This is a genomic window from Bradyrhizobium viridifuturi, from assembly GCF_001238275.1.
GTDB classification, from domain to species: Bacteria; Pseudomonadota; Alphaproteobacteria; order Rhizobiales; family Xanthobacteraceae; genus Bradyrhizobium; species Bradyrhizobium viridifuturi.
This window is the reverse complement of sequence record NZ_LGTB01000038.1, coordinates 54,593-104,804: the sequence shown is the minus strand read 5'-3', so window position 1 is coordinate 104,804 and position 50,212 is coordinate 54,593. Positions and strand designations below refer to the sequence as shown.

Sequence of the window (50,212 nt, the reverse complement as noted above, 5' to 3'; positions counted from 1 at the left end):
AGCGTTCAGGCGTAGCGCGCCGCGCCCATGCACAGCGCGGTGATCGCGAGCAGCCCGGCCGCGATGCGCTGGGCGACCGCGAGCCGCGAACGTGCGGCCGAGGTATCGGCAGCGCCATTGCGCAGCCGCCTGACAGCGCCGCCGCCGACGATGATCTGCACGGCGATCGCGGCCAGTGCGGCGATCGCGCCACCCGCCAGGATCTGCTCCGACAGCGCGAACGAGCCCTCATGGACCAGGCGCCACAGCGTGGCGCCGGTCACGATCGCGACCGTCGCCGCACCGATTTGCGGGCCCAGCAGCCTTTCGCCGCCGAGCCCGCCGGTGCGCGCCAAAGTGAAGCTGGAGCCGGCCCAAAACACCGATGACAGGACGTGGAGGGACAAGGCTATGATGAGGACGGTCTGCATGACGTTGCTCCAAATGGGCATTAGAAATTAGATATACATAATGTATATCCAATCTGACGAAAGCAAGGCAAACCGATGCCGCCGCGCAGCTATGTGAGCCCGGCGCGCAGCGCCGCCGCCGCCGAGACCCGCGAGCGCGTGATCGAGGCCGCCTCGCGCACGCTGCGCGAAGGCGAGAGCATTGCGCGCTTCTCGCTCGATACGGTGGCGAAGGCAGCCGGCGTGACGCGGCTGACGGTCTACAACCAGTTCGGCTCGCGGCGCGGACTGCTCGAGGCCGTGTTCGACGAGATCGCGCGCCACGGCGGCCTGCATCAGCTCGCCGATGCCATGACGACGGCCGATCCGCGCGCCGGCCTCGACCGCATGGTCGAGATCTTCTGCGGCTTCTGGAGCCGCGATTCCGCCGTCGGCCGGCTGCACGACGCGATGGCGACCGACCCCGAATTCGCCGAGGCGGTGCGCGAGCGCAACGAGCGCCGCCGCCGCGGCGTTGCCGGATTGGTCGACCGCATCGCGGCCAGGCAGGCATCGCCGCAGGCCCGCAAGGATGCGGTCGACCTGATCTTCGCGCTGACGAGCTATCCGACCTTCGCCTCGCTGAGCGCCGCCGGGCGGTCAAGAGATGAGGTCTGCCGAGTAGTGCAGGCCGCCTGCCACGCGGCGCTTGCAAATCTATCAGACCCGTCATCCTGAGGTGCGAGCGCTTGCGAGCCTCGAAGGATGAATCGGCCTCAGTCGGGCCGTCGCCCCTTCGTGGGCCGCTGAAGAAGCGGCCGCCTCCAGCGACAAAGGCGAAGCCTTTGCGCAGGGGTGACGGTGATACACCTGAATATGTGCCACGAAGGCCACGCTCTAGACCGCCTTACCCCGCCTTGAACTTGCTGTAGGCTCGCGCGTCGCGATGATGACGTGCTCCTCGCAGCCGTTGCGACGATGCGGGTCGCAGCGGGTCTCGTAGTCGGCCGAGGTCATCATGTCGATGAAAGCAGCAACGCTCGGGTAGTAGACCAGCGCGACATAGTCCCAGCGCTGGCCGGCCGGCTCGCCCAGCGCGACCGCCTCGGCGCTGCCGGTCCACAGCAGGGTGCCGCCGCGCGCCTTGATCATGGGAACGGTGAGCGCGCTGTAGCGCAGATAGGCATCCCAGCCCGAGCCGTCGCCGTCCAGCGACCGCTGGCGAAACCGCATCAGATTGACCATCACGACCGGAGCCTCTTGATCCAGCTCGCTCAGGCCTTTGACGTTCAGGAGATCGACACCCATCCACCAGCTCCTGCCCAGCTCCGCAATATTACGGGTCGCATCGGTTCAGCCACTTCGGTCCGGCCGCAACGATTATGTCACATCGAGGGACTACCCTGAAATGCTGGCAAGCCGTAAGCTCACCACCCGATGTCGGAGGTCAATGCCGTGATGACCCTTCCCGAACTTGCGGCCGACGCGCTCGGCAAATTCCTCGGCGAGTACATGCAACGCCGATTCGGCTCCTCGCAGACCCAGCTGGTCGAGATGGTGCCCTCGATCGCCCGGATCGCGATCGAATGCATCGGCAACAGCGACGCGCTCTACCACAATGTCGAGCACACCATGCTGGTGACGCTCGCCGGTCACGACATCCTGCGCGGCCGCGCGCTGCACTCGCACATGAGCGCCGAGGATTATGCTCACGTCATCATCGCCTGCCTGACCCATGATATCGGCTATGTGCGCGGGCTGTTCGATGCCGACGACCAGAGCGGCTATCTGGTTGCTGCCGACGGCCGCAAGGTGATCCTGCCGCGCGGCTCGTCGGATGCGGCGTTGATGTCCTATCACGTCGACCGTTCGAAGATCTTCGTGATGGAGCGGCTCAAGGGCGTCGCGCTGCTCGACAAGGAGCGCATTGCGCGCGCCATCGAGGGCACGCGCTTTCCGCAGAGCGCGCCGGACGGGAATGAAGAGTTCGGAGAGGAGGCCACCCTGCTGCGGGCCGCCGATCTGATCGGCCAGCTCGGCGATCCGCATTACATCCGCAAGGCCAACGCGCTGTACATCGAATTCGAGGAGGCCGGATTGAACCGCCAGCTCGGCTACGATTCGCCGGCCGATCTCGTCGACCTCTATCCCCGCTTCTACTGGGACAGCGTCGCGCCGCACGTGCAGAAGGCGATCCGCCACCTCAACATCACCTCCAGCGGGCGGCAATGGATCGCCAATCTCTACAGCAACGTGTTTCGCGCCGAGCGCGACATCTCGCTGTCGGGGCCGCAGAAATAGGTTGAAGGTCGCGCCGCACCAGGTCGTCATACCCTGCGAGGGCGGGGTATCCAGTACGCCGCGGCCTATCGATTGATCACCGATGCGTCCGGAATACTGGGTCACCCGTCTTCGCGAGTGATGACGCGGTGCGCATGGCTCCAATCCACTCTTTCGTCTTGTGGCGGCGGCGGATTCGGGCACAACATCCACCAGATAATGACCGCTTTGCCCGCACCTACCACAACCCCGCGCCGCTCCCCGCTGCACTGGCTCAACAACCAGCCCTATCTGCTGCTCAGCCTGACGTCGCTGTTCTGGGCCGCCAACATCGTGCTGGCGCGGCATGTCGGCAGCCACGTGCCGCCGGTCACCCTGACCACGATCCGCTGGTTCGGCGTGTTCCTGATGCTGTTGCCGTTCGCTTGGCCGCATCTGAAGCAGGACTGGCCGAAGCTGCGCAAGGCGCTGCCGCTGATGCTGCTGTTGTCCGCGGTAGGCTTCGCGTTCAACAACGCGATCTCCTACTGGGCGATGCAATACACCGAGGCGCTGAATGCGCTGCTGATTCAGTCGGCGGGGCCGCTGTTCGTGGCGCTGTGGTCGCTGGTCCTGTTCGGCGTGCGGCTGACGCCGGCGCAGCTTGCCGGCATCGCGATCTCGCTGGCCGGCGTGCTGACCATCATCCTGCGCGGCGATTTCTCGGCGCTCGCCAGCATCAGCTTCAACCGGGGCGACATCATGTTCGGCGCCTCGCTGGTATCGTTCGGCCTCTATTCGGCACTGATCCCGCGGCGGCCGAAAATCCATCAGCTCTCGCTGATCTCGTTCACCACCTGCTGTGGTGCGCTGATGCTGCTTCCGGTGGCTGTCTGGGAATTCGCCAATGGCGTGACGCTGAAGCTCGACGTCCTGACCTTTGCCACGCTGGGCTACACGCTGATCTTCCCGTCCACGCTGGCCTATCTGTTCTTCAACCGCGGCGTCGCGCTGATCGGCCCGAACCGCGCGGCGCCGTTCTTCCATCTGGTGCCGGTGTTCGGCTCGGCGATGGCGATCCTGCTGCTCGGCGAGACGCTGGCGCCGTTCCATTTGATCGGCTACGCGCTGGTGCTCGCCGGCGTCATCATCGCCTCGCGGCAGGGATCGGCGAAGACCTAGCGGCGCGCGGCCGTGGCTGCGATTGCTCGATGCCCTTTCAGCCTCCTGGCGGGAGCGTCAACCGGCAACGCTGTGCCTGGCTTCCTGCTCAGGCTGCCCGTAATGAAATCGATAAAGCTCCTCACTTTCGCCGGCACGTGGCTGCGCGAGGGATAGTAGACATAGAGCGGGAAACGCTCGTCGGGCCAGTCCGGAAACAGCTCGATCAACGCGCCGCTCTTCAGGTGATCGTCGAGTCCGATATCGATCACCTGCGCAATCCCGAAGCCGGCAAGGCAAGCGCCGAGCTTGGTTCCGGAATCAGTGACGGTGAGCCGCCCGTTGACCGCGACCGGCACGACCTCGCCGCCGCGCCGGAACTCCCAGTCGAAGGGACGCCCCGTCGCCGCGTCGATTGCGTGGATGCACTGATGGTCGCGGCCCGCCAGCTCGCGTGGATCGAGCGGCCGGCCGTGTCGTTCGAGATAGATCGGCGAGGCCACGGTGAGCACGCGCGCATCGAGCACGCGGCGCGCAATCAGCGCCGACGGCGCCGGCTCGCCGAAACGCACCGCCAGGTCGAAACCGTCGCTGACCAGATCCGCAATCCGGTCGCGGGTCTCGATACGCAGCTCCATGCCTGGATTCTGCAGCAGGAACTCGCTCAGCTTCGGTGACAGCACCATGCGGGAGAACAGCGGATCGACATTGACCCGCAGCTTGCCGCGGACCGCATCGCGCGACTTCGAGGTCTCCGCCGCCGCCTCGCCGATCCCGGCCAGATGTGCGGCAACCCGCTCGACCAACGCGCGTCCTTCCTCGGTGAGCTCGACGGCGCGACTCGTGCGGTGAACCAGCCGCGTGTCGAGGCGCGCCTCGAGCTTGGCGATCGCCTTGCTGACCCCGGATTGCGTCATGCCGAGCCGTTCGGCGGCGCGGCCAAAACTGCGCGCATCCGCCAGCGCCGCGAGGACCACCAGGCCGCCAACCAGCCGACCGTCAACTTCGTCCATGCCGATGCCTCTCAGTCATCCAAGAGATGACCGTCCAGTCGTAGCACTCCGCCACCATATCGACCACTGTCGACGCCGATCACCGGTCTGATCCGGTGCGGCCACCGCCACATCCTCGCCTAGGGAGAATTTGCAATGAGCGACATCGAGGCCATCGCATCCGCGATCGATGGATATTTCAACCTGATGTATGACGTCGACGACAGCCGGTTTCGCGACGTCTTCGCCGATGCCTCCATCGTGCACGGCATCCGGGATGGCAAGCACACGGTGCGGTCGGCCGCGGAATTCCGCGACTTCATCCAGAGCCGCCCTTCGCCGGCGTCGATGAAATCGCCGCGCGAGGACGCCATCATCAGCATCGACCAGACCGCGCCCGATCTGGCCATCGCCAAGGTCCGCATCAGGAACGGCCAGACCGGCTTCATCGACCATCTCGTATTTCATCGGATCGACGGCAGGTGGCTCATCACCACCAAGGCGTTTCACGTCGCGCAGGTCTTCCCGGCGGGGTCGTAGCGTTCCGCCGGCGCGCTCCGGGGCGCAAAACGCGAATGCCCGGGTCAACGGCCCGGGCATCGTGATGATGTCGATTGATCGCGCCGGCCTTACGCCGCACGGACCTTCTGCAGGAACTCGTCGACCGCCTTGCGCAGCATGCCGGACTGGGTGTCGAGCTCGCGTGCATTCGACAGCACATCGCCCGCGGCGGTGCCGGTGGCGGCGGCCGCGGTGGTGACGCCGCCGATATGGGCGGAGATCTCGCTCGAGCCGGCCGCGACCTGCTGGATGTTGCGCGCGATTTCGCGCGTCGCATCGCCCTGCTGGTCGATCGCAGTCGAGATCGACGCCGTGATCTCGCTCATCTGCGCGATGGTCGCGGTGATGCCGCCGATCGAGGTCACCGCCTCGCCGGTGGAGGCCTGCATCGCGGCGACCTGCGCCGAGATCTCTTCGGTCGCCTTCGCGGTCTGGTTGGCGAGCGCCTTCACCTCGGAGGCGACCACCGCGAAACCGCGGCCGGATTCGCCGGCGCGCGCCGCCTCGATGGTGGCGTTGAGTGCGAGCAGATTGGTCTGGGCCGCGATCGAATGGATCAGCTTGACCACCTCGCCGATCTTCTCGCGCCGGTGGAGAGCGCCTGCACGGTCGCGTTGGTGCGCTCGGCATCGGCGACCGCCTGGCTAGCGACCTCGCTGGAGCGCGCCACCTGGCGGGAGATTTCCGCAACCGAGCTAGAGAGCTCCTCGGCCGCCGCAGCGACGGTGCCGACATTGTTGGAGGCGCTGTCGGAGGCCGCACCGACGGTCGCCGCCCGCGCGCTGGCGTCGCTGGCCGTCGCGGTCATCGACTGCGCCGTGGTCTGCATGCCGGCGGCAGCGGAGGCCACCGTGCGGACGATGCCGTTCACGCTGCGCTCGAAATCGCTCGCGATATTCTCCATCGCATTGCGGCGCTCGGAGGCGGCGCGCGCCTGGGTCTCGGCCTCGGCCTGCTCGAGGCCCCGGATGCGGGTCGCATTGTCCTTGAAGATCTGCACGGTCGCCGCCATGCCGCCAACCTCGTCGCCGCGGCCGACGCCGGGAATGTCGCCGTCGAGCTTGCCGTCGGCGATGTCGCGCATGCGGCTGCCAAGCAGATTGAGCGGGCGGGAGATGCTGCGGCCGATCAGCCAGGCGACCGAACTCGAGATGATGCCGATGCCGATGATCGCGAGCCCGAGCAACCAGGCAATGGGGCGCAGCTTGGCGTCGATATCATCGAGATAGGCGCCGGTTCCGAGATACATGTCGAAGCCGGGGACCGCGACGGCGTAGCCGAGCTTCCGGATCGGCGTTTCCTGACCCGGCTTCACATAGTCATAGAACAGCAGGATATCGCCATTGGCCTTCACGCCGTTCATCAGCTCCCATGACAGCTTGCGGCCATTGGTCACGACCTCCATGCGGTTGGTTCCAACCTGCTTCGGATCGGGCGCCAGCACCGTGATGCCGTTGTAGTCGGTGCCGAACAGATAGCCGGCGCCGTTATCGTAGGTCATCGCGTTGCCGCGCTTGCCCAGCTCGGCGATTGCCGCCTCCTTGGTCATCTTTCCGGCGTCGACGTCCTTCTTCAGGCTCACCGCCATGTTCTTCGCCATCTCGACCATCGCCTTGGCCTGGTCGATGCGAGCATTTGTCATCTCACGCTGCATCAAATGACCGGCGAGAACGCCGGCCGTGCACAGACCAAGGAGGGTCACCCCCACCAGAATGCCGAGCTTGGGGGTGATCTTCAGATTTGACAGCTTCACGGGGATCTCCAGACGAGGCGGGGAACGCGACGCGATTGGCGGATTGATTCCGCTCACCGTAATGTGAGACCCTTTACCTGATGGTTACGGTGGTTCCCCGTAGTAGCCCGGAGAATCGGGCCACGGACCAACCGGCAATTGTGGAGAGGACCACCCAGCTCGCGTACAAGTAGGGGAAAGCGGCGAAGCGAGCCGCGCTCGGAGAAGCAAGAAGACCAAGAAGCAAACCCAGCAAGAAGCAACAATCAAGAACAGAAGACCTCACATCGGGAGCAGACAATGTCGAAATTCAGGGTGGTGACGCCGAAGGGCGCAAGCTTCACGGTCGCCGGCGGCGGCTATGATTATGAGCGCGAGGCGCTCGACCCGGTCGGCGCCGAGATCGTCGAGGCGCCGGCCAACGAGGCCGAATTCATCGCCGCGGCAAGGACCGCGGACGCAATCTACGCCAAGGGCATGCCGATCACCAAGGCTGTGATCGACGCGCTCGAGAACTGCAAGGTGATCACGCTCGGCAGCGTCGGCGTCGACTCCGTCGACGTGAAGGCCGCGACCGCGCGCGGCATCCCGGTCACCAACATCCCCGACACCTTTATCGAGGAGGTTGCCGACCACGCCATGATGCTGCTGCTCGCGGGCTTCCGCCGCCTGATCGATCAGGACAAGATGGTGCGTACCGGCCGCTGGGCCGAGGGCCGCCCGGCCCTCTTGAAGATTCCGCGGCTGATGGGCCAGACCCTCGGCTTCATCTCGTTCGGCCGCGTCGCCCGCGCGGTGGCGAAGCGCGCGGCGCCGTTCGGCCTTCGGATGATGGCCTACGATCCGTTCATCCAGGAAACGCTGATGTACGACCACGGCGTGATCCCCTCGACGCTGTCGGAGGTGTTGTCGCAGTCGGACTTCGTCTCGATGCACGCCCCGGCGCGTCCCGAAGTGCACCACATGCTGACCGAGAAGCATTTTCGCCAGATGAAAAAATCGGCGATCTTCATCAACACCGGCCGCGGCGCCACCGTCGACGAGGAATCGCTGATCAAGGCGTTGCAGGAGGGCTGGATCGCCCACGCCGCGCTCGACGTGCTGGAGAAGGAGCCGCCGTCGCACAACAATCCGATGCTCGGGATGGACAATGTTACCTTGACCGCCCACGTCGCCTCGGCATCGGCACGTTTTGACGAGGCGCGCAAGCGTCGGGTGGGCTACGAATTGTCACTAGTGCTGCAAGGCATGTGGCCGGTAAGCTGCGTCAACCCGTCGGTGCTGCAAAACACCGCGCTGCGCCGCTGGCAGCCCGTCAGCATGGATCGCGGTCCGAACAGCTGAGACGGGACTACGCTTGCCGCGCGCGCGGTCGCCCGGTGCGGGCGCTTCGCGCGGCGGCGTGCCGAGACCACAAGACCCTTCACCGGCGGCCAACGCCGGGAAGAACAAGAACAACGAAACAACAACAACGAAACAATAACAACGGGAGTGCGAACGACATGAAGTACGAGATCACGCGTCGCGATGCGCTGGCGCTGGGGGCGTCCGCGGCGGCACTGGCCGTCACCGGCGCTGCGGCGCAGGATGCTTCGAAGGTCAAGGCTGCCGACGTGGCCGCGCCGTCGCTGCCGATCGAGAAGGGTGCGACCTTGCGCATGCTGCGGCCGGTGCGCTTCGTGCAGGCCGACGAGGACGTGTTCCGCGCCAATGCCAAGCGCTTCACCGACAAGACCGGCGTCGAGGTCAAGGTCGACTTCGTCGGCTGGGAAGACATCAATCAGCAGACCGCAGTGACCTCGAACTCCGGCGCGGGCCCGGACATCATCATCGGCTTTGGCGACGCGCCGCACATCTATATCGACAAGCTGATCGAACTGACCGACGTCGCCGATTATCTCGACAAGCGCTACGGCGGATGGCTCGCGCTGGCAAAACGCTACGGCATGCGCTCGAAGTCGAAGAGCTGGATCGGCCTGCCGTTCGGCGCCTCGGGCGGCCCGCTGGTCTACCGCAAGTCGCTGGTCAACGCGGCGGGCTTCGACAAGGTACCGGAAGACCACGCCGGTATCCTCGAACTCTGCAAGAAACTGAAGGCGGCTGGCAAGCCCGCAGGCTTTGCGCTCGGCAACGCGGTCGGCGACGGCAACGGCTTCGCCAACTGGCTGCTGTGGTCGCACAACGCCGCGCTGCTGGATGAGGAAGGCAACATCATCATCAACAGCAAGGAGACGATCGCCGCGCTGAAATACCTGAAGGAGCTCTATCCGACCTTCATCGCCGGCACGCCGTCCTGGAACGACGTCTCCAACAACCGCGCCTACTCGTCGCAGGAAATCGGCCTGACCGCCAACGGCGTCTCGCTGTACTTCTCGCTGAAGAACGATCCCGCCACCAAGGCGGTGGCCGACGACACCGAACATCAGTTCCTGCCCAAGGGACTGGCGTCGACCTCGCCGATGTCGGGCCTTACGCTGAACGCGATGGCCTTCAAGCACAGCCCCTATCCCAACGCGGCGAAGGCATTCCTGCAGTTCATGCTCGAGAAGGAGCAGTACGAGCCGTGGCTCAATGCCAACTCCGGCTACTGGTCGCAGCCGCTCGCGGCCTATGCCGATGCCGCGGTGTGGTCGGGCGATCCCAAGGTCGCGATCTTCAAGGACACCATGAAGAGCCCGTATTACAATGGCTACAGGGGGCCGATCTCGACCGCGACCGGCGCCGTCAACGCCGACTATGTACTGGTGCAGATGTGCGCTTCCGTCGCAACCGATGCGGCAACGCCCGAGGCTGCCGCCGCGGAAGCCGAGCAGCGCGCCAAGCGGTACTTCCGGCGGCAGGGCCGGTAACGGCGCCATTGAACTGCGAAACCTGGTTCAACCGTCATTGCGAGCGAAGCGAAGCAATCCATAGCGCCACAAAGGAGAAATGGATTGCTTCGTCGCTTCGCTCCTCGCAATGACGACAAGACGAGCATTCAATGTCCGTAACCACCTTCCCTTCACGCGGCGCCGCACTTCGCCAGCCCGGCTGCTCGCGCGCCTGTTCGACTACAAGCCGTTCCTGATCGTGATGTGCCTGGCGCCAGCGATCGGCCTGCTGCTGGTGTTCCTCACCTATCCGCTGGGCCTCGGCATCTGGCTCGCCTTCACCGACACCACGATCGGCCAGCGCGGCATCTATATCGGGCTCGAGAACTTCCAGTACCTGCTCAAGGATCCCTTGTGGTGGAACGCGGTGTTCTACTCGATCTTCTACACCGCGGTCGCGACCTTCGGAAAGTTCGCGCTCGGCTTCTGGCTGGCGCTCCTGCTCAACAACCATTTCCCGTTCAAGAGCCTGATCCGCGCCATCGTGCTGCTGCCGTGGATCGTGCCGACAGTGCTGTCCGCGCTCGCATTCTGGTGGATCTACGATCCGCAGTTCTCGATCATCTCCTATCTCCTGGTCGACGTGCTGCACCTGCGCGACAGCAATGTCGACTTCCTCGGCTCGCCCTGGCCGGCGCGGTTCTCGCTGATCGCGGCCAATATCTGGCGCGGCATCCCGTTCGTCGCGATCTCGCTGCTGGCCGGGCTGCAAACCATCTCGCCCTCGCTCTATGAGGCGGCGATGCTCGACGGCGCCACCTCCTGGCAGCGCTTCCGCTACATCACCTTCCCGATGATGATGCCGATCCTAGCGATCGTGATGACGTTCTCGATCATCTTCACCTTCACCGACTTCCAGCTCGTCTACGCCATCACCCGCGGCGGCCCGGTCAACTCGACCCATCTGCTCGCGACCTTGGCGTTCCAGCGCGGCATCGCCGGCGGCGAGCTCGGTGAGGGCGCCGCGATCGCGGTGTCGATGATCCCGTTCCTGGTGTTCGCAACGTTGTTCAGCTACTTCGGCCTCGCCCGCCGCAAATGGCAGCAGGGAGAAGCCAATGACTGACGTTGCAGCGCAATCCAACGTCGCTAGCGCCACACCCGACACCATGGCGTGGGACAGCCGCGCCCGGCGCGTGGTGATGATCTATCTGCCGCTCGCCTGCTTCATCCTGATCCTGTTGTTCCCGTTCTACTGGATGGCGATCACCTCGTTCAAACCGAACGCGGAGCTGCTGAACTACAAGGAGCACAATCCGTTCTGGATCACTTCGCCGACGCTTGCGCATGTCAAGCATCTCTTGTTCGACACGTCGTATCCGCGCTGGCTGAAGACCACCATGCTGGTCGCGATCGGCTCGACCTTCCTGTCGCTGTTCGCCTCGACGCTCGCCGCCTACGCGATCGAGCGGCTGCGCTTCCGCGGCAGCCCCTATGTCGGCCTCGGCATCTACCTCGCCTATCTGGTGCCGCCGTCGATCCTGTTCATTCCGCTCGCCACCGTGATCGTGCAGTTCGGCCTGTTCGATTCCCCCCTGGCGCTGATCCTGGTCTATCCGACCTTCCTGGTGCCGTTCTGCACCTGGCTCTTGATCGGCTACTTCAAGTCGATCCCCTATGAGCTCGAGGAATGCGCGCTGGTCGACGGCGCGACGCGGCTGCAGATCCTGTGGCGGATCACGCTGCCGCTCGCGGTGCCCGGCCTGATCTCGGCCGGCATCTTCTCCTTCACGCTGTCCTGGAACGAGTTCATCTACGCGCTCGCCTTCATCCAGAGCGGCGCCAACAAGACGGTGCCGGTCGCGATCCTGACCGAGCTGGTCACCGGCGATGTCTACCAATGGGGCGCGCTGATGGCGGGCTCCCTGCTCGGCTCGCTGCCGGTCGCGCTGTTCTACTCGCTGTTCGTCGACTATTACGTGTCGTCGCTGACCGGCGCGGTGAAGGAGTAGCGCGGATATCTTGCTTGAAGCAGACTCAACCTATCCCCGTCACCCTGAGGAGCGCGAAGCGCGTCTCGAAGGGTCGACGGCCTCCAGCGGTGGCCGTGCATCCTTCGAGGCTCGCTCCGCTCGCACCTCAGGATGACGGGGATAGGCTGCTGAACCTGCTCTCCTTTACCGCGGCACGAATGCGACCGGCACGGAAAAGCCCATCGAGCCCTGCATGACCTCGGAAGGAAACGCCGGAAACGGCTGGGCCTGGCGCACCATCGCCAGCGCCCGCGCGTCGAAGGTCGGATTGCCGGAGGAGCCGCCGAGATGGCTCGACAGCACATGCCCGCCGCGGCCGAGCGTGAACACCAGGCGGACCACGCCGCGCTGGCCATTGCCGCCGGCCGGATAGGAATGGAAGCGCAACAGATGCGCGCGGACACGTGCGTTGTAGGCCGCGATCGCCGATGCCGCGGCACCCGCGCTGATCGCGGACGCCGCTGGCGCCTGACGTTCGGCGCGGCTCGGCGCACTGGTGCGTGGCGCCGGCGTCGCCTTGGGCGGCTTCTTCGCGTCCCGGCGCACCACCTTCGGCTTGACAGGCTCCGCCTTGTGCTCAGGCATGACCTTGGTGGGCTCGGGTTTCGGCGGCGTGACCTGCGGCCTCTGCTCCGGCGGCGCGGCGACCGCAGCCTCCTCCAGCAACGGCGTCGGCGCGATTTCCTCGTGCACGGCCTGCGCGGCGGCAGGTTCGGGCGGCGCGGCATCGGCCTCCTGCATCGCCGGGCCCGGCGGCAGCTCGGTCTGCGAAATCTCCGGCGCTGACGTGATCGGCGTCAGGTCGACCAGCACCGCCGGCACCGCGACACCCGGCGGGGGCGCCGAGACCCAGCTCATGCCGAGCGCGATCATCGCAGCGTGCGCCGCCAGGATCGCGGCCGCCGACAGGCCCCAGCGCTTTAGCCAGATGTCACCGCGGGACTCATGCAGCACATAGGCATTCATCGAACTAGCTGCGTCCGTCGAGGCCGACCAGCGCGACCTTGAGGTACCCGGCGTTGCGCAGCAGGTTCATCACCTCCATCAGATCGCCATAGCTGACCGCCTTGTCGGCGCGCAGGAAGATGCGTTCGTCCTTCCTGCCCTGCGTGGCGCCGTCGAGCGCCGACGTCAGGGTCTCGCGCGCGATGACGGCCTCGCCGACCGCAACCGACAGATCCGGCTTCACGGTGACGAACACCGGCTTGTCGGGCCGCGGTTGCGGCTCGGCAGTCGAGGCCGGCAGATCGACGCCGAGGTCGACGGTGGCGAGCGGCGCCGCCACCATGAAGATGATCAGCAGCACCAGCATCACGTCGATGAACGGCGTGACGTTGATCTCATGCGCCTCGACCAGGTCGTCGTCGCCGCGACGCCGGCTACCGAACGCACCGCCAGTGCCAAGCTTGACGCCCATCTCTCACTCCGCGGCGCGCGCCAGCCGGAACAGGCTGCGGTCGCCCTCGCGGCTCACCAGCAGCATCACCATGACGGAGGCGTCGCCGAGCAGCGCGCGGTAGCCCGCGATCGAGCGGGTCAGGTGATTGTAGATCACGACCGCGGGAATCGCCGCAACCAGGCCGAGCGCCGTCGCAAGCAGCGCCTCCGCAATGCCCGGTGCGACCACTGCGAGATTGGTGGTGTGGGCCTCGGAGATGCCGATGAAGGCATTCATGATGCCCCACACCGTGCCGAACAGGCCGACGAACGGCGCGGTCGCGCCGATGGTGGCGAGCACTCCGGTGCCGCGTGCGATCTGCCGCGACATCGCCGCTTCGACCCGCTCCAGCCGCAACGCGATGCGCTCCTTGAAGCCGTCATCGAACATGCCGCACGAGAGCGTGGCCTCGCGTGACGCCGATTGGATGATCTGCGCTACGGCATCGCAGCCGTCACGGCTCGCCTGCTCGACCTCGGCAAGCAGCGTGTCGCGCTCGAGCTGACCGATCCGCTGCCGCGCCAGCACGGTCTTGCGGCGGATCTCGACGGTCTTGGCGAGCCAGATCGTCCAGGTCGCCAGCGAGGCGAAGGCCAAACCGATCATGACAGCCTTCACGACGATATCGGCGCTCTCGAACATGCCCCAGGGCGAGAGGTTGCGCGGCAGCAGCGCCGCGTCGGTCGCGGCAAGGCACGTTCCCGGCGACAGGCCGAACGCGGCCACTGCCACCGTCCAGATGCTCCGCCCAAGCCACCGATACGCCATGGTCGCCTCCCGTCCTGCGTTCGCGTCAGCCCGCTTTCGGCGCGAGACGGTCCGCCAGCGCATGCAAGCGCGCCAGCTGGTCGTCGCGCAGCCCGCGCGTCTCGTCGCGGCCGACGAACACCTTGAACATGATGCCGCCATCGCGGTTGATGAAAGCGATGAAGGCCGACACCTTGCCCATGAACGGACGCTCGACGAACGCGATCGCCGCGCAGCGCTCATGCCTGAGGTGGCCGTGCAGGCCCTTCGGTTGCATCAGGTTGAAATAGCCGCGGCCGACCTCGCCCTTCGGAATGGCGCCGGTGAATTCGAAGATCGCATCATCGGTGTGCACGATCAGCGTCACCTCGCCCCACTCCGCGATGTCCTGCATCGCAGCGACGAATTCGCCGGCACCGATCCGCACCATGCTCTCGGGCAACGCCTCGAGCACCGCGCGCGGCGGCACCTTGCGCTCGCGCGCGACATCCTCGATGACCGCGCCGGGATTGTCGGCCATATAGGCCCGCAATCCGGCAAGCTCTGAATCCAGCACGACCGCCTCCGTTACGCCGGGCTCTTGGCGCGCTCGGTGATCAACACCTCAAAGCCTTCGAATTTGGGATGGCCGAGATAGAGGCTGCCACCGGTCTCGTTGCCGGCGCGGGAATGGGCGCGGCGGAACGCGTCGGATTTGGTCCAGTCCTCGAACGCTCCCTTGCTGGCCCACACGGTGTGGGTTGCATAGAGCGTGTGGTCCTCGGCCTCGGGGCCCTTCACCAGGTGAAACTCGATGAACCCCGGCAGGTCGCCGAGATAGGACTCGCGGGTCTTCCAGACCGTCTCGAACGCCTGCTCCTTGCCCTTGATCACCTGAAACCGGTTCATTGCGATGAACATGAAAGCCTTCTCCTGCGTGTCGGCGGATGCCCTGATCCTGCCGGTTGATCTCGTTGATATCATGAATGCGCCAAAGCCGCGCTGGGGGCACCAGCGCGGCCGGAGCAACCTGGATGGAATGATCGGCCTTTCGCGTTACGCTCCACCAAGGTGAATCTTCAGCCCGGCCTTGTAGACGGTGCCCGGACCAGGGCTCGAGAACAGCAGGTCGTTCTGCGTCGTGCCGTCGGTCGAGGAGCCCGGGATCGCGTAGGGCCGGTAATACTGGTTCAAGAGGTTGTCGACCGACGCCGTAAAGGTGATGTCCTTGGTGGCGTTCCAGGTCAGGTAGAGATTGACCAGCTCGTAGCCGGTCGAGGGCAGATAGCCCGCCGGCAGATCGTTGTTGGCGCCGAACGAGGACCATTGCGCGGCAATGATCAGCGAGCGGTCGAGCAGCCGCACGCCGCCCGTCGTCGTCACCTTGCGCGGCGTGATGGTGGCGAGCCCGACATTGGTCGCCGTGTTGCGGCCGCGCATCAGATGGCCGGCGACGCCCACGAACCAGTCGCCCGCATCATACATCGTCTCGAGCTCGAAGCCCTCGATGCGGGCATGGGCGATGTTCTGGTACTGGTAGAACTGGCTGAAGCGACCGAACGGCGTCGTGGTCGGCGTCGACGCGACGAGGTCGATATAACCGTCGACGTCGTTCTGGAACACGTTGATCTTGCCGCGGAACGAGTCGCTCGCGGTGAAGATGCCGTCATACCTGAGATTGACGCCGGCTTCCTTGTTCTTGCCGACCTCGGGCCGCAGCGCGGCGTTCGGCAGGAAGCAGAACAGGCCGCTGGTGCCGTCGGGACAGTTGAACAGCGCCGGGCCGCCGCCGGTGGCGTGTCCGCCCGCGATCAGGGTCTCGGTGATCGACGGCGCACGGTAGCCTTCGGCATAACTGACATAGGGCGTGAAGCCTGCGATCGGCGTAATGCCGACCGTGATCTTCGGCGACAGCCGGTCGCCGCTGGTTGTGGTATTGATCGAGGTCAGCTCGTAATGGTCGTGGCGGACGGCGCTGACCAGTTCGAGCCAGGTCGAATAGTTCTGCTTCAACTGCACAAAGCCGCCGGACACCGTGCGCTGGCCGCCCGGCGTCGTGATGTTGGAATTGCCGCGGGAATCGAAGGTCTCGACATCGTCGCGGAAGGCGTCGAAACCGTAGGTCACGGCGTTGCGCCAGTCGCCGAAATCGAAGCGCGAGGTGTTGTTGACGTCGAGGCCGACGGTGTCGAGCGAATAGCCGCGCTTGTCGCCGACGCAGCCGGAGATGTTGTTGCCGGGATTGGCCAGCGAACAGACGCCGCCGCCTGACGTGATGCGGTTGTTGTAGGTCTTGACCTGGTCGTTGTCGGTGCGATTGCCGTAGACCGAGATGTTCCAGTCGAACAGCATGTCGTCGGGCTTGGAGTACTTCCAGCTCAGCGTGCCCGTGTAGTTCCTGGCATCGGAGGCGTAGACCGAGGAGCCCGCGATCGCCGCCAGCGGCGCCGCCGTCGTGGTCGGGCCGCGGTTCTGCTGGCCGATATTGTACTGGTAGTCCTGGAAGACGCCGCCGATCTTGAATTCATGACCTTCGGCCGGGCGGATCGTCACCTTCATCAGGCCGGCCGCGATATCGTTGCCGGTGTTGCCGATCTCGGTGCCGGAGCCGTCCTTGTAATTGCTCTGGGTGCGATAGACCGCGCCGCCGAACACATCGACATTCGGATCGGCGCGCACGCCGCCGAACACCGAGCCCATGCCGCGGTCCTTGTTGGAGCCGTAGGAGCCCGACATGTCGACACCCCAGCGCTCGCCGGGCCGCACCACGTCGTCGATGTCCTTGCTACGGAACGAAACCACGCCACCGATCGCGCCGGAGCCGTAGATGTTCGCGGTCGGGCCGCGCACCACGTCGACCCCGCCGATCAGTTCGGGATCGAGGAAGAACGAGCCGTTGGCATTGTGGCCGGTGCGCTGATAGTTCTGCCGCGCGCCGTCGACCACGACGCGACGCGGCCGAAATCCTGCAGGCCGCGGATGTTGATGACGGTCGCCGGATCGTCGCCGCGTTCCTGGAACGAAACGCCCGGGACGTTATAGAAAATGTCCGACACCCGGTTCGGCTGCAGGCCCTGGATCTTCTCCAGCGTGACCGAGCTGACCGGCGCCAGCGCGTCGATGGCGCGCTCGTCGGTCTTCGATGCCACGGCTGTGATGGTGTCGAGCGACTGCACCGGCACCGCGCCGATCTGCGCGCGAGCATTCATCAGAGGCTGCGCGGCCGCCTGCTGTTCGGCCGAAGGCTTCGGCTTGAGTTTGGCCTGCTTCGGCCGCTCAGTCGCAGGACGCGGAGCCGAAGCGTCGGCAGTTTGCGCCACACCGCTCTCCGGCAAAGCTGCCGTCAATGAAAACACTGACGCACCCAATATCAAGGCGCGCGAAACCCTAACCCCGTCAGCCATTCTAGCCCCAGCCCAATCATTACTTTTTCTGGTTTGGCTGGCGTGCGCTCCACCGAGCGGCTTGCTGGCTATGTCGCGATCCAAGCCACCCGCTTGCATCGTGATGAATGGTTACGAGCCGGAAACAAATCGGTCAAGAATGCGGCGCCGCTGTTTATATCGATTGTAAAATGCAGCCGTTGGAATGCGCCCTCGCCCGCTTGTACAAGCAAGCACTGTTTGAAAATTCGAAGGCGCAGCACCACGAGAATGTCGGCAACTTCCGGAGACAAGTTCGGCGCGGCCGAAAAGCAGGTCGTATCAGTGTCCGACGCCGCGAAAACGCTCGTCATGCGCGGAAATCGCCTCGACAGCCGCGAGCTGTTCTCGGCTGAGCGCGAGATCATCATCGTGCATGGCGAAGAGCATTACCGCTTGCGGCTGACCTCGCAGAACAAGTTGATCCTTACCAAGTGACCGCCCCGATGACAATTTGCCGCACGCTCGCCTTGCTCGCATTCTCCTGTCTGCTGCCGATCAGCGCAGCAACCGCCGAGGGCATTACCGTGCTTGACGCGCGCGGCCGCGACGTTGCGATCGACGATCCCACACGGATCGTCTCGATCGGCGGCGCGATCACCGAGATCCTCTATGCGCTCGGCTTCGAGGAGCGCATCGCCGGCGTCGATGCGACCAGCCTCTATCCGCCAGCGGCGCTGCGCCAAAAGCCCGACGTCGGCTATATGCGCCAACTGTCGCCCGAGGGCGTGCTCGGCCTGCATCCGTCGCTGGTGCTCGCGGTGCAGGGCTCGGGGCCGAAGGAAACCATGGACGTGCTGGAGGCGGCGAAAGTGCCGCTGGTGCTGGTGCCGGAGACATTCTCGGAGGCCGGGCTGGTCGAGAAGATCAGGCTTGTCGGCCATGCCATGGGCGCCGATCCGCGCGCCGCGTGCCTGTCCGCTGCGGTGGAAAGCGATCTCGCACAACTGCGCGCGCTGCGCGCCAAAGTGGCAAAGCCGGTGCGCGTGATGTTCGTGATGTCGCTCCTGAACGGCCGGGCACTGGCCGCCGGCCACAAGACCGCTGCGGACGAGATCATCCAGCTCGCCGGCGGCGTCAACGCCATCGACGGTTACGACGGCTACAAGCCGGTCAATGACGAGGCCATCGTGGCGGCGAAGCCCGATGTCGTGCTGTCGATCGATCGCGGCAAGGACTCGCTGACGTCGGACGCGGTGTTCGCGCATCCGGGCTTTGCGCTGACGCCGGTCGCGGCCAACAAGGCCTTCATTTCGATGGAAGGGCTTTATCTGCTCGGCTTCGGACCGCGTACTGCGGCTGCGGCGCGCGACCTCTCGGTCAAGCTCTACCCGGCGCTGGCACCGCAAGCCGAAACCTTCAAGCCGGCGGCACTGAGCGCGAACTGCCGGCAATGAGCGCGCTGGCCGAGCGCAGCGCGCGTGCCAAGCAACGCCGCGCCGGCATGTCGCCGCGGCCGGCGGCTACGCTCACTTTGCTTTGCTTGTTTGCGGCACTTGCAGGGACCGCACTGATCGCCCTGACGGTCGGGGCCGCCGGCATCCCGCTGGCGCGGCTTCCGGCCGCGCTCGGGCTATGGGGCGATGCCGTGACCAGCCCGCTGCTGGCGCGCGACCAGCTCGTGGTGTGGTCGATCCGCATCCCGCGGATCGCGGCGGCCGCGATGGTCGGCGCACTCCTTGCGGTATCAGGCACGATCATGCAGGGCCTGTTCCGCAACCCCCTCGCCGACCCCGCGCTGGTCGGCGTCTCCTCCGGGGGTGCGTTTGCCGCAGCGGCGGCGATCGTGTTCACCGACAGCCATCTCGGCGAGAGCCTGCGCTTCCTGCAACACCAGTTGCTGCCGGTCGCGGCCTTTGCCGGTTCGCTGGTCACGACCATCGTGCTTTATGGCATCGCCAGCCGCGGCGGCCGGACGTCGATCGCGATCTTCCTGCTGGCCGGGCTTGCGATTGCCGCGATCGCCAATGCCGGCATCGGGCTGCTGGTGTTCGTCGCGGACGACCGCCAGCTCCGCGACATCACCTTCTGGATGCTGGGTTCGCTCAGCGGCGCGACCTGGAGCAAGCTCACGGCGCTGGCCCCCGTGCTGGCCGCGGCCCTGATCGCCTGCGTCCCGATCGCCCGTGGGCTCGACGTGCTGGTGCTCGGCGAGGCCGAGGCGTTCCATAGCGGCGTCGACGTCGAACGGCTGAAGCAGATGTCGATCGTGCTGGTATCGGCGATGACCGGCGTCGCGGTCTCGGTGTGCGGCGTGGTCGGTTTCGTCGGGATCGTGGTGCCGCATCTGTTGCGGCTGGTGATCGGTCCCGCGCATCGCCTGCTGCTGCCGGCCTCGGCGTTGCTCGGCGCCATCCTGCTGGTTGGTGCCGACACCGTGGCGCGCACCATCGTGGCGCCGGCGGAAATGCCGATCGGCATCCTGACCGCGGCAATCGGCGCGCCGTTCTTCCTCGCGATGCTGCTGCGCCAGCGCAACCTGGTATCGCTATGAGCGCGCTGCTCGAAGCGCAGGCGATATCGATGACGGTCAGCGGCGCCACGCTGGTCGATGCGGTCTCGTTGCAGATTGGCGCCGGCGAGATGGTCGCGATCGTCGGCCCCAACGGCGCCGGTAAATCGACCCTGCTGCGCATGCTGTCGGGCGACCTGCGTCCGTCCCGCGGCACCCTCAGGCTCAGGCAGCGCGACCTCAATACCTACCGTCCGCGCGAGTTGGCGCAGCACCGCGCGATGCTGTCGCAGCACGTCAATGTCAGCTTCCCGTTCACGGTCGAGGAGATCGTCAGCATGGGCGCCGGCGAGAGCCCGCGCACCGCGGCGCGTGGCCTGGTCAGGGCGGCGCTGGACGAGGTCGGGCTGGCGCCCTTCCGTTCCAGGCAGCTGCCGACGCTGTCCGGCGGCGAGCAGCAGCGCGCGCATTTCGCTCGCGTGCTGGTCCAGCTCGCCTGCGGCGAGGCGCTGCACGGGCCGGGACTCCTGCTGCTGGACGAGCCGACGTCGAGCCTCGATCTGCGGCACCAGATCGACCTCGTCGAGACCGCGCGCCGGCGCGCCAAGCGCGGCACCGCCGTGATCGCGATCCTGCACGACCTGAACCTCGCGATGCGGTTCGCCGACCGCATCCTGCTGCTGCATCGCGGCCGGCTTGCCGTCGACGGCGACCGCGCTGCCGCGATGCGGGCCGAGACGCTGCGCAAAACCTTCGAAATCGACGCTGCGATTGAATACACCGGAGACGGCGTACCATTCCTGCTGCCGCAGACGATGCGCCCCGCGGGCCAAGCGACGTAACGCCGCAAGCCTTATCCTGTCGTAACATCGGCGATTCACAAAACTGTCAGCCGGCTGTAACAGGCGCCTCGGACAACACCGCATCGTTTATCCCTTGGGAGATCAACCATGCGCCTGTCCCTGCTCTGCTCCGTCGCCTCGATCCTGCTCGCCACACCGGCGTTCGCGCAGAGCGAGGGCGAATTCCCGGCGACGCTGGCGGGACACGCCGTGATGCCGGCGGAGAGCTTCATCGATGCTCCCGCGGACGCCCCCAACGATCTGAAGACCTCGGGCAAGTACACCACCGGCAAGCGCGTCGATGCCATCGGCACCGTGATGGGAAAATCCTACGAGCGGCCGACCGGCGTGTCGCTGCCGTTCAAGGGCCAGCCGCTGCAAGGCCATTCCGGCATCAAGGCGATGCCCGACGGCTCGTTCTGGGTGATCACGGACAACGGCATGGGCTCGCGTTACAACTCGACGGACTCGATGCTGTATCTGAACCGCTACAAGATGGATTGGGCGGGCGGCAAGATCGAGCGCCAGGAGACCGTATTCCTGCACGATCCCGACAAGAAGGTGCCGTTCCGCATCGTGCATGAGGACACCGCCAAGCGTTACCTCACCGGCGCCGACTTCGACACCGAGGGCTTCCAGATCATCAACGATACGTTCTGGATCGGCGACGAGTTCGGGCCCTACATCCTCAAGGCCGACAAGACCGGCAAGATCCTTGCCGTGTTCGAGACGATCGCCGACGGCAAGCCGGTGCGCTCGCCGGATCACTGGGCGGTGCAGTCGCCCGGCGCGCCCGGCGTCACCTACACCAACGTCAATCTGCGCCGCTCCAAGGGCTATGAAGGTTTCGCCTCCTCCAAGGACGGCAAATTCCTCTACGGCCTGCTCGAAGGACCGCCGTGGGACGCCGACAAGAAGGACTGGGAGAAGGTCGACGGCAAGGAAGCCTCGCGCATCCTCGAGTTCGACGTCGCGGCGGAGAAGTTCACCGGACGCTACTGGCAGTATGTGTTCGAACAGAACGGCAATGCGATCGGCGACTTCAACATGATCGACCCGACCCAGGGCCTCGTGATCGAGCGCGACAATGGCGAAGGCACCGCCGACAAGGCCTGCCCGCAAGGCCAGCGCGGCGAGAACTGCTTCCCCGATCTCGCCAAGTTCAAGCGCGTCTACAAGATCGAACTCTCCGACGCCAATGTCGGCAAGCCGGTCCGCAAGATCGCCTATATCGACCTGATGAAGATCCGCGATCCGAACAAGAAGGCCCGCAAGCCGCTCAACGACGGCGTCTACACCTTCCCGTTCTTCACCATCGAAAATGTCGACCGGGTCGACGACACCCACATCATCGTCGGCAACGACAACAACCTGCCATTCTCGTCGAGCCGCGACCCCAACAAGGCGGATGACGACGAGTTCGTGCTGCTCGAAGTCGGCGACTTCCTGAAGGCGAAGTGAGGCGCCTCTCACCACACTCAACACTGTCATGCGCCGCCCAAGGCGGGGCATGACAGTGAATATGCGGCGACCTTGGTGTTCGTTGAGCCAACCCCAATCCAAAGGTTGTCCGGCAATTGCGCTTCTAGCAACGCGCTAGATGATGGTAGCCTCGGCTGATACTTGAGTCGCTTTGGGACAAATCATGCAAGAGAAATCCAGCCTGACCACCATCGAGGCGCTGATAGCCGCGGGCTTCGTTGTGTACCTGACCTGGGATCAAAGCTGGGGCCTTCCGCCGGCATGCATCGCCCTGATACTCGGCGTGATCGTGTACGTTGCCTATCTGTACCTGATGCGTCGACTGGTGAGGCTTCATCAGAACAGCTACGGGGCGGTGGCCACAATATTGGCCATTGCGTGGGCCGTATTGGCTTACTTCGCAACGGGCGCGCTGCAGGCGGGCTTCGCCAGCCAGATACCCGACACACTGCTCATGCATCTATGGCCGTGGATCGCGGCGATCGCCGCTTTCATTGGCGCGCTCGCCAGCAAGGTCCGCTTCATGGACGATGTTCGCGAATATGTCCTCGGCCGTCGTGCGCACTGGGACAACCAGCAATGGCTGGAGGAGAACGCCGGCTTCTAACGCGTTTTCAGCGAAGTGAACACCCAGTTCGCGTGAAGAAAACACGTCAATAAAGCGAGCGTTCACGCGGCAAGCGTCACTCCTTCCTGGTCCGGTAATCCCCGAACGTGGTGTCGCGCTGGTCGAGCTGGGCCTTCACGCTGCCGCCGTCGCGGCGGAAGCCCGCCATGTATGCCCTGCTCGCCTCGATGGTGAAGGCCAGCGCCTGAATCTCGGTGCCGGCACGCATGGCGGCGCGGGCGCCCATGATCTCCATCGCACGATGCACGCTGCGCTTATTGAGCTGCTGCAGCTCGATCGGCACCTTCGCCGCGCGCTCGGCGAAATCGAGCGTCTTGCTCTCCAATTCGGCGAACGGAAACGACCGGGTCGCATAGCCCCATTCGGCGGCCTCACGGCCGGACATCGCATCACCAGTGAGCATCAATTCCATGGCGCGGCGCATGCCGACCAGCCAGGGGTGGTACTGCATGTCCGGCGGGCTCATCAGCCGCACCGGCGGGTAACCGATCTGGGCATCGTCCGCGACATAGACCACGTCGCAGGCGGTCGCGAGTTCGGTGCCGCCGGCGAGGCAATAGCCATGCACCTGCGCGATGACAGGCTTGGCGAGATCCCAGATCGAGAACCAGCCCTCGACGACATGGCGCGACCATTGGCCGGGGCCGGACGCCGAATGATAGGGCTGGTCGACGCGGTTATCGGCGGACAGATCGTAGCCCGCCGAGAAGCAGGGCCCGGCACCACGCAGGATCGAGATCGAAATATCGGGATCGCGATCGGCCTGCTCCAGTACCTCGAAAATCTCGCCGCGCAGACAGTTGTTGAGCGCGTTGCGCTTCTCGGGGCGGTTCAACGTGATGCGGCGGACGCGCGGACGCGGATCATCGACGATGATGTGCTGGTAGCTCATGGATCCTCCCGATCTCGGACATTTTTGCCCTTGGCAACGTCATGCCCGAGATCGGGAGTGAAGTCATCGGCTGCTGGTGCAGATCAGCCCGCCGGCACCATCACGACGCCCTTGTCCTTCGGCCAGCGCATCCGCCAGGCGAAATTGACGTCACGGACTTCACCGGCCTTGGCCTCGAACGCCCATTCCAGCACGCCGCGCCTGTCGCGCAGGTTGGTGGTGGTCGCCGGCGTCGACGACGGCAGCATCTCGACGACGATGTCGTCGTTCTCGCTGACCGGGAGCTGATCCTGGATCGCGACTTTGATCGGGAAGTCGTGGCCGTTGCGCACCGTGGTCTTGAACGCACGCTCGTCGGTCTTCGATGTCGTAACGATGAGACCGGCGGAGCCTTCGTTGCGCTTCACCACAGCGCGCTCGATCTTGACCTTGTCGTCGGCGCCGAAGCCGAGCCGCACGGTCTCGTCCTTGGCGGCGGTGGCCATCCGGCTGCGGCCGACGAAGATGCCGTCGCGGTAGATCGAGACCTGCCCCGGCAACAGCGGCGCGTCGTCGGCCTGCACAAAGCTCGCTTCGAGGAACGCGGTCGGATCGAGCACCGGGACGGCGCGAACCGCCAGATCGGGGGTGATCGTTGCCGTCGCGATGCGCAGGCTCTTGGCGCCCTCATTGGCGGCGATGCTGACGCGGCCGGGGATCTTGAAGGAGGCCTGGAAGGCGCTGACCTCGGCAGCGGCCTCCTGCTCCTCGGCCTTCTTGAACAGATGCTGCTCCATGGAAGGTGCAGCCGGTGCGGGCATTAGCGCCGAGGGCTGCTGCACGCTATCAAACGCTCGGCCGGCCGCCAGTGGCCGCGGCGGCTGCGGATATCGGACGATCAGCGAATTGAGATCGGGCGCGTTGCCGCCGCGCGCGACGCGCACGGTGGAGACCGCGAGCGCCACGTTCGACCAATCCTCGCCGGTCGACTGGGTGATCTCGGCACGGCGCACCAGTTCGATCGCCGGCTTGCGATCCTTTGCGCCGGTGTCGAGACGGGCGTCGTAGATCGGCATCCAGCGCGCATTGCGCACCGCATAGGTCACCCGCAGCGTCGCGCGGGTCGCGGCGACGGAGGCAAGCTCGATCCGCACCTCGAGCTTGCTCGGCGGCTTGGCGGCACGATCGGCTTCAAGACGCGCGATCTCGCGATCAATGTCGCGCTGCTTGCGCGTGGCGTCGCGGATCGCATTGTCGGCGGTCGCGACTTCGTCCCCGACCGCCGAAAACGCGGCACGCCACTCGCTCACCGGACGCGCCTCGCCCTTCTCGCCGATGCCGACCGGCGAGGCTCGGCAAAATGTTCGGCGAATTTACGCCGCGCCTCGGCCGCGATGATGATCCCCTGCAGATCCTCGCGCTGGTCCTTCAGCGCCTCGATCCGCTTGTCGATGTCGGGCAGGTTGGCCGGCGGCACGGGGCGCGGCGGCCGCGCGTCGATGGCTCCGATCGTCAGCCGCTCGCCCGCCTCGCCTTCGACCCGCAGCGAGGTCGGATCGAGGCCCATCGGGAAATCCTTCGCGACGAGCGTGTTGTCGCCGGCGGGCAGATCCAGCGTGATGACGCGGGTGACGCTCGCGCCATCGGGATAGACGGTCACGGCGTCGACCTGCGATGCCGCATCGAGATTGGCCGCATGCAGCGGTCCGGCAACCAGCGCTCCCGCCAGCACCAGGCTGGAGGTCACAAGACAATTCGCAATCCTTCGCATCACATCCCTCCGGGAAACATCGCATCGCGCGCGAGACCAACGGCATGCCGGCTCGAGGCGCGCCGTTTCTGGTGGTGAGACGCAGCGAGGAAGCGACTGGTTCGATTGAGGTTTCCCTGCGGCACGACGATGGCGCCGTCGCGGCTGCCGGATGGCGCGGCGATGTCGGATAGTCTCCTTTGCCGGTCAATGCACGGAAGGCGACACAAAAAGCACGGCGCCCTGAGGCGCCGTGCAGCAAATCTTGAACGATCGGCCGAGCCGAAGGCTCAGCTGTAGATCTCGAACAGGCCGGCGCCGCCCTGACCACCGCCGATGCACATGGTCACGACGCCCCACTTGGCCTTGCGGCGACGGCCTTCCTGCAGGAGGTGGCCGGTGAGCCGGGCGCCGGTCATGCCGAACGGATGGCCGATCGCGATCGAGCCGCCGTTGACATTGTACTTCTCGGGATCGATGCCGAGTTGGTCGCGCGAATACAGGCACTGGCTGGCGAAGGCCTCGTTCAGCTCCCAGAGGTCGATATCGTCGACCTTCAGGCCGTGGCGCTTGAGCAGCTTCGGCACGGCAAACACCGGACCAATACCCATCTCGTCGGGCTCGCAGCCGGCCGAGGCCCAGGCGACGAAGCGGCCCAGCGGGTTGAGGCCGCGCTTCTCGGCGTCCTTGGCTTCCATCAGCACCACGGCGGCGGCGCCGTCGGACAGCTGGCTGGCATTGCCGGCGGTGACGAACTTGCCCGGACCCTTCACAGGCTCGAGCTTGGCGAGGCCTTCCAGCGTGGTCTCGGGACGGTTGCACTCGTCGCGATCGACCACGTAGTCGACGATCGACTCGGCCTTGGTCGCCTTGTCGACCACCTTCATCTTGGTCTTCATCGGGACGATTTCGTCCTTGAACTTGTTGGCCTGCTGCGCGGCCGCCATGCGGCGCTGCGACTCCAGCGAATACTCGTCCTGGTATTCGCGGCTGAGCTTGTAGCGCTCGGCGACGATGTCGGCGGTGTCGATCATCGCCATGAAGATGTCGGGTGCGGCCTTGAGCAGGTCCGGATCGATCGATTCCTTCGGCGAGCCGCCGCCGGGAATCGAGATGCTTTCGACGCCGCCGGCGACGATGCAATCGAAGCCATCCGAGCGGATCGAGTTGGCGGCCATCGCGATGGTCTGCAGGCCCGACGAGCAGAAGCGGTTCACGGAACGCCCGCGGTCGACTTCGGCAGGCCGGCGAGCAGCGCGGCCTGGCGGCCGATGTTCGGCGCGCCATGGGCGCAATTGCCGAGATAGCAATCCTCGACATATTCCTTGTCGACGCCGGCGCGATCGACCGCGTGCTTGATGGCGTGCGCGGCGAGCGACATCGGCGGGGTGATGTTGAATCCGCCACGGCCGGACTTCGCCAGGCCGGTGCGCGCGTAGGAAACGATTACGGCTTCACGCATTGTTTTCTCCCTCTGAGATGACGGTCATTGTGGCGCGTCGTGGCCCGTTCGTACACATTTTTCGTGCGGCGCAACAGCAATACCGGAGGCTCTGGAACGACAAACGCCGCCTCCGGGGTCGGAGACGGCGTCATGTTCCGCAGATCGGAATTTGGCTGCATTCGAACGGTAACTTCGCTCGTCATGCCCGGCACGTCCCGGGCGACGACGAGAGCCGCTCAAACAGCGTTCAAAACGTCAGTGCCTCAGAACGTTGGCGCCTCAGAACGTCAGCGCTTTGGCCTGCTTCACCTGCGGCAGCGCCTGCACCTTGCTCAGCAGCTCCGCCGGTACCGCGCCGTCGACCTCGACCAGCGCGATGGCGTCGCCGCCCTGCTTGACGCGGCCGAGATGGAAGGTCGCGATATTGATTTTCGCATCACCCAGGAGGCTCGCGAACGCGCCGATGAAGCCCGGCTTGTCCTCGTTGGTCACGTAGATCATCGACTTGCCGAACTCGGCGTCGACGCGGATGCCCTTGATGTCGACGAGGCGCGGCTTGCCGTCGGCATAGACGGTGCCGGACACCGACCGCTCCTGGCGCTCGGTCGCGACGGTGACCGTGATCAGGCTTTCATAGTCGCTCTGCGCAGCGCGAACCACCTCGTCCACCACCATGCCGCGCTCCTTGGCGACGACAGGCGCCGACACCACGTTGACCTCGCCCAGCATCGGGCGCAGCAGGCCGGACAGCACCGCCGAGGTGATCGCCTTGATCTTCATCTCGGCGACGTGGCCCTCATAGGTGATCGTGGTCTTGAGGATGCCGCTCTCGGTGAGCTGACCGGCGAACGAGCCGAGCTTCTCGGCGAGTTCGATGAACGGCTTCAGCTTCGGCGCTCTTCCGCCGTGATCGAGGGGAAGTTGACCGCGTTCGAGATCGCGCCCGACAGCAGATAGTCCGACATCTGCTCGGCGACCTGCAGCGCGACGTTCTCCTGCGCCTCGGTGGTGGAGGCGCCGAGATGCGGGGTGCAGATCACGTTGGGATGGCCGAACAAGACGTTCGTCGTCGCCGGCTCCTCGACGAACACGTCGAACGCGCGCCCGCGACATGCTTGGAATTCAGCGCATCGACCAGCGCCTGCTCGTCGACCAGCCCGCCGCGGGCGCAGTTGATGATGCGGACGCCCTTCTTCATCTTGGCGATCGCGGCCGCGTCGATGACGTTGCGGGTCTTCTCGGTCAGCGGCGTGTGCAGCGTGATGAAATCGGCGCGCTTCAGCAGATCATCCAGCTCGACCTTCTCGACGCCGATGTCCTTGGCGCGCTCCGGCGACAGGAACGGATCGAACGCGATCACCTTCATGCGCAGGCCGAGGGCGCGGTCGGCGACGATCGAGCCGATATTGCCGCAGCCGATCACCCCGAGCGTCTTGGCGGTGATCTCGACGCCCATGAAGCGGTTCTTCTCCACTTGCCGGCCTGGGTCGAGGCATCGGCCTGCGGGATCTCGCGGGCCAGCGCCAGCATCAGGGTGATGGCGTGCTCGGCGGTCGTGATCGAATTGCCGAACGGCGTGTTCATCACGATGATGCCCTTGGCGGTCGCGGCCGGGATCTCGACATTGTCGACGCCGATACCGGCACGGCCGATCACCTTGAGCTTGGTCGCCTTCTCGAGAATCTTGGCGGTCGCCTTGGTGGCCGAGCGGATCGCAAGGCCATCATAATTGCCGATGATCTCGGCGAGCTTGTCCTTGTCCTTGCCGAGGTTGGGCTGGAAGTCGACCTCGACGCCGCGATCCTTGAAGATCTGCACGGCGGCGGGCGACAGCGCGTCGGAAATCAGAACTTTGGGTTTTGTCATCGGAATGATCCGTTGCTGAACGATGCGTTTGAATACACGACGGCCGCGGGCACGACGCCCGCCCGGCCACTCTGCGCGATAGGTGGCCGGGTCAATTAGCGAAGACGCACTTCGCGCTTAGCCCGGCCATGACGATGATGAATTACGCGAAGCGGCTTATGCCGCCTCTTCAGGCAGCCTTGGGCAACGCGGCCTTGGTTTCGGCGAAAGCCCAGTCGATCCACTGCGTCAGCAGCTCGACGTCCTTTGCCTCGACCGTGGCGCCGCACCAGATCCGCAAGCCAGCCGGCGCATCGCGGTAATACGCGAAGTCGAAGCCGGCGTTTTCCTTCTCCACCAGCGCGACCAGCTTCTTGCAGAAATCGGCCTGCGCATCGGCGGGAAGCGAGGTGATCGCGGGATCGGTGAACTTCAGGCACACCGAGGTGTTGGAGCGGATCGCCGGATCCTTGGCCAGGAAGTCGATCCAGGGCGTCTTCGCCTTCCAGTCGGCGATCGCCTTGGTGTTGGCGTCGGCGCGCGCGATCAACGCCTTCAGGCCGCCGATCGACTTCGCCCAGTTCAACGCGTCGAGATAATCCTCGACGCAGAGCATCGACGGCGTGTTGATGGTCTCGCCTTCGAAGATGCCCTGGTTGAGCTTGCCGCCCTTGGTGAGGCGGAAGATCTTCGGCAGCGGCCAGGCCGGCTTGTAGGTCTCAAGCCGCTCCACCGCACGCGGCGACAGGATCAGCATGCCATGCGCGGCTTCACCGCCGAGCGCCTTCTGCCAGGAGAAGGTGACGACGTCGAGCTTGGCGAAATCGAGCGGCTGCGCGAAGGCGGCCGAGGTCGCGTCGCAAATCGTGAGGCCTTCACGGGTTGCGCTGATCCAGTCGGCGTTCGGCACGCGCACGCCTGACGTGGTGCCGTTCCAGGTGAAGACGACGTCGGATGCGGGATCGACCTTGGAGAGATCGGGGATTTCACCATAAGCCGCGTTCAGCTTGGTGACGTCCTTCAGCTTCAATTCCTTGACGATGTCGCTGACCCAGCCCTCGCCGAAGGATTCCCAGGCGAGCGTGGTGACGGGCCGCGCACCGAGCAGCGACCACAGCGCCATCTCGACCGCGCCGGTGTCCGACGCCGGCACGATGCCGATCTTGTAGTCCGCAGGCACCTCAAGCACTTCGCGCGTCAGTTCGATCGCGAGCTTGAGTTTGGCCTTGCCGACCTTCGCACGATGCGAGCGGCCGAGCGCTGCGTCCTTGAGATTGTTGGGGTTCCAGCCGGGGCGCTTGGCGCAGGGGCCGGAGGAGAAATGCGGCACGTTGGGCCGCGAAGCGGGCTTCGCTGCAGTCATAATCTACCCTTCCAGATAGCTGCCTCTCGGTGGGGAGAGGTTTCCCGCGGTCGGAGATAGTGGAAGGGTACCCAAACGTCAAGGAAGTTCAGACTTTTCCGGAACAATCGGGAGATCACGGCTGATTGATGGGGCGTCCTCGACCTGTTGCATCGTCTCCTGATCGAGCAGATCTGCCGCCAGAGTCATGATCTTAACTGCCTTGCGCCGGCTCGATATTTTCAAAATGCTCTTATCGCCGGCCTGCACGATGTACTCGTTGCCGACCCGCACGATCGAATAATCCGACATTCCAATCCCCAGTTGCCCGCCGCCCCGTGGGAGACGTCCGACATACCGGACTCGTTCCGACCCGTAAAATCACGGAGGCCGGCTTAGTTTATTGGCTGTTAACCGGATCGCGGAGCAACGGCTACCGCAGGCATTGCCCTGCGTGTGGCACAACTTCGAGCGCGCAGCTCAAAAGCGCAGCGTCATGCCGAGATGGCTGCGCGCGAATCCAAGCCGTTCATAGAAGCGCTGCGCGTCGACGCGGGTGTGGTGCGTCAGCAACTCGACGAGCGTGCAGCCTTGCGCGCGCGCCTCGGTCACCGCCCACTGCACGAGCTGCTCGCCGATGCCGCGGCTGCGGCAATGCTGTGCAACGCGGACGTCCTCGAGCAGGCCGCGCGAAGAGCCCTGCGAGCTGAGGCCGGGCAAGATGGCGAGTTGCAGGCAGCCGACGATGGCACCCTCGCCGTGGACGGCGACGACGAGCTGCAGGTTTGCATCACGCTCGACCCGCGCGAAGGCGTCGTAATAGCTTTGCGGCAGCGGATCCTCGATCCGCTCGCGCGCGCTGCCGAGCGGATCGTCCGCCAGCATACCGACGATGGCGGCGACATCCTCGCGCCGCGCGCGGCGGATCGTGATCAATGAGGCTTCAGTCATATCGATGTTCACCAGAGGTCAGCGCACCGCCGGCAGGCCGAGCACACGCTCGGCATCGGCGATCCAGCGGCGGATGATGGGATAGCGCGCGAGCGCGAGGCCGCCGTCCTCCGCCACGCGCGTGTAGGCAAGCAACGACACGTCGGCGAGCGAGAACGCATCGTCGACCAGGAACTGCGTGCCTGCAAGATGCCGCTCCAGGTGATCGAGCGCGACATAGCCGCGCTTGATCAGATTCGGATCGATCTCGGAGACGACCTTGCCGAGATACACGGTCTGGAAACGGCAGACGGCGACATAGGGCTCATGGCTGTTCTGCTCCCAGAACATCCAGGCATCCATCCGCGCCGCACGGTACGGGTCGGCGGGGATCAGATCGCTGCCGCGCGCGAGATAGCGGATGATGGCATTGGATTGCGCAAGCGTGCGGCCGTCATCCAGCTCGACCGTCGGCACCTGGCCCCAGCCGTTCAGCCTGAGGAAGTCCGCCGTCCGGCTGCCGCCCTTCATGGTGTCGATCTCGACCCATGTGTAAGGGAGCGCCAGCTTGTCGCACACCCATTTCACCTTCAGGCAATTGCCTGAATTGGCGTCACCGTAGATTTTCATGTGGGGTCGCTCCGCTTGCGGAGCAACATCGGATCAGCCGCACATTGCGGTGTCAAGCGACGCAGCGTTGGTCAGAACTTGTAGCCGATCGCCGCACGCACGCTGTTCTGCGTGACCGAGGTGTTCTTGACCGGCATGAACTTGACGTATTCCCACTCGCCGCGCAGGAAAACACAGTTCCACAGCATGTATTCCAGGCCGAGACCGGCGGTCCAACCGGCAACGTAAGCGTCCGTTTTCGCATCCGTCGCGGTTTGCGCAAACTGCGGAAGTGCAAAGGTGGTCGAACTTCCGTCGGCAAAGTTGATCGTTCTGTTCACGGAGCTCGTGACCGTGCGCGAAACATCCATCCGGCCGACCGCAAGGCCGCCGAAGGCGTAGGGGAGGAAATCACCGGTTGCCCAACCCGCGCGACCGCGGAATGTCATCTCATCCTTGAGCCTCATCGAAGCGCTTCCATTCAACGTCACGCCGTCGGCCGCAGTGGCGCCGGCCGGCAGGACGAGGGTTGGTTGTGCGACTTGAATCGGACCCAGACTTCCGGACGTCGTTGTCGTAAGTCCGGACCAATATGTATAGTTTGCTTCGACACCCACCACGACGTCGTCATACTGCCAGTTGCGCCCGACAAATGCTCCGAAGCCCGAGCTTTGCGCATTGACCCGACCCAACAGATTGAATTGGGATGTCGGCCCCTGCAGCGTGGTGTTGCGGAATATGGAATTGGTCAGGGAAGCAACGCTACCGCCAAAGTCGGTGTTGATCCATGTCTGGCCGACCTGGCCGCCGACATACCAGCCGTCCCAGTTTCTGGTTGGTGCGCTGGAAGCGGGCAGACTACCGCGAAGGAAATCAGGCATGTCGGCCGCCTGCGCGCCAGTCACCGCTCCGAACATCATCGCCGCCAGCAAGAACCTACGCATCGCAACGCTCCATCCCACTCATCGAATGCGCGTTGATCATCGCCTGTTAACCTTAACCAATCGTTGTCGCCGGCCGCTTTCGACCACGCAAGTTGCAACGAGCGCGACGTGATGCGGCAACGGAAAACGGCGCGGGATGATCCCGCGCCGTTTCAATCGTTAACCGTGAGGGCTCGAAGTTAACCCTTGTTAGCCCTTGCGGATCAGCGGGGGCGGCGGCGGCGGGGCGGCACGTCGCAGCACGGCAGGTTGAAGCGCACGCCGAGCTTCACGTCCTGCGAGGTGATGTCGCGGTACTGGAAGCTTGAGGGACCGGCCGGCGTGTTGTCGAAGAAGTGACCCTGGCCCTGGCCGGCAGTGCCCATGTCGAGGTAGCGATAGGCCAGTTCGACCGTGAAGTTGTTGGTGACCCTGTAGGCGACACCGGCGTGCAGCGCCCAGGCGAAGTTGGTCTTGGTGGCGCCGTCGGCGATGAAGGAGCTGGTCAGGCCGGACCCGCTCGGGAACGTCGCATTGTCGGAGAAGGCCGCGGTCTTGATCACAGCGGCACCGACACCGGCACCGATGAACGGGGTCAAGCAGCCCCAGGTGCCGAGATCGGCGTAGACGTTGACGAGGCCGACCCAGCTCTGGACGCCGCCGTGATAGGTGTCGCCCAGCGAGCTCGGCCCGGGGAACGTGAAGAAGTCGGTGCCGTTGAAGCTCACCTTCGAGCGATACTCACCGGTGACGTCGGCGCGGAACCAGCTGTTGAACTGATAGCCGACGCCGATGCCGTAGAGCATGCCGCCATCGAAACCGTGGCCGTACTGGTTGAAGGCCGTGCCGGCCGGCAGCGTGTCGTAGGCGTTGACGTGCAGCTTGGCCTGGGTGTTGGTCATGCCGATGTCGCCGCGCAGATACCAGCCGCCGAAATCCTGGACCGGCGGAGGCGCATACGCCATCGGGGGCGGCGGCATGATCGGCATGTCGGCAGCGAACGCCGCCGAGGACAACAGAGATGCCGCGCCGGCGGCAAGCAGGGTCTTTACGCTACGCATTGGCTTCGTCCTTTTGTGCCAAGTGAGGCGACACGAAAAGCCCCACGTCTGAAACTCACGGGCGGACGATGCCAGCAAATGTTTAAGCGGCACTTAACCCTAATTTTTAAGGTTGATTTTCTCTCACCTATTTCTGCGGCTGTTGCTTATGGGTCCATAAATGCGCGCATGCACCGGCGAAAGATGGCGATCTCGCCACATGTGCTAATGAAGCGTTGACGCGGACGCGCGTTTGCATCGCACGCGGACTGCGTTTGTTAGCGAATGCTTAATGCGGGAACCGCTGCTGCCCGACAAGCTGCCGGAAGCTCAGCGAACGGACTTCGGCATCTTCGGCAAGAACACCGCGAGCAGGCCGATCGCCGGCAGGAACGCGCACAGCTGATAGACAAAGGCGATCGAGGTGTGGTCCGCGAGCTTGCCGAGCACCGCAGCGCCGAGCCCGCCGATGCCGAAGGCGACGCCGAAGAACACGCCCGAGATCATGCCGAAGCGATGCGGCATCAATTCCTGCGCGAACACGATGATCGCCGACGTCGCCGACGAGATGATCAGGCCGATCACGACAGTCAGCACGGCGCTGGCGAACAGCCCGGCATAGGGCAGTGCCAGCGTGAACGGCAGCGCACCGAGGATCGAGAACCAGATCACGTATTTGCGGCCGAAGCGGTCGCCGAGCGGGCCGCCGATGAACGCGCCGGCGGCGTTCGCGGCGAGGAAGATGAACAGATAGAGCTGCGCCGCCTGCGTCGACACGCCGAACCTGTCGATCAGATAGAAAATGTAGTAGCTCGACAGGCTGGAGACGTAGAGCTGCTTGGAGAACAGCAGCGCGACCAGCACGACGAGCGCGATCATCACGCGCCGCTGGTCAGGATGATCGGGATGCCGCTCAACCGCAGCCGCCCTCTTCCCAGCGATCTGCGGCTTGTACCAGGCGCCGATGCGCCAGAGGATCACGATGGCGAGGAATGCGATCGAGGAGAACCAGGCGATCGAAGGCTGGCCGAACGGCACCACGATCAAGGCGGCGAGCACCGGTCCCATCGAGGTGCCGAAGCTGCCGCCGAGCTGGAACACCGATTGCGCGAAACCGTAGCGTCCGCCTGACGCCAGCCGCGCGATGCGCGAGGATTCCGGATGGAACACCGCCGACCCGAGACCGACCAGCGAAGCCGCGATCAGAATCATCCCGTAAGAGTGTGCGACGCTGAGCAGCAGCAGCCCGAAGAAAGTGAAGCCCATGCCGATCGCAAGCGAGAACGGCTGCGCCTTCTTGTCGGTGAAATGCCCGACCAGCGGCTGCAGCAGCGAGGCGGTGAACTGGAACGCCAGCGTGATCATTCCGATCTGCGCGAAGTCGAGCGCGTAATTGTCCTTCAGGATCGGATAGACCGAGGCGATCAGCGACTGCATCGTGTCGTTGAGGAAGTGCGAGAAGCTGATGCCGGCGAGCACGACATAGGCCGGCCCCGCCGCGGCGGCGCCTTCGCGGCGGTCAGCGCCGGCACCGGCACCGGTTCGCCCTGTGCCTGTTCGCTTATGACGGGCTTGTTCAATGCAGCATTCCCGGACGGATTCGCAAAAATACCTCCGTGTCGTACGACGCGGAGGCAGCCGGGACCAGTTGCGCTAGCCGATGGCAGCGATGCGCTGTGTGGTCAGCATTACTGAATCAAATCCGTCTCCGTCATCCCCGCGCAAAGGCTTCGCCTTTGTCGCTGGAGGTGCGAGCCCTTGCGAGCCTCGAAGGATGCACGGCCACCAGCCGGCCCGTCGATCCTTCGAGGCTCGCTACGCGAGCGCCTCAGGATGACGGAATCGGCAGGTGAGCCCCGGAGAATCTATAGCTTCAAGCCGCGGCGGCGTGGCCGAGTGCGCTGACGATGTTGTCGACGACCTCTTCCACCAGGATGCGGTCGTCACCCTCGCCCATGACGCGGATCACCGGCTCGGTGCCGGAGGGCCGGATCAACAGCCGGCCATGGCCGTTGAGACGTTTCTCGCCGTCGGTGATCGCGGACTTGACTTCGGCGGCATCGAGCGGCTTGCCGCTGCGATAGCGCACGTTCTTCAGGATCTGCGGCAGTGGTTCGAACCGCCGGCAGATCTCCGACACCGGGCGGCGCAGCTTCTGCACCACGGCCAGCACCTGCAGCGCCGCGACGAAGCCGTCGCCGGTGGTCGAATAATCAGACATGATGATATGGCCCGACGGCTCGCCGCCGAGATTGTAGCCGCCGCTCAGCATCTGCTCGAGCACGTAGCGGTCGCCGACCGGGGTGCGGACCATCGAAAGCCCGTGGCTCTGCAGGAAGCGCTCGAGCCCCAGGTTGGACATCACGGTCGTGACGATGCCGGGCTTGGCGAGGCGGCCCTCCTCCTTCCAGCTCTGCGCGATCACCGCGAGCAGCTGGTCGCCGTCGACGATGTGGCCGCGTTCGTCGACCAGGATGACGCGATCGGCATCGCCGTCGAGCGCGATGCCGATGTCGGCGCGCATCTCGCGCACCTTGCGCGACAGCGCTTCCGGCGAGGTGGAGCCGCATTCCTTGTTGATGTTGAAACCATCGGGCTCGACCCCGATCGGCACCACGTCGGCGCCGAGCTCCCACAGCGCTTCCGGCACCACCTTGTAGGCGGCGCCGTTGGCGCAATCGACCACGACGCGCAGGCCGTCGAGCGAGAGGTCGCGCGGCAAAGTGCGCTTGGCGAATTCGATGTAGCGGTCGTGGACGCCGTCGATGCGGCGGGCGCGGCCGAGGCTCGCGCTCTGCGCCAGGCGGCGGTCAAGCGATTCATCGAGCAACTGCTCGATCTGCTTCTCGACATCGTCGGACAGCTTGAAGCCCTGCGGGCCGAACAGCTTGATGCCGTTGTCCTCGAAAAGATTGTGCGACGCCGAGATCATGACGCCGAGATCGGCGCGCATCGACTTGGTCAGCATCGCGATCGCAGGCGTCGGCATCGGGCCGACCAGCAGCACGTCCATGCCGACCGAGGTGAAGCCCGCCACCATGGCGTATTCGATCATGTAGCCGGACAGCCGCGTGTCCTTGCCGATCACGACGCGATGGCGATGGTCGCCACGCTGAAATACCAACCCTGCGGCCTGCCCCACCTTGAGCGCGAGCTCCGGCGTGATCAGCCCATTGGCGCGGCCCCGAATTCCATCGGTCCCGAAATATTTGCGGCTCATGTAACCCCCAACACGGACCCCTCGAACCATCCGGCGAGAGAGTCCCGAACGCCTACCAGTGTAGCGTGCATCGGCCTTATAGACTGCCAGGCGCTAAGATGACTTCAAAAAATATGATGAATCATTACCACGGCCGAACCGCATTTTTCGGCCTTAAGGCGCTGAAAAATATAACATTCCGCTCGTTCACACAATCCCCGGAACGCGCGCTATCCCCTACCCTTTGCCGCTGCGCTTGACGTGCTGGTCGCCCTTGGTCGGGGCCGGCTGGGTCACATTGACGGGGTCGGAACCGGGAAACGTCTCCTCCAGGCCCTCTTCCAGGGCCTCGTCGAGCCGGCGCTTTTCAGCATTGTCGTCAGCCTTCGGCTTTGATCCCGATTGCGTCATCGCGCTCTCCCATCCGTGGTCGATTTGGCGGACCATCCAACCATGCTAGATGACGGCAAGACCGAACACCCGCAAGGCTTACCAACAAGGCTTGCTCAAACAGACTTGCGACAAGAAGAAGGGCCGGGAACGTCCATGAAGCACATTACCTGCATCGAAGATCTGCGCCAGTTGCACAAGCGCCGGGTTCCGAAGGCGTTTTTCGATTATGCGGACCGCGGCTCCTACACCGAGGACACGCTGCGCGCCAATTCCGACGACCTGCAGCAGATCAAGTTCCGCCAGCGCATCCTGGTCGATGTATCCAAGCGCACCCTCGCGACCACGATCCTCGGTGAGCCCTCGGCGATGCCGCTGATCCTGGCCCCGGTCGGCCTGCTCGGCATGCAGCATGGCGACGGCGAGATCCACGCCTGCCGCGCCGCGCAGGCGGCCGGCATTCCCTTCACCCAGAGCACGATGTCGATCTGCTCGATCGAGGACATCGCGGCCGCCGTCGACAAGCCGTTCTGGTTCCAGCTCTACGTCATGAAGGACCGCGGCTTCATCAAGTCGCTGATCGAGCGTGCGATCGCGGCGAAATGCTCGGCGCTGGTACTGACCGTCGATTTGCAGGTGATCGGCCAGCGCCACCAGGACATCAAGAACGGCATGACCGTGCCGCCGGAATGGTCGCTGTCGAAGCTGATCGACTTCGCGACCAAGCCGGCGTGGGTGTCGGGCGTGCTGCAAGGCAAGCGCCGCACCTTCGGCAACATCGCCGGACACGTCAAAGGCATGGACGACATCGTCAAGCTGTCGGAATGGACGGCATCGCAGTTCGACACCACGCTGAACTGGAAGGACATCGACTGGATCCGCTCGATCTGGCCGGGCAAGCTGATCCTGAAGGGCATTCTCGATGTCGAGGACGCCGAGCTCGCCGCCAAGAGCGGCGCGCAGGCGATCGTGGTCTCCAACCATGGCGGCCGCCAGCTCGATGGCGCACCGTCCTCGATCGAGGTGCTGCCCGAGATCGTCGACGAGGTCGGATCACAGCTCGAGATCATGTTCGACGGCGGCATCCGCACCGGCATGGACATCATGCGCGCGCTCGCGCTCGGCGCGAAGTCCTGCATGATCGGCCGCGCCTATGCCTATGGCCTCGGCGCGGGCGGCCAAGAGGGCGTCGCCAAGGCGCTCGACATCCTCGGCAAGGAACTCACCACCACGATGGGGCTGTGCGGCGTCAACACCATCGCCGAGATCGACGACAAGGTGCTGGCGGTTTAGGGCGGAGCGACAGCCTCGACACGTCGTCCCGGGCAAGCGCAGCGCGACCCATAACCACAGCCGTGCGAGATTTGGTACGATTGTGGCCCCAACTCTTCTCAACAATCGTCATCGGTGGTTATGGGTCCCGGCTTTCGCCGGGACAACGTGTCGAGAGAGTTTGCCTGCACGTCACATCGGCGGCGCGATGCCGTCGCGGCCGACATTGACGCGGTTGGCTTCCAGCGTGCCGTCATCCTTCTTCACTGCGCCGAAGATGATGATCTTGGCGCCCGGCTTCAGCTCCGACTTGTCGCCGGAGACGAAGGTGACGACCGGAGTGCCCGGGGGCACCACGACCTTCTTCTCGCCGTCCTTGTATTTCACCGTGATGTTCTGGCCGTCGGTGCCCTGCACCGTCTCGGCGACGGTGGCGTTGGTCATCGTCGAATTGGCGCGCAGGTCCCAGGGCCGAAAACCTTCAGCGGCGCCGCGCTGGTTTTCCGGGAAGATGTGCACCGCGATCGCCTTCTGCGTCCCGTCGGGCTCCGGCATCGCGGTTACCCCGATATAGGAACCGGCCTTGATCTCCGACAAATCGGTCTTGGCAACTCCGAACACTGCAACGTTATCCGTGGTCCGCACCTTCATCTCGGCGCCGTCGCGCGACTTGATCGACAGCATTGCGCCGTCGACGGCCTCGATGGTGCCGCGAATGCGCACCGTCGGCGGCTGCTGCGCCGACGCGGTCGAGGCAAAGGCGACGAGAAGCAATGCAGCGAAGAGCGGCGATTTCGACATGGTGTTCCTCATGGGTTTGGCTGGCGATTAGGGGAACACCGGGGAATTGGTGGTATTCCGTGCAAGCCACAACTCCCCACTGGAGTGACGGCTTGCACGACATTTACGCACCGGATGAGGGACTGTTACCGCAGTAACGGACAGGTGATGCGCTTGACGCAAGCCGCCATAGCCCGGCTGAAGCGAACGAGCCACACGATCTTCGTCGTCCCGGGCAAGCAAAGCGCGACCCGGAACCCATAACCACGACCCAACGAGATCTGGCGCCTCGCGTTACATCGGCGGGGTCAGCCCGTCGCGGCCGACGCTGACGCGGTCGGTTTCGAACGAGCCGTCGGGCAACTTCTTCATGAAGGCGATGACCTTGGCGCCGGCCTTCAGGTCCGCCTTGTCGCCGGGAACATAGGTCACGACGGGGGTGTCGGGCGTGACCTGCACCTTCTTCTCGCCGTCCTTGTACTTGACCAGCAAGGTATGGCCGTCATTGCCGACGACGGATTCCGCGACCGTCGCATTGGTCATGCTGCTGTTCGGCTTCAGATCGTAGGGCCGCGAGCCCTCGCCGGTGCCGCGCATGTTTTCGGGGAAGACATGCACCTCAACCGCCGTCGGCACGCCGTCGGGGCCGGGTACCGTTGTCGTGCCGATGAAGGAACCGACCTTGATGTCGGACAGGCCGATCTTGGTGAGCCCGAGCACCACCATGTTGCCCGCCATGTGCAGCTTGACGTCCTCGCCGCTGCGCGACTTCACCGCCAGCGTATCGCCCTCGACATTCTCGACGGTTCCGCGCACCCGGGTCGGTGTCGGCGGCTGCTGCGCGAGCGCGTAGAGCGTGGAGGCCGTCACCATCGCGAGCGCAATGAACGGACGAACGAGTTGGGAACGGCTGGCAGGCATCATTGATCTCCGGGAGGGAACGCGGGGGACTAACACGAGACCCCGTTCCGGAGACGCTATTCCAGGCCTCAAGTCTTTGTGAGATCGGCCTCAACGAGTGCGCGCAGTTCCGCAGTGACTTGCGGGCGTTGCCCGAACCACAATTCAAAACCGCGCACGGCCTGGTGCAGCAGCATGCCGAGCCCATCCGCAGTCTTCAGCGAGCGCGCCGAGGCCGCCGCAAGCAGCGGCGTCACCAGCGGCACATAGACAAGATCGGTAACAACCGCGCTCTGCGGCAACAGGGAGACATCGATCTGAAGCGCCGGTTGGCCGTGCATACCGAGCGAGGTCGTGTTCACGAGCAGGCCTGAGCGCGGCAACAACTCGCCGACCGCGTCCCAGGTCGCCGGATGAACACGCGCGCCGAACTGGTCGGCGAGCGCGCGCGCGCGGCCGATGGTGCGGTTGACCAGGTGCACCCGCGTGATGCCGCGCTCGATCAGTCCGAACACCACCGCGCGCGCCGCGCCGCCGGCACCGAGCACCAGCGCGTCCTCGGTCTTGTCCCAGCCCGGCGCGCAGGCGTCGAGATTGTTGATGAAGCCCTCGACATCGGTGTTGGTCGAGCGCAACTCGCCATCGGCGAACCACAGCGTGTTGGCGGCGCCGACGGCGCGGGCGCGCGCATCCGGTGCCGACAGCGCCAGCGCCTGCTCCTTGTGCGGAAGGGTGACGTTGGCGCCGACGAAGCCACGCAGCGACAGGCGGAACAGGAAATCCTTGAAATCCTCCGGCGGCACCGCTTCGATCACATAGCCGCCCTCGATGCCGAGCGTGCGCAGCCAGTAATGGTGGATCAGCGGCGAGCGGGAATGCGCCGCCGGCCACCCGATCAGGCACGCGGCGCGGGTTTTGCCTTGGGATGGCATGCTTGAGGATGTCATGACCGTGACATCGGCCAAGGCAGCCGCGCTGTCAATCCATCCGCTTCGCGGTTGCGGCAACCAGCGCGCTGAGGGCAAACGCGGTGCCCGCGGCAAACCAGATCGCAGCGAGATTGATCCAGCGGTAGGCCAATGCGCCGCCGAGCGCACCGGCGACCAGCGCCGCCCACAGCAGCAGGTTGGGCAGCCAAGCCCAGCCTGCTCCGCCGGTCAGCGCCGCGGCTATCAGCTGGCCGGCCTTGACCAGCGCCCCCGTGACATAGGTGAGACCGAGCCCGGCGCCGCCCTCGAGCTGGAACACGGCATTCTCGAGCCCCATCGCCAGGACGATGGCGGCGACCGCGGCGTGCGGCAGGCCATACGCGTAGGCCAGCGCCGCCGCGGTCAGCAACAGCGCCTCGCCGAGGAGGATCAACGTCTGCCGATGAGCGAGGGGACTCAGCACGACCAGGCTGCCGGCCGCGGCGCCGCCGACGAACAGCACGATCAGCTCCAGCGCCTCCAGCGCGTGCTGCCAATGCCCCTCGGCCAAGGTCACGCCAAGCCGCGTCGAGTTGCCGCTCATGAAGGAGACGAACAGCCCGCCGAGATGCAGATAGCCGATGCCGTCGACATAACCGGCCAGCGCGCTGAGCGCGCAGGCCAGCGCCAGGTTGCGGCGGGATTCAAGCATGATGTCGTTGCGCCCCCATCAGGGACGCAAGCTAGCTGGCTGCGGCCATCCTGCCAACGATCACGCCGCGCGGGCGTGATCGCGGGGTGCTTCATCACGCCGCGTCGCGATGCGCGGCGATGATCTGGTCGGCGGCGCGGCCGGTCACTTCGGCCATGCGGTCGAACTGGCGGGTGAAGGTGCCGGCGCCGGCCGTGGCCGAACGCAGCTCCACGATGAGGTCGCCGATCTCGGATTCCGGCATCGTGGCGCGAACGCAGTCCCAGCCGCTCCAGCCTCGCGGGTGTCGAAACCGAGGATCTGGCCGCGGCGCGCCGACAGGATCGCATTGATCTTGGCGGTGGCGTCGGTCGGACAGACGATCTCGACCATGTGGATCGGCTCCAGCAGTACCGGCTGGCACTGCGGCAAGCCTTCGCTGACCCCGATCCGCGCCGCGGTGCGGAACGCGAGATCGGAGGAATCGACGCTGTGGTAGGAGCCGTCGGTCAGCGTGACGTCGACGTCGATCACCGGGAAACCGAGCGGGCCGCGCGCCAGCGCGTCGACGACGCCTTCCTCCACCGCGCCGATATAGTTGCGCGGCACTGCGCCGCCGACCACCTTCTCGTGGAATTCGAAGCCCGACCCGCGCGGCTTCGGCTTGATGTCGAGCACCACATCGCCGAACTGGCCATGGCCGCCGGACTGCTTCTTGTGCCGGCCGCGCTGGGTAATGGCTTTGCGGATGGTCTCCTGGTAGCCGATCGCCGGCGGATGCGATTTGACGTTGACGCCGTAGCGGTCCTTCAGCCGCTCCTGGGCGACGCGCAGATGCATCTCGCCCTGCCCCCACAGCACGGTGTCGTGGGTGCGCGGGTTCTGGATCATCGTCAGCGAGGGGTCCTCCTCGTTCAGCCGCAGCAGCGCCTGGCCGAGCTTGACGTCGTCCTTGCGATCGGTCGCGGCGATCGAGATCGACAGCACCGCCGCCACCGGTTCGACCTTGACCAGCGAGGCCGGGGCCGTCTTGCCGCTGGAGACCGTGTCGCCGGTCTTGATTGCGTCGAGCTTGCCGAGCGCGACGGTGTCGCCGGCCTCCGCCGACGGCCGCTTGCTGTCATGCGTGCCCGAGACCGCGAGGATGCCGGAGACGCGTCCGCTGTCGCCGCTCGAGGATTGCAGCGTCGCGCCGTCGTCGAGATGGCCCATCAGCACGCGCGCCAGCGACAGCTTGCCGCCGTGCTGCAGATGCACCGTCTTGAACACATAGGCCAGCGCATCCTTCTGGTCCTTGATGCCGAGCCGTTGGGCGGTCTCGGCAACGCCGGGCGCCTCGTGACGCAGCGCCTTCATCAACCGGAGCACGCCGTTCTCGCGGCTCGCAGCACCAAGCAGCACCGGACAGATCAACCCGTCGCGCAATTCGCGGGCGAGATCGTCGAACACCGCATCGCGCGGCGGCTGGATATCCTCCAGCAATTGCTCCATCAGCGCGTCGTCGTGATCGGCGAGCTTCTCCAGCATCGAGAAGCGCGCTTCCTTCTCGCGGTCGAGGTTGCCGCCCTCGAGCGCCATCACCTCCGACGGCTTGTGCTCGCGATAGACGAAGGCACGTTCCAGCGCGAGATCGACGAAACCCTCGATCAGATCGCCATTCCAGATCGGGATCTGGCGCAGCACCAGCGGCACGCGCGAGGCCGGCTGCAGCGTCGCAAGCGTCTCGCGGACGCGCTTGTTGGCGCGGTCGATCTTGTTCAGGAACAGGAAACGGGGAATCCCGAGCTCCTCGAGCTCGCGCAGGATGATCTGCAGCTGCGGCAGCTTCTTCTCGTCAGCTTCGCAGACCACGACCGCGGCATCGACCGCCGGCAACGCGGCACGCATATCGTGCGCGAATTCGATCGAGCCGGGGCAATCGATAAAGGTGTAGGTGTCCCCCATAAAGGTGGTGGCGGCGGCGGTCAGACCTACGCCCATCTTGTGTTGACGCGCCTCGGGGCTGGCATCGCCGACGGAGGTTCCGGCATCGACGCTGCCGGCAGTCTTGATGGCGCCCGTGCGCGCCAGGATCGCTTCCAGAAGTGTGGTTTTACCGCTTTGGAAAGGGCCCACCAGCGCGATGCACCGTGGACCTCGGGGACTTCTGACGTCTTGTCCCATTGCCGCCTCCTCGTGTTGGAGCTCGGCCCATGATTGGGTCGGCGACCATTCATGCTCTGCCTGCGTTTGACATTTGGCAAGCGAGAAAACGTCGCTGCGGTGCGGCGGCGCGGAGGTTAACGATCGCAGAGCTGCGCGCCGCCATCGTCCGGACGAAGGCGTCCGACGCGTCAGTTCCGTGCGGGTGCAATCTCGCGCCAGCGCGCCGCAAGGTCGAGCAGGCGCTGCACGGCAGGCGACGCATCTTCCTCGCGCCACGCAACCGTGAGCGGAGCCGTCACCATCGGCGCGGAAAGCGGAACGTAAGCCACGCCGCGACCGGTCTGCGCGCGCGCCGCAGCCTCCGGAACGAGCGACACGCCGACACCGGCGGCGATCAGGCCGATCGCGGTTTGCAGATGCAGAACCTCTTGCGCGAGCCGCGGCGTAAAGCCCGCGGCCTGGCACGCGTTCACGATCAGGCCCGTGACCGAAGGCTCCGGTTGCGCCGGATAGAGCACGAAAGCATCATCGGACAGTTCGGCGAGCGCAATGTGGCCTCGCGCCGCGAGGGGATGCGCGCGCGGCAGTGCCGCGACATAGGGCTCATCGAGGATCAGGCGCTGCGCCAGCCCGGCTTCGGCTGGTAGCGCCGGGCGTGCGAAGCCGACGTCGATCCGGCGCCGCCGCAACGCCTCGGCAATCTCTGCCGCCAGCATCTCGTCGAGCACCAGCTCGACATCGGGACAGGCGTCGCGATAGGCGCCGATGATATCGGGCAGGCCGGCAAACATGGCGGAGCCGACGAATCCGATCGCGAGCTTGCCGGCCTGGCCGCGCCCGACCCGCCGCGTGTCGGCAACCGCGCTCTCGAAGCTTGCGAGCAGCGCGCGTGCGCGCGCCAGAAACATCTCGCCGGCCTCGGTGAGCCTGACCGGACGACTATTCCGCTGCAGCAGCGTGACGCCGAGCTCGTCCTCGAGCTGGCGGATCTGCTGGCTGAGCGGCGGCTGCGCGATGTGCAGCCGCTCGGCCGCCCGCGTGAAATTCAATTCCTCGCCGAGCGCCACGAAGTATCTGAGGTGTCGCAATTCCATGCCACCGCTATAGCACGGCGGCCGGCGGCGGCAGCCATACGCAATAGCTCTGCTACCGTATCGAACGAGTATTGGACCGGACGCGCGAACGCGTACAGCCTGCGGCCAACCACAGGAGGTCGCAGATGACGGCACTGGAAAAGGCCTTCGCGGATGCAGCCGCGGCAGGCATCACGCAACAGAAGATCGATATCGGCGGCCTATCCGTCAACGTCGCGCGCTTCGGCAACGGCCCGCCTCTGCTGCTGCTCCATGGCTGGCCGGAGTTCTGGCTGGTGTGGCGTCCGCTGATGCTGCGCCTCGGCGACTGTTTCGAGCTGATCGCGCCCGATCTGCGCGGCTGCGGCGACACCGGCAAGCCGACGCCGACACCTGACGCGTCGGCCACCGCGGAGCGCCACGCGCTGGACATGTTCGCGGTCATGGACGCGCTCGGTCATGACCGCTTCGGCGTGATCGGCGGCGATCTCGGCGCCTATGTCATGCAGGCGATGTCGCATCGTGAGCCGCGGCGGCTGACCGGCACGCTCTATCTCTGCACGCCCTATCCGGGCCTCGGCCAGCGCTACGGCGGGCCCGGCCACCTGATCGAGGTCTGGTATCAATACTTCCAGCAACTGCCGTGGGCGGCGCAACTGGTCGGCAGTTCGCGCGAGTCGTGCCGGCTCTATTTCCGTCACTTCCTCGACCATTGGTCGGGCGACAATCCCGCCGTGTTCGGCGAGCTGCTCGAAGCCTATGTCGACAGCTTCATGAAGCCGGGCAACATCCAGGGTGGCTTCGACTGGTATCTCTCGTCCGCGCCCAATCGCCGGCTCTGGCTGGAGGGCAAGCTACCGGCGCAACCGCGCATCGAGGTGCCCTCGCGCTTTCTCTGGGGCCGCCGCGATCCGCTGATCTCGCCCGAATGGTCGGACAGGCTGGGGGACTATTGGCGCGAGCCTTCGATCAGGTTCGTCGACACCGGACATTATGTTCACGCCGAAGCGCCCGGGATCGTTGCCGAAGAAGCCCGCGGCTTCTTCGGCAGGCTGGAGAACGGTGAGCGCGGGCTTTAAAGCGTGACGAGATCAAATGAACGTCATCGCACTCTCGCCGCTTGTTTGCGCATGATCTTTCCGGAAAACCGCTTCGCACTTTTCCGGATCATGCTTTAGCGACCCGGACGCAGTTCCAGGCTCTCGAGGCCAGCGGCGATGTTGACGCCGACCTGACCCTGCACGCTGAGCGGCTGCAGCGCGATCGTGTTGTCGGAGCCGCCGACCAGCACGTTGCCGCCGACGCCGACGCCGAGCGTCGCACTGCCCTGCGCACCGGCATAGTTGCCGGACAGCGCGCCCGGTCCGAGCCGCTCCACCGGTGCATAGACGCCCCAGGCCAGCGCCGATTCTTGGGTGATGCCGAGATCGATGCCGACCTTCTGGATGGTCGCGATGTAGCGGTCCTCGGGCAGGCCATTGGCGCGCAGCACGCAGCCGAGATGGGTCACGGAACCGACGATGAAGCCGACGCTCGCGCCACCGCGGCATTCCAGGACGCCGACCTGCACGCGCTGGATCGGCTGTTGAGCGTCGGCGCCAACGATTGCGGTGAGCGTGGCAATGGCGGCAGCGGCGAGGAGAGTGAAGCGACGCATGTTGGGGAGTCTCCGGCTGAAAGGCATGACGCGAGCAGAGAACAGAACGGCGCCGTGTCTGCGGCGCCGTTCGCATCCTATGCCATAACATCGAAAGATCGGCCAGAATATGCGGTGCCCGGCCACCGATTGTTACGGGATGTGGCGGTGTTGCTATGTTCCCTCAACGCTGCCGGCTGCGCCGGCGGCAGACAGCAAACAACAGAGCGCAAAAAAAGAGGCCCGCTTTCGCGGGCCCCTTTGATCGAACACCAACCAGCCTAGAGCGTTTTCGAGCGAAGTGGATACCGGTTCGCGTGAAGAAAACGCGTCAAGCCAAAATCTAGTGGTGGTGATGATGGCGGTGGTGGCGATGATGCCGGCGCGGACCGCTGGCGCGGACCGGCTCGAGATCGATCCCGGCGATGCCGGCCGCAACGTTGAGACCGGTCTGGCCCTGCACGCTGATCGGCTGCAGCGCATAGGCGTTGTTCGGGCCACCGAACAGGAAGTTACCGCCGGCGCCGAGGCCGACCGAAGCATTGACGCCGACGCCGCCGTAGCTGCCGGCGAGCGCGCCGCGCGGCACGACGGTGGTCGGCGCACTGACGGCCCAGGCGAGCTGGGTCTGCCCGGTGAAGCCGAGGTCGACGCCGATCCGCTTCACGGTCGCAAGATACGGCTCGGGCCGACGGCCGCCGCTCTGGAACACGCATTCGAGGCGGGCGACAGAGCCGACGACGAAGCCGACATTCTCGCCGCCCTGGCACTGCAGGACCCCGGCTTGAACCTGTTGAGGCGCCGCGTTGGCGGTGGCGAACGGCGCCAGCAACGCAAGCGCTGCAAAGGTGAGGGTCGAAAGTCGCATTGGTCTGTCTCCGCAAGGTGAACTGAATTGCAATTTGCGCGGCGGACAGAAAGCAAGGGTCGTGTCTAAAACAAGGCAGTTCGCAAAGAGGCCGTAAAAACTTCCCGCGTGTGGCATCGATGTTCGTACACACACGCGTGAGATGAGCGCGTTGTGATTTGACTCAGCGATTTTACCGCCGCGCGCAATCTACGCGCTGACGATAGTTGGAGCACACAAACAAAAACGCTCCCGCATTAGGTGCGGGAGCGTTTCCTCGTTCGGAATTAACTATCGCAGATTACCGCAGAAGCGCTGGATGCGCTTGCAGGCATCCTCGAGATCAGAGGTCTTGGTGGCGTAGGAGATGCGGAACGCCGGTCCGAGACCGAACGCGGATCCCTGCACGACGGCGACGCCTTCGCTTTCGAGCAGCTCGGTGACGAACGTCTCGTCATTGTCGATCACCTTGCCCGAGGGCGCCTTCTTGCCGATCGTGCCGGCGCAGGACGGATAGACGTAGAACGCGCCTTCCGGCCGCGGGCACTCGATGCCGCTCGCCTGATTGAGCATCGACACCACGAGGTCGCGGCGCTCCTTGAACACCTTGTTATTCGCAGCGATGAAGTCCTGCGGACCGTTGAGTGCCTCGACCGACGCCCACTGCGCGATCGACGACGGGTTCGAGGTCGACTGCGACTGGATCGTCGCCATCGCCTTGATCAGCTGCGCCGGGCCGCCGGCGTAACCGATGCGCCAGCCGGTCATGCAGTAGGCCTTCGACACGCCGTTCACGGTCAACGTCCGATCGTAAAGGCTCGGCTCGACCTGCGCCGCGGTGGTGAAGACGAAGTCGTCATAGACGAGGTGCTCGTACATGTCGTCGGTCATCACCCAGACATGCGGATGCTTGACCAGCACGTCGGTGATCGCCTTGAGCTCGCTCCTGGTGTAGGCCGAGCCGGTCGGGTTCGACGGCGAGCACAGGATCACCCACTTGGTCTTCGGCGTGATCGCCTTCTCGAGATCTTCCGGACGCAGCTTGAAGCCGGTCGAGGCCGGGCACACCACCGGGACTGACTCGCCGCCGGCAAGCGCCACCATCTCGGGATAGCTGACCCAGTACGGCGCCGGGATGATCACCTCGTCGCCCGGATTGATGGTCGCCATCAGCGCGTTGTAGAGCACCTGCTTGCCGCCGGTGCCGACGATGATCTGGTTCGGCTTGTAGGTCAGCCCGTTCTCGCGCGAGAACTTGTTGATGATGGCTTCCTTGAGCTCCGGAATGCCGCCGACATCGGTGTACTTGGTCTTGCCGGCCTCGATCGCGTGGATCGCAGCCAGCTTGATGTTGGCGGGCGTGTCGAAGTCCGGCTCGCCGGCGCCGAGGCCGATGACGTTGCGGCCCGCGGCTTTCAGCGCGCGTGCTTTGTCCGTGACCGCGATCGTCGCGGACGGCTTCACACGGTCGAGCGCAGCGGACAGGAAGGCCATTATCATCTCCTGGCAAACGTCGTGAGCCGTTGGGCCACGACATGATTTGAATGGGATCGCGGCACCCTAGGCCTGTCGCCGCTGCATCGCAAGAAGCTTGGCGATAAAGCACGAAACTTTCACGCATGGCGCGCGGGATGCGCAATATTCCGCAAGTTCCGGCCTCAAATGACTCATATCCGGCAAGCCCTGCCGGAGTTGCTCCAGCCTTGCCGGCAAGGCCTCCGGCCACGTTGTCCAGCGCGGATTGCTCCGAGGACAATGTGCCGCGCGCAGCTGCCTGACAGTGCCGACGGCAGGCGGTCCGGCGTAACCGACGACGACACATCCCGCGATCCGGATGCCGCGTTAACGTTTCTGAATAGCAGCATGTCGGTGACGGCGATCGATCCTATCGACCGGCACCGTGCACAGCGTCGCGCAGGCGTGATCCGAATTGTTCTGCCGTGTTGATGGAATCGTTCTGCACGCGTGCAGTGCGGTAGACGTTTCGACTTTTTCCACATTGCAGGGCTTGCGACGCACCCCTGTCGGCATCATTGTTTAGCGGCGTTGCGGTGTGACAGGCCGCGCAACTTTCAAGCGTACCGTCTCCCTGACCTGAGTGAACCCCGACGCAATGTACAAGCTCTATTCGATGCAGCGCTCCGGCAACAGCTACAAGGTCCGGCTCGCGCTTGCCGTGCTGAACACGCCGTACGAGGCGATCGAGATCGACATCCTGCGCGGCGAGAGCCGGACCCCGGAATTTCTGGCCAAGAATCCGAGCGGCCAGGTGCCGTTGCTCGAGGTCGCCGAAGGCCGCCACCTCGCCGAGTCCAATGCCATTCTCTGGTATGTTGCGATCGGCACGCCGCTGGCGCCGGAGTCGCGGATCGAGCGCGCCGAGGCGCTGCAATGGATGTTCTTCGAGCAGCACGCGCTGGAGCCGAATATCGGCGCCGCCTATTTCTGGCTGTCGCTGGTCAAGGGCGGACGCGATCTGCAGACCCACGCGCTGGAGGACTGGATGGAGCGCGGCTATGCGGCGTTGCAGGTGATGGAAAATCACCTCAAGAACCACACGTTCTTCGCCGCCGAGCAATTCACCGTCGCCGACATCGCGCTCTACGGCTACACCCATGTCGCCGACCGCTGCGACTTCGACCTGACGACCTTTCCGTCGATCCGGACCTGGCTGAAACGGGTCGAGCAGACCCCCGGATTTGTCTCGATGG

Annotated in this window: 45 protein-coding genes and 7 pseudogenes (1 of these 52 only partly in view); 18 read left to right on the top strand and 34 right to left on the bottom strand. The window is 65.1% G+C overall.

Features of this window, described 5'->3' with window-relative positions:
- Positions 1-5: 5 nt before the first annotated feature.
- Positions 6-410 carry a hypothetical protein gene (locus ALC15_RS30115; protein ID WP_050630430.1) on the bottom strand — a complete coding sequence of 135 codons (405 nt, stop codon included), beginning with the start codon at positions 408-410 and terminating at the stop codon, positions 6-8.
- Between the two features lie 75 nt (positions 411-485).
- On the opposite strand from ALC15_RS30115, the gene ALC15_RS30110 reads away from it, so the two are divergent.
- Positions 486-1,106 carry a TetR/AcrR family transcriptional regulator gene (locus ALC15_RS30110; RefSeq protein ID WP_050630417.1) on the top strand — a complete coding sequence of 207 codons (621 nt, stop codon included), beginning with the start codon at positions 486-488 and terminating at the stop codon, positions 1,104-1,106.
- 169 nt (positions 1,107-1,275) lie between these two features.
- Here ALC15_RS30110 and ALC15_RS30105 read toward each other — a convergent pair.
- A pseudogene (locus ALC15_RS30105) lies at positions 1,276-1,676 on the bottom strand (DUF1330 domain-containing protein).
- Between the two features lie 147 nt (positions 1,677-1,823).
- Between ALC15_RS30105 and ALC15_RS30100 the strand changes: the two are divergent.
- Complete coding sequence (locus tag ALC15_RS30100) at positions 1,824-2,669, top strand: hypothetical protein (protein ID WP_050630429.1); 846 nt, start codon at positions 1,824-1,826, stop codon at positions 2,667-2,669.
- Between the two features lie 198 nt (positions 2,670-2,867).
- Positions 2,868-3,809 carry a DMT family transporter gene (locus ALC15_RS30095; protein WP_050630415.1) on the top strand — a complete coding sequence of 314 codons (942 nt, stop codon included), beginning with the start codon at positions 2,868-2,870 and terminating at the stop codon, positions 3,807-3,809.
- Here ALC15_RS30095 and ALC15_RS30090 read toward each other — a convergent pair.
- Positions 3,806-4,801: a LysR family transcriptional regulator gene (locus ALC15_RS30090; RefSeq protein WP_050630414.1), complete on the bottom strand. Its 996-nt coding sequence runs from the start codon at positions 4,799-4,801 to the stop codon at positions 3,806-3,808. The genes ALC15_RS30095 and ALC15_RS30090 overlap by 4 nt on opposite strands.
- A gap of 135 nt (positions 4,802-4,936) precedes the next feature.
- Here ALC15_RS30090 and ALC15_RS30085 point away from each other — a divergent pair, with 135 nt between their 5' ends.
- Complete coding sequence (locus ALC15_RS30085; RefSeq protein ID WP_050630413.1) at positions 4,937-5,320, top strand: nuclear transport factor 2 family protein; 384 nt, start codon at positions 4,937-4,939, stop codon at positions 5,318-5,320.
- Between the two features lie 89 nt (positions 5,321-5,409).
- Here the strand turns inward: ALC15_RS30085 and ALC15_RS30080 are convergent.
- Positions 5,410-7,094, bottom strand: a pseudogene (locus tag ALC15_RS30080) (methyl-accepting chemotaxis protein).
- A gap of 279 nt (positions 7,095-7,373) precedes the next feature.
- Here ALC15_RS30080 and ALC15_RS30075 point away from each other — a divergent pair.
- The 4 genes from ALC15_RS30075 (at position 7,374) to ALC15_RS30060 (ending at position 11,895) form a co-directional block, all read left to right on the top strand.
- On the top strand, positions 7,374-8,417 hold the full coding sequence (locus ALC15_RS30075) for a C-terminal binding protein (RefSeq protein ID WP_050630412.1): 1,044 nt from the start codon (positions 7,374-7,376) through the stop codon (positions 8,415-8,417).
- Between the two features lie 158 nt (positions 8,418-8,575).
- Entirely contained in the window at positions 8,576-9,922 is a 1,347-nt protein-coding gene (locus ALC15_RS30070) for an ABC transporter substrate-binding protein (protein WP_050630411.1), read from the top strand.
- Between the two features lie 223 nt (positions 9,923-10,145).
- Positions 10,146-11,009: a carbohydrate ABC transporter permease gene (locus tag ALC15_RS30065; RefSeq protein ID WP_050630428.1), complete on the top strand. Its 864-nt coding sequence runs from the start codon at positions 10,146-10,148 to the stop codon at positions 11,007-11,009.
- 43 nt (positions 11,010-11,052) lie between these two features.
- The gene (locus ALC15_RS30060; protein ID WP_371818069.1) at positions 11,053-11,895 is read left to right on the top strand and encodes a carbohydrate ABC transporter permease; all 843 of its coding nucleotides are present in this window, start codon (positions 11,053-11,055) and stop codon (positions 11,893-11,895) included.
- Positions 11,896-12,060: 165 nt separating this feature from the next.
- Here ALC15_RS30060 and tolA read toward each other — a convergent pair whose 3' ends face one another.
- From tolA to hmuQ, 5 genes are read right to left on the bottom strand one after another with little or no spacing between them, the layout of a single operon-like run.
- Positions 12,061-12,882: a cell envelope integrity protein TolA gene (gene tolA / locus ALC15_RS30055; protein WP_050630409.1), complete on the bottom strand. Its 822-nt coding sequence runs from the start codon at positions 12,880-12,882 to the stop codon at positions 12,061-12,063.
- A 4-nt stretch (positions 12,883-12,886) separates the two neighbouring features.
- Positions 12,887-13,333, bottom strand: a complete 447-nt coding sequence (gene exbD / locus ALC15_RS30050; protein WP_050630408.1) for a TonB system transport protein ExbD — start codon at positions 13,331-13,333, stop codon at positions 12,887-12,889.
- A gap of 3 nt (positions 13,334-13,336) precedes the next feature.
- Complete coding sequence (gene exbB / locus ALC15_RS30045) at positions 13,337-14,122, bottom strand: tonB-system energizer ExbB (RefSeq protein ID WP_430649207.1); 786 nt, start codon at positions 14,120-14,122, stop codon at positions 13,337-13,339.
- A 25-nt stretch (positions 14,123-14,147) separates the two neighbouring features.
- Entirely contained in the window at positions 14,148-14,657 is a 510-nt protein-coding gene (gene hutX / locus ALC15_RS30040; protein ID WP_050630407.1) for a heme utilization cystosolic carrier protein HutX, read from the bottom strand.
- Positions 14,658-14,668: 11 nt separating this feature from the next.
- Positions 14,669-15,001 carry a heme-degrading protein HmuQ gene (gene hmuQ / locus ALC15_RS30035; protein ID WP_050630406.1) on the bottom strand — a complete coding sequence of 111 codons (333 nt, stop codon included), beginning with the start codon at positions 14,999-15,001 and terminating at the stop codon, positions 14,669-14,671.
- On the opposite strand from hmuQ, the gene ALC15_RS45570 reads away from it, so the two are divergent.
- The gene (locus ALC15_RS45570) at positions 14,994-15,155 is read left to right on the top strand and encodes a hypothetical protein (RefSeq protein WP_210168609.1); all 162 of its coding nucleotides are present in this window, start codon (positions 14,994-14,996) and stop codon (positions 15,153-15,155) included. The two genes, hmuQ and ALC15_RS45570, sit on opposite strands and share 8 nt — an antisense overlap.
- Here the strand turns inward: ALC15_RS45570 and ALC15_RS30030 are convergent.
- A pseudogene (locus tag ALC15_RS30030) lies at positions 15,137-17,041 on the bottom strand (TonB-dependent hemoglobin/transferrin/lactoferrin family receptor); the annotation flags it as partial. The gene ALC15_RS45570 and the pseudogene ALC15_RS30030 sit on opposite strands and share 19 nt — an antisense overlap.
- On the bottom strand, positions 16,948-17,289 hold the full coding sequence (locus tag ALC15_RS47705) for a TonB-dependent receptor plug domain-containing protein (RefSeq protein ID WP_347336334.1): 342 nt from the start codon (positions 17,287-17,289) through the stop codon (positions 16,948-16,950). The gene ALC15_RS47705 and the pseudogene ALC15_RS30030, both read right to left, overlap by 94 nt.
- 237 nt (positions 17,290-17,526) lie before the next feature.
- On the opposite strand from ALC15_RS47705, the gene ALC15_RS46650 reads away from it, so the two are divergent.
- The 6 genes from ALC15_RS46650 to ALC15_RS30000 all read left to right on the top strand — a co-directional run bounded on the left by ALC15_RS46650 (position 17,527) and on the right by ALC15_RS30000 (position 22,885).
- Positions 17,527-17,940 carry a hemin uptake protein HemP gene (locus ALC15_RS46650; RefSeq protein ID WP_244486326.1) on the top strand — a complete coding sequence of 138 codons (414 nt, stop codon included), beginning with the start codon at positions 17,527-17,529 and terminating at the stop codon, positions 17,938-17,940.
- Between the two features lie 8 nt (positions 17,941-17,948).
- Positions 17,949-18,899, top strand: coding sequence for a heme/hemin ABC transporter substrate-binding protein (locus tag ALC15_RS30020; protein ID WP_050630404.1), 951 nt, complete (start codon positions 17,949-17,951; stop codon positions 18,897-18,899).
- A complete protein-coding gene (locus tag ALC15_RS30015; RefSeq protein WP_050630403.1) occupies positions 18,896-19,996 on the top strand; it encodes a FecCD family ABC transporter permease in 1,101 nt (366 codons plus the stop codon). The genes ALC15_RS30020 and ALC15_RS30015 overlap by 4 nt, the downstream gene beginning before the upstream one ends.
- Complete coding sequence (locus ALC15_RS30010; RefSeq protein WP_050630402.1) at positions 19,993-20,796, top strand: heme ABC transporter ATP-binding protein; 804 nt, start codon at positions 19,993-19,995, stop codon at positions 20,794-20,796. The genes ALC15_RS30015 and ALC15_RS30010 overlap by 4 nt, the downstream gene beginning before the upstream one ends.
- A gap of 108 nt (positions 20,797-20,904) precedes the next feature.
- A complete protein-coding gene (locus tag ALC15_RS30005; protein WP_050630401.1) occupies positions 20,905-22,257 on the top strand; it encodes an esterase-like activity of phytase family protein in 1,353 nt (450 codons plus the stop codon).
- Between the two features lie 184 nt (positions 22,258-22,441).
- The gene (locus ALC15_RS30000) at positions 22,442-22,885 is read left to right on the top strand and encodes a hypothetical protein (protein WP_050630400.1); all 444 of its coding nucleotides are present in this window, start codon (positions 22,442-22,444) and stop codon (positions 22,883-22,885) included.
- Between the two features lie 76 nt (positions 22,886-22,961).
- On the opposite strand, the gene ALC15_RS29995 is transcribed toward ALC15_RS30000, so the two are convergent.
- The 14 genes and pseudogenes from ALC15_RS29995 to ALC15_RS44940 all read right to left on the bottom strand — a co-directional run bounded on the left by ALC15_RS29995 (position 22,962) and on the right by ALC15_RS44940 (position 37,270).
- Positions 22,962-23,798, bottom strand: a complete 837-nt coding sequence (locus ALC15_RS29995) for an enoyl-CoA hydratase-related protein (RefSeq protein ID WP_050630399.1) — start codon at positions 23,796-23,798, stop codon at positions 22,962-22,964.
- 83 nt (positions 23,799-23,881) lie between these two features.
- Entirely contained in the window at positions 23,882-25,087 is a 1,206-nt protein-coding gene (locus tag ALC15_RS29990) for a mucoidy inhibitor MuiA family protein (protein ID WP_430649206.1), read from the bottom strand.
- A complete protein-coding gene (locus ALC15_RS47985; RefSeq protein ID WP_430649205.1) occupies positions 25,084-25,548 on the bottom strand; it encodes a DUF4140 domain-containing protein in 465 nt (154 codons plus the stop codon). The genes ALC15_RS29990 and ALC15_RS47985 overlap by 4 nt, the downstream gene beginning before the upstream one ends.
- Positions 25,549-25,817: 269 nt before the next feature.
- Positions 25,818-26,989 (bottom strand): annotated as a pseudogene (locus tag ALC15_RS29985) (thiolase family protein).
- Between the two features lie 261 nt (positions 26,990-27,250).
- Positions 27,251-28,837: pseudogene (serA, locus tag ALC15_RS29980) on the bottom strand (phosphoglycerate dehydrogenase).
- 169 nt (positions 28,838-29,006) lie between these two features.
- Positions 29,007-30,179, bottom strand: a complete 1,173-nt coding sequence (locus ALC15_RS29975; RefSeq protein WP_050630398.1) for a phosphoserine transaminase — start codon at positions 30,177-30,179, stop codon at positions 29,007-29,009.
- A 78-nt stretch (positions 30,180-30,257) separates the two neighbouring features.
- Positions 30,258-30,470: a hypothetical protein gene (locus tag ALC15_RS29970; RefSeq protein ID WP_050630397.1), complete on the bottom strand. Its 213-nt coding sequence runs from the start codon at positions 30,468-30,470 to the stop codon at positions 30,258-30,260.
- A 168-nt stretch (positions 30,471-30,638) separates the two neighbouring features.
- Entirely contained in the window at positions 30,639-31,109 is a 471-nt protein-coding gene (locus tag ALC15_RS29965; protein ID WP_050630396.1) for a GNAT family N-acetyltransferase, read from the bottom strand.
- A gap of 18 nt (positions 31,110-31,127) precedes the next feature.
- Complete coding sequence (locus ALC15_RS29960) at positions 31,128-31,718, bottom strand: glutathione S-transferase family protein (RefSeq protein WP_050630395.1); 591 nt, start codon at positions 31,716-31,718, stop codon at positions 31,128-31,130.
- Positions 31,719-31,789: 71 nt separating this feature from the next.
- On the bottom strand, positions 31,790-32,641 hold the full coding sequence (locus ALC15_RS29955) for an outer membrane protein (RefSeq protein WP_050630394.1): 852 nt from the start codon (positions 32,639-32,641) through the stop codon (positions 31,790-31,792).
- Positions 32,642-32,844: 203 nt separating this feature from the next.
- Positions 32,845-33,681 carry an outer membrane protein gene (locus ALC15_RS29950; RefSeq protein WP_347336333.1) on the bottom strand — a complete coding sequence of 279 codons (837 nt, stop codon included), beginning with the start codon at positions 33,679-33,681 and terminating at the stop codon, positions 32,845-32,847.
- 309 nt (positions 33,682-33,990) lie between these two features.
- Positions 33,991-35,240, bottom strand: a pseudogene (locus ALC15_RS29945) (MFS transporter).
- A 293-nt stretch (positions 35,241-35,533) separates the two neighbouring features.
- Entirely contained in the window at positions 35,534-36,880 is a 1,347-nt protein-coding gene (gene glmM / locus ALC15_RS29940) for a phosphoglucosamine mutase (protein ID WP_050630393.1), read from the bottom strand.
- Between the two features lie 216 nt (positions 36,881-37,096).
- A complete protein-coding gene (locus tag ALC15_RS44940; protein ID WP_167350180.1) occupies positions 37,097-37,270 on the bottom strand; it encodes a hypothetical protein in 174 nt (57 codons plus the stop codon).
- Between the two features lie 135 nt (positions 37,271-37,405).
- Between ALC15_RS44940 and ALC15_RS29930 the strand changes: the two genes are divergently transcribed.
- Complete coding sequence (locus ALC15_RS29930; RefSeq protein WP_050630391.1) at positions 37,406-38,542, top strand: alpha-hydroxy acid oxidase; 1,137 nt, start codon at positions 37,406-37,408, stop codon at positions 38,540-38,542.
- 171 nt (positions 38,543-38,713) lie between these two features.
- Here the strand turns inward: ALC15_RS29930 and ALC15_RS29925 are convergent, their stop codons facing one another.
- From ALC15_RS29925 to ALC15_RS29900, 6 genes and pseudogenes are all read right to left on the bottom strand, one after another.
- Positions 38,714-39,322 carry a hypothetical protein gene (locus tag ALC15_RS29925; protein ID WP_050630426.1) on the bottom strand — a complete coding sequence of 203 codons (609 nt, stop codon included), beginning with the start codon at positions 39,320-39,322 and terminating at the stop codon, positions 38,714-38,716.
- Between the two features lie 273 nt (positions 39,323-39,595).
- A complete protein-coding gene (locus tag ALC15_RS29920; protein ID WP_162240525.1) occupies positions 39,596-40,174 on the bottom strand; it encodes a hypothetical protein in 579 nt (192 codons plus the stop codon).
- 116 nt (positions 40,175-40,290) lie between these two features.
- Positions 40,291-41,133 carry a shikimate dehydrogenase gene (locus tag ALC15_RS29915; RefSeq protein ID WP_094194204.1) on the bottom strand — a complete coding sequence of 281 codons (843 nt, stop codon included), beginning with the start codon at positions 41,131-41,133 and terminating at the stop codon, positions 40,291-40,293.
- 46 nt (positions 41,134-41,179) lie between these two features.
- Entirely contained in the window at positions 41,180-41,821 is a 642-nt protein-coding gene (locus tag ALC15_RS29910) for a YoaK family protein (RefSeq protein ID WP_050630389.1), read from the bottom strand.
- Positions 41,822-41,915: 94 nt separating this feature from the next.
- A pseudogene (locus ALC15_RS29905) lies at positions 41,916-43,963 on the bottom strand (elongation factor G).
- Positions 43,964-44,133: 170 nt separating this feature from the next.
- Complete coding sequence (locus tag ALC15_RS29900) at positions 44,134-45,039, bottom strand: LysR substrate-binding domain-containing protein (RefSeq protein ID WP_050630388.1); 906 nt, start codon at positions 45,037-45,039, stop codon at positions 44,134-44,136.
- Between the two features lie 125 nt (positions 45,040-45,164).
- On the opposite strand from ALC15_RS29900, the gene ALC15_RS29895 reads away from it, so the two are divergent.
- The gene (locus tag ALC15_RS29895) at positions 45,165-46,097 is read left to right on the top strand and encodes an alpha/beta fold hydrolase (RefSeq protein ID WP_050630387.1); all 933 of its coding nucleotides are present in this window, start codon (positions 45,165-45,167) and stop codon (positions 46,095-46,097) included.
- Between the two features lie 95 nt (positions 46,098-46,192).
- Here the strand turns inward: ALC15_RS29895 and ALC15_RS29890 are convergent, their stop codons facing one another.
- The 3 genes from ALC15_RS29890 to ALC15_RS29880 form a co-directional block, all read right to left on the bottom strand.
- Positions 46,193-46,675: a DUF992 domain-containing protein gene (locus tag ALC15_RS29890; RefSeq protein ID WP_050630386.1), complete on the bottom strand. Its 483-nt coding sequence runs from the start codon at positions 46,673-46,675 to the stop codon at positions 46,193-46,195.
- A 322-nt stretch (positions 46,676-46,997) separates the two neighbouring features.
- Positions 46,998-47,522 carry a DUF992 domain-containing protein gene (locus ALC15_RS29885; RefSeq protein WP_050630385.1) on the bottom strand — a complete coding sequence of 175 codons (525 nt, stop codon included), beginning with the start codon at positions 47,520-47,522 and terminating at the stop codon, positions 46,998-47,000.
- Between the two features lie 270 nt (positions 47,523-47,792).
- Complete coding sequence (locus tag ALC15_RS29880) at positions 47,793-48,995, bottom strand: pyridoxal phosphate-dependent aminotransferase (protein ID WP_050630384.1); 1,203 nt, start codon at positions 48,993-48,995, stop codon at positions 47,793-47,795.
- Positions 48,996-49,614: 619 nt separating this feature from the next.
- Here ALC15_RS29880 and ALC15_RS29875 point away from each other — a divergent pair.
- Positions 49,615-50,212: the 5' portion of a glutathione S-transferase family protein gene (locus ALC15_RS29875; protein ID WP_050630383.1), read on the top strand. It continues 56 nt past the right edge of the window; only the first 598 of its 654 coding nucleotides appear in the window; it begins with the start codon at positions 49,615-49,617; the stop codon falls past the right edge of the window.

Bases quoted from the DNA above. Each gene is read 5' to 3' on its own strand.
- ALC15_RS30115 (WP_050630430.1), bottom strand. From the start codon at position 410: ATGCAGACCGTCCTCATCATAGCCTTGTCCCTCCACGTCCTGTCATCG.
- ALC15_RS30110 (WP_050630417.1), top strand. From the start codon at position 486: ATGCCGCCGCGCAGCTATGTGAGCCCGGCGCGCAGCGCCGCCGCCGCC.
- ALC15_RS30095 (WP_050630415.1), top strand. From the start codon at position 2,868: ATGACCGCTTTGCCCGCACCTACCACAACCCCGCGCCGCTCCCCGCTG.
- ALC15_RS30090 (WP_050630414.1), bottom strand. From the start codon at position 4,801: ATGGACGAAGTTGACGGTCGGCTGGTTGGCGGCCTGGTGGTCCTCGCG.
- ALC15_RS30085 (WP_050630413.1), top strand. From the start codon at position 4,937: ATGAGCGACATCGAGGCCATCGCATCCGCGATCGATGGATATTTCAAC.
- ALC15_RS30075 (WP_050630412.1), top strand. From the start codon at position 7,374: ATGTCGAAATTCAGGGTGGTGACGCCGAAGGGCGCAAGCTTCACGGTC.
- ALC15_RS30070 (WP_050630411.1), top strand. From the start codon at position 8,576: ATGAAGTACGAGATCACGCGTCGCGATGCGCTGGCGCTGGGGGCGTCC.
- ALC15_RS30065 (WP_050630428.1), top strand. From the start codon at position 10,146: ATGTGCCTGGCGCCAGCGATCGGCCTGCTGCTGGTGTTCCTCACCTAT.
- ALC15_RS30060 (WP_371818069.1), top strand. From the start codon at position 11,053: ATGGCGTGGGACAGCCGCGCCCGGCGCGTGGTGATGATCTATCTGCCG.
- tolA (WP_050630409.1), bottom strand. From the start codon at position 12,882: ATGAATGCCTATGTGCTGCATGAGTCCCGCGGTGACATCTGGCTAAAG.
- exbD (WP_050630408.1), bottom strand. From the start codon at position 13,333: ATGGGCGTCAAGCTTGGCACTGGCGGTGCGTTCGGTAGCCGGCGTCGC.
- exbB (WP_430649207.1), bottom strand. From the start codon at position 14,122: ATGGCGTATCGGTGGCTTGGGCGGAGCATCTGGACGGTGGCAGTGGCC.
- ALC15_RS45570 (WP_210168609.1), top strand. From the start codon at position 14,994: ATGAACATGAAAGCCTTCTCCTGCGTGTCGGCGGATGCCCTGATCCTG.
- hmuQ (WP_050630406.1), bottom strand. From the start codon at position 15,001: ATGTTCATCGCAATGAACCGGTTTCAGGTGATCAAGGGCAAGGAGCAG.
- ALC15_RS47705 (WP_347336334.1), bottom strand. From the start codon at position 17,289: ATGAATGCTCGCGCGCAGATCGGCGCGGTGCCGGTGCAGTCGCTCGAC.
- ALC15_RS30020 (WP_050630404.1), top strand. From the start codon at position 17,949: ATGACAATTTGCCGCACGCTCGCCTTGCTCGCATTCTCCTGTCTGCTG.
- ALC15_RS30015 (WP_050630403.1), top strand. From the start codon at position 18,896: ATGAGCGCGCTGGCCGAGCGCAGCGCGCGTGCCAAGCAACGCCGCGCC.
- ALC15_RS30010 (WP_050630402.1), top strand. From the start codon at position 19,993: ATGAGCGCGCTGCTCGAAGCGCAGGCGATATCGATGACGGTCAGCGGC.
- ALC15_RS30005 (WP_050630401.1), top strand. From the start codon at position 20,905: ATGCGCCTGTCCCTGCTCTGCTCCGTCGCCTCGATCCTGCTCGCCACA.
- ALC15_RS30000 (WP_050630400.1), top strand. From the start codon at position 22,442: ATGCAAGAGAAATCCAGCCTGACCACCATCGAGGCGCTGATAGCCGCG.
- ALC15_RS29995 (WP_050630399.1), bottom strand. From the start codon at position 23,798: ATGAGCTACCAGCACATCATCGTCGATGATCCGCGTCCGCGCGTCCGC.
- ALC15_RS47985 (WP_430649205.1), bottom strand. From the start codon at position 25,548: ATGCGAAGGATTGCGAATTGTCTTGTGACCTCCAGCCTGGTGCTGGCG.
- ALC15_RS29975 (WP_050630398.1), bottom strand. From the start codon at position 30,179: ATGACTGCAGCGAAGCCCGCTTCGCGGCCCAACGTGCCGCATTTCTCC.
- ALC15_RS29970 (WP_050630397.1), bottom strand. From the start codon at position 30,470: ATGTCGGATTATTCGATCGTGCGGGTCGGCAACGAGTACATCGTGCAG.
- ALC15_RS29965 (WP_050630396.1), bottom strand. From the start codon at position 31,109: ATGACTGAAGCCTCATTGATCACGATCCGCCGCGCGCGGCGCGAGGAT.
- ALC15_RS29960 (WP_050630395.1), bottom strand. From the start codon at position 31,718: ATGAAAATCTACGGTGACGCCAATTCAGGCAATTGCCTGAAGGTGAAA.
- ALC15_RS29955 (WP_050630394.1), bottom strand. From the start codon at position 32,641: ATGCGTAGGTTCTTGCTGGCGGCGATGATGTTCGGAGCGGTGACTGGC.
- ALC15_RS29950 (WP_347336333.1), bottom strand. From the start codon at position 33,681: ATGCGTAGCGTAAAGACCCTGCTTGCCGCCGGCGCGGCATCTCTGTTG.
- glmM (WP_050630393.1), bottom strand. From the start codon at position 36,880: ATGAGCCGCAAATATTTCGGGACCGATGGAATTCGGGGCCGCGCCAAT.
- ALC15_RS44940 (WP_167350180.1), bottom strand. From the start codon at position 37,270: ATGACGCAATCGGGATCAAAGCCGAAGGCTGACGACAATGCTGAAAAG.
- ALC15_RS29930 (WP_050630391.1), top strand. From the start codon at position 37,406: ATGAAGCACATTACCTGCATCGAAGATCTGCGCCAGTTGCACAAGCGC.
- ALC15_RS29925 (WP_050630426.1), bottom strand. From the start codon at position 39,322: ATGTCGAAATCGCCGCTCTTCGCTGCATTGCTTCTCGTCGCCTTTGCC.
- ALC15_RS29920 (WP_162240525.1), bottom strand. From the start codon at position 40,174: ATGGTGACGGCCTCCACGCTCTACGCGCTCGCGCAGCAGCCGCCGACA.
- ALC15_RS29915 (WP_094194204.1), bottom strand. From the start codon at position 41,133: ATGCCATCCCAAGGCAAAACCCGCGCCGCGTGCCTGATCGGGTGGCCG.
- ALC15_RS29910 (WP_050630389.1), bottom strand. From the start codon at position 41,821: ATGCTTGAATCCCGCCGCAACCTGGCGCTGGCCTGCGCGCTCAGCGCG.
- ALC15_RS29900 (WP_050630388.1), bottom strand. From the start codon at position 45,039: ATGGAATTGCGACACCTCAGATACTTCGTGGCGCTCGGCGAGGAATTG.
- ALC15_RS29895 (WP_050630387.1), top strand. From the start codon at position 45,165: ATGACGGCACTGGAAAAGGCCTTCGCGGATGCAGCCGCGGCAGGCATC.
- ALC15_RS29890 (WP_050630386.1), bottom strand. From the start codon at position 46,675: ATGCGTCGCTTCACTCTCCTCGCCGCTGCCGCCATTGCCACGCTCACC.
- ALC15_RS29885 (WP_050630385.1), bottom strand. From the start codon at position 47,522: ATGCGACTTTCGACCCTCACCTTTGCAGCGCTTGCGTTGCTGGCGCCG.
- ALC15_RS29880 (WP_050630384.1), bottom strand. From the start codon at position 48,995: ATGGCCTTCCTGTCCGCTGCGCTCGACCGTGTGAAGCCGTCCGCGACG.